This window comes from Saccharibacillus sp. CPCC 101409 (assembly GCF_030518235.1).
In the GTDB taxonomy this organism is placed as follows: domain Bacteria; phylum Bacillota; class Bacilli; order Paenibacillales; family Paenibacillaceae; genus Saccharibacillus.
Map to the genome: position 1 here is coordinate 1 of NZ_JAULSA010000026.1, position 45,839 is coordinate 45,839.

At 58.9% G+C, this 45,839-nt stretch carries 39 protein-coding genes and 1 riboswitch; of the genes, 4 read left to right on the plus strand and 35 right to left on the minus strand.

What is annotated here, in order from left to right; genetic code table 11:
- Positions 1-11: 11 nt before the first annotated feature.
- From QWJ34_RS25705 to QWJ34_RS25725, 5 genes are all read right to left on the minus strand, one after another.
- On the minus strand, positions 12-1,136 hold the full coding sequence (locus QWJ34_RS25705) for a hypothetical protein (RefSeq protein ID WP_302731948.1): 1,125 nt from the start codon (positions 1,134-1,136) through the stop codon (positions 12-14).
- A gap of 3 nt (positions 1,137-1,139) precedes the next feature.
- Positions 1,140-1,880, minus strand: a complete 741-nt coding sequence (gene cas6, locus QWJ34_RS25710; RefSeq protein ID WP_302731949.1) for a CRISPR-associated endoribonuclease Cas6 — start codon at positions 1,878-1,880, stop codon at positions 1,140-1,142.
- Between the two features lie 375 nt (positions 1,881-2,255).
- The gene (locus tag QWJ34_RS25715; RefSeq protein ID WP_302731950.1) at positions 2,256-2,507 is read right to left on the minus strand and encodes a hypothetical protein; all 252 of its coding nucleotides are present in this window, start codon (positions 2,505-2,507) and stop codon (positions 2,256-2,258) included.
- 13 nt (positions 2,508-2,520) lie between these two features.
- A complete protein-coding gene (locus QWJ34_RS25720; protein WP_302731951.1) occupies positions 2,521-3,012 on the minus strand; it encodes a hypothetical protein in 492 nt (163 codons plus the stop codon).
- Positions 3,013-3,024: 12 nt separating this feature from the next.
- Entirely contained in the window at positions 3,025-3,312 is a 288-nt protein-coding gene (locus tag QWJ34_RS25725) for a hypothetical protein (RefSeq protein WP_302731952.1), read from the minus strand.
- Positions 3,313-4,197: 885 nt separating this feature from the next.
- Here QWJ34_RS25725 and QWJ34_RS25730 point away from each other — a divergent pair.
- A complete protein-coding gene (locus QWJ34_RS25730) occupies positions 4,198-4,395 on the plus strand; it encodes a hypothetical protein (RefSeq protein ID WP_302731953.1) in 198 nt (65 codons plus the stop codon).
- Between the two features lie 484 nt (positions 4,396-4,879).
- On the opposite strand, the gene QWJ34_RS25735 is transcribed toward QWJ34_RS25730, so the two are convergent.
- The 4 genes from QWJ34_RS25735 to QWJ34_RS25750 all read right to left on the minus strand — a co-directional run bounded on the left by QWJ34_RS25735 (position 4,880) and on the right by QWJ34_RS25750 (position 10,322).
- The gene (locus QWJ34_RS25735; protein WP_302731954.1) at positions 4,880-5,170 is read right to left on the minus strand and encodes a putative quinol monooxygenase; all 291 of its coding nucleotides are present in this window, start codon (positions 5,168-5,170) and stop codon (positions 4,880-4,882) included.
- A 228-nt stretch (positions 5,171-5,398) separates the two neighbouring features.
- Positions 5,399-6,295 (minus strand): hypothetical protein, encoded by an 897-nt coding sequence (locus tag QWJ34_RS25740; RefSeq protein WP_302731955.1) that lies wholly within the window; start codon positions 6,293-6,295, stop codon positions 5,399-5,401.
- A 136-nt stretch (positions 6,296-6,431) separates the two neighbouring features.
- Positions 6,432-8,492 carry a beta-galactosidase gene (locus tag QWJ34_RS25745; RefSeq protein ID WP_302731956.1) on the minus strand — a complete coding sequence of 687 codons (2,061 nt, stop codon included), beginning with the start codon at positions 8,490-8,492 and terminating at the stop codon, positions 6,432-6,434.
- A gap of 204 nt (positions 8,493-8,696) precedes the next feature.
- Positions 8,697-10,322: a hypothetical protein gene (locus QWJ34_RS25750; RefSeq protein ID WP_302731957.1), complete on the minus strand. Its 1,626-nt coding sequence runs from the start codon at positions 10,320-10,322 to the stop codon at positions 8,697-8,699.
- A 368-nt stretch (positions 10,323-10,690) separates the two neighbouring features.
- Between QWJ34_RS25750 and ppk1 the strand changes: the two genes are divergently transcribed.
- The gene (ppk1, locus tag QWJ34_RS25755; RefSeq protein ID WP_302731958.1) at positions 10,691-12,793 is read left to right on the plus strand and encodes a polyphosphate kinase 1; all 2,103 of its coding nucleotides are present in this window, start codon (positions 10,691-10,693) and stop codon (positions 12,791-12,793) included.
- Positions 12,794-12,929: 136 nt separating this feature from the next.
- Here ppk1 and QWJ34_RS25760 read toward each other — a convergent pair whose 3' ends face one another.
- From QWJ34_RS25760 to QWJ34_RS25770, 3 genes are all read right to left on the minus strand, one after another.
- Positions 12,930-14,498 carry a Ppx/GppA phosphatase family protein gene (locus QWJ34_RS25760; RefSeq protein ID WP_302731960.1) on the minus strand — a complete coding sequence of 523 codons (1,569 nt, stop codon included), beginning with the start codon at positions 14,496-14,498 and terminating at the stop codon, positions 12,930-12,932.
- A gap of 242 nt (positions 14,499-14,740) precedes the next feature.
- On the minus strand, positions 14,741-15,280 hold the full coding sequence (locus tag QWJ34_RS25765; RefSeq protein ID WP_302731962.1) for a hypothetical protein: 540 nt from the start codon (positions 15,278-15,280) through the stop codon (positions 14,741-14,743).
- Complete coding sequence (locus tag QWJ34_RS25770; protein WP_302731963.1) at positions 15,277-16,131, minus strand: glycerophosphodiester phosphodiesterase; 855 nt, start codon at positions 16,129-16,131, stop codon at positions 15,277-15,279. The genes QWJ34_RS25765 and QWJ34_RS25770 overlap by 4 nt, the downstream gene beginning before the upstream one ends.
- 506 nt (positions 16,132-16,637) lie before the next feature.
- Between QWJ34_RS25770 and QWJ34_RS25775 the strand changes: the two genes are divergently transcribed.
- Entirely contained in the window at positions 16,638-18,032 is a 1,395-nt protein-coding gene (locus tag QWJ34_RS25775) for an ABC transporter substrate-binding protein (protein ID WP_302731964.1), read from the plus strand.
- Positions 18,033-18,138: 106 nt separating this feature from the next.
- Here the strand turns inward: QWJ34_RS25775 and QWJ34_RS25780 are convergent, their stop codons facing one another.
- The 4 genes from QWJ34_RS25780 to ilvA form a co-directional block, all read right to left on the minus strand.
- Positions 18,139-19,134: a glycoside hydrolase family 130 protein gene (locus tag QWJ34_RS25780; RefSeq protein ID WP_302731965.1), complete on the minus strand. Its 996-nt coding sequence runs from the start codon at positions 19,132-19,134 to the stop codon at positions 18,139-18,141.
- A 139-nt stretch (positions 19,135-19,273) separates the two neighbouring features.
- Complete coding sequence (locus QWJ34_RS25785) at positions 19,274-19,618, minus strand: cupin domain-containing protein (RefSeq protein WP_483314310.1); 345 nt, start codon at positions 19,616-19,618, stop codon at positions 19,274-19,276.
- A 65-nt stretch (positions 19,619-19,683) separates the two neighbouring features.
- The gene (locus QWJ34_RS25790) at positions 19,684-20,703 is read right to left on the minus strand and encodes a S66 family peptidase (protein WP_302731966.1); all 1,020 of its coding nucleotides are present in this window, start codon (positions 20,701-20,703) and stop codon (positions 19,684-19,686) included.
- 173 nt (positions 20,704-20,876) lie between these two features.
- On the minus strand, positions 20,877-22,166 hold the full coding sequence (gene ilvA, locus QWJ34_RS25795; RefSeq protein ID WP_302731967.1) for a threonine ammonia-lyase IlvA: 1,290 nt from the start codon (positions 22,164-22,166) through the stop codon (positions 20,877-20,879).
- A gap of 265 nt (positions 22,167-22,431) precedes the next feature.
- Between ilvA and QWJ34_RS25800 the strand changes: the two genes are divergently transcribed.
- The gene (locus tag QWJ34_RS25800) at positions 22,432-23,328 is read left to right on the plus strand and encodes an AraC family transcriptional regulator (protein WP_302731969.1); all 897 of its coding nucleotides are present in this window, start codon (positions 22,432-22,434) and stop codon (positions 23,326-23,328) included.
- Positions 23,329-23,901: 573 nt separating this feature from the next.
- Here QWJ34_RS25800 and purD read toward each other — a convergent pair.
- From purD to QWJ34_RS25895, 19 genes are all read right to left on the minus strand, one after another.
- The gene (gene purD, locus QWJ34_RS25805) at positions 23,902-25,185 is read right to left on the minus strand and encodes a phosphoribosylamine--glycine ligase (RefSeq protein ID WP_302731970.1); all 1,284 of its coding nucleotides are present in this window, start codon (positions 25,183-25,185) and stop codon (positions 23,902-23,904) included.
- 163 nt (positions 25,186-25,348) lie between these two features.
- Positions 25,349-26,896 (minus strand): bifunctional phosphoribosylaminoimidazolecarboxamide formyltransferase/IMP cyclohydrolase, encoded by a 1,548-nt coding sequence (gene purH / locus QWJ34_RS25810; protein WP_302731971.1) that lies wholly within the window; start codon positions 26,894-26,896, stop codon positions 25,349-25,351.
- Positions 26,897-27,074: 178 nt separating this feature from the next.
- Positions 27,075-27,479, minus strand: coding sequence for an NUDIX domain-containing protein (locus QWJ34_RS25815; RefSeq protein WP_302731972.1), 405 nt, complete (start codon positions 27,477-27,479; stop codon positions 27,075-27,077).
- Positions 27,480-27,550: 71 nt separating this feature from the next.
- Entirely contained in the window at positions 27,551-28,708 is a 1,158-nt protein-coding gene (gene purN / locus QWJ34_RS27150; RefSeq protein WP_368047191.1) for a phosphoribosylglycinamide formyltransferase, read from the minus strand.
- Complete coding sequence (purM, locus tag QWJ34_RS25825; RefSeq protein WP_302731973.1) at positions 28,705-29,745, minus strand: phosphoribosylformylglycinamidine cyclo-ligase; 1,041 nt, start codon at positions 29,743-29,745, stop codon at positions 28,705-28,707. The genes purN and purM overlap by 4 nt, the downstream gene beginning before the upstream one ends.
- Positions 29,746-30,365: 620 nt before the next feature.
- A complete protein-coding gene (gene purF, locus QWJ34_RS25830) occupies positions 30,366-31,841 on the minus strand; it encodes an amidophosphoribosyltransferase (RefSeq protein WP_302731974.1) in 1,476 nt (491 codons plus the stop codon).
- Positions 31,826-34,087, minus strand: coding sequence for a phosphoribosylformylglycinamidine synthase subunit PurL (gene purL / locus QWJ34_RS25835; RefSeq protein ID WP_302731975.1), 2,262 nt, complete (start codon positions 34,085-34,087; stop codon positions 31,826-31,828). Before purL ends, purF begins: the two co-directional genes overlap by 16 nt.
- Positions 34,065-34,754, minus strand: coding sequence for a phosphoribosylformylglycinamidine synthase subunit PurQ (purQ, locus tag QWJ34_RS25840; RefSeq protein ID WP_302731976.1), 690 nt, complete (start codon positions 34,752-34,754; stop codon positions 34,065-34,067). Before purQ ends, purL begins: the two co-directional genes overlap by 23 nt.
- A 5-nt stretch (positions 34,755-34,759) precedes the next feature.
- Positions 34,760-35,002: a phosphoribosylformylglycinamidine synthase subunit PurS gene (gene purS, locus QWJ34_RS25845; RefSeq protein ID WP_018978120.1), complete on the minus strand. Its 243-nt coding sequence runs from the start codon at positions 35,000-35,002 to the stop codon at positions 34,760-34,762.
- Positions 35,003-35,776: 774 nt separating this feature from the next.
- Complete coding sequence (locus QWJ34_RS25850; RefSeq protein WP_302731978.1) at positions 35,777-36,682, minus strand: phosphoribosylaminoimidazolesuccinocarboxamide synthase; 906 nt, start codon at positions 36,680-36,682, stop codon at positions 35,777-35,779.
- Positions 36,683-36,718: 36 nt separating this feature from the next.
- Positions 36,719-38,017: an adenylosuccinate lyase gene (purB, locus tag QWJ34_RS25855; protein ID WP_302731979.1), complete on the minus strand. Its 1,299-nt coding sequence runs from the start codon at positions 38,015-38,017 to the stop codon at positions 36,719-36,721.
- A gap of 194 nt (positions 38,018-38,211) precedes the next feature.
- Positions 38,212-39,585 (minus strand): 5-(carboxyamino)imidazole ribonucleotide synthase, encoded by a 1,374-nt coding sequence (gene purK, locus QWJ34_RS25860; RefSeq protein WP_302731980.1) that lies wholly within the window; start codon positions 39,583-39,585, stop codon positions 38,212-38,214.
- Complete coding sequence (gene purE / locus QWJ34_RS25865; RefSeq protein ID WP_302731981.1) at positions 39,582-40,064, minus strand: 5-(carboxyamino)imidazole ribonucleotide mutase; 483 nt, start codon at positions 40,062-40,064, stop codon at positions 39,582-39,584. The genes purK and purE overlap by 4 nt, the downstream gene beginning before the upstream one ends.
- 295 nt (positions 40,065-40,359) lie before the next feature.
- Positions 40,360-40,461: riboswitch (purine riboswitch) on the minus strand.
- Between the two features lie 252 nt (positions 40,462-40,713).
- A complete protein-coding gene (locus tag QWJ34_RS25870) occupies positions 40,714-41,148 on the minus strand; it encodes a universal stress protein (RefSeq protein ID WP_302731982.1) in 435 nt (144 codons plus the stop codon).
- A 174-nt stretch (positions 41,149-41,322) separates the two neighbouring features.
- Complete coding sequence (locus tag QWJ34_RS25875; protein ID WP_302731984.1) at positions 41,323-41,607, minus strand: DUF1294 domain-containing protein; 285 nt, start codon at positions 41,605-41,607, stop codon at positions 41,323-41,325.
- A gap of 107 nt (positions 41,608-41,714) precedes the next feature.
- The gene (locus QWJ34_RS25880) at positions 41,715-42,317 is read right to left on the minus strand and encodes a response regulator transcription factor (protein ID WP_302731985.1); all 603 of its coding nucleotides are present in this window, start codon (positions 42,315-42,317) and stop codon (positions 41,715-41,717) included.
- Positions 42,314-43,510, minus strand: coding sequence for a sensor histidine kinase (locus QWJ34_RS25885; RefSeq protein WP_302731987.1), 1,197 nt, complete (start codon positions 43,508-43,510; stop codon positions 42,314-42,316). Before QWJ34_RS25885 ends, QWJ34_RS25880 begins: the two co-directional genes overlap by 4 nt.
- Before the next feature lie 7 nt (positions 43,511-43,517).
- Entirely contained in the window at positions 43,518-44,255 is a 738-nt protein-coding gene (locus QWJ34_RS25890) for an ABC transporter permease (protein ID WP_302731989.1), read from the minus strand.
- Position 44,256: 1 nt separating this feature from the next.
- Positions 44,257-45,189 carry an ABC transporter ATP-binding protein gene (locus tag QWJ34_RS25895; RefSeq protein WP_302731991.1) on the minus strand — a complete coding sequence of 311 codons (933 nt, stop codon included), beginning with the start codon at positions 45,187-45,189 and terminating at the stop codon, positions 44,257-44,259.
- Positions 45,190-45,839 lie beyond the last annotated feature (650 nt).

Consider the following 45,839-nt stretch of genomic DNA (forward strand, 5'->3'; position numbering starts at 1 on the left):
TCCGCTGCCGACTAACCGATTGGCGAGTGAGTTTCGTTTTTACACATAAATATGGACTTGACCGCATCCTGCTTGCGTCTGGAGCGGTAACTTTCGTTTTCCAGATACTCTGTATCAAAGCTGCGGCCGGTTAGCAACATCCCGAAAAAGCGTTTGTTTTCATTGAATTCTTCCGTCCCCAAACGCCGGTTGTATGTAGCCATACCGATCGGGACACACAGAAAAACAAGGCGCGCGAGCGCGCTAATCGGAATCGGAAGGTTGCGGTTGAAGTCCCAACTGAAGTTAAACGCTTTGCTTTTGGAGAGCGCCAATGGAGAAAAAACCATTTCCTCGTACGATTGGGTTGCGTGCATGCCATCGATAAACGAGCAAGGGAGAACTTGAGTTTGAAAATAATCCGAAAGCTCGTTATTGTCCTTCATCTTTTTGATCGCTTTGCGCCAATCGTGAAAAGGCTTATAATCGTCATACCATCTCAACTCGTGCAGCGCAGGCAGCGCAAAGTCTTTTTCAATTTGGGCGATATGCTCATCCGTCGATTTGGCATTGAAAGTAGGCTGCAAGATCGAAGTCTGACCGAAAAACGGATTCATAATTATGGCTTTCATATAATTTAGCGTCAGTTTTTCTTTGATCGCTTGGGTAGACATCGTTTTCTCATAAGCTTCTACGGAGCGCTTGACCACATCCCGCTGATCGTACCCCGAACAGTTTTTAAGCGTTTCCATGATCTCCTGCAACTGTTCATGCTCTGGGCTTCCCGAAAAGTATTTGTCGACTTTCTTGAATTGCTCATTGATCTGCGCACGGATCTGCTTGGCGGCTTCTTTGACCTGAGCATCTTTCTCTGCCGGCTTCAAGCGTTCCGAAAAGTTCTCGGCTCGTTTGCTCCAAAACTCCATTCGCTTGACGTCCCGCGTCACGATATTGAATTCTTCAATCATATACCGGATATACCGTTTCGAAAAAGACTCCAGATGTTCTTCCGTCAGCGTCATGCGTGTGCCTTCGACTTTAAACCGGGTGCTGTTCAGTCCGTACCCGGACAGATCGCATTCGTACAAGCGCCGCAACCCGATCAGCCCTGCCGTCCACATCCAATCTTCCATCTGCAATTTAATCGAAGCTACCAAGTACTACCCCTCCTCCCGCACAACCTCCAATAAACCGAAACTTTGCGACGCCCTTTTGCCAACACCCGCTTGATACAGCAATTTCAAATCTTCCGGGTGTCCTTCCAGTTTCAACGTTCCCTGATAGGCGGTGTAATAAAGCCAGTGCTGCTCCTGTCCGCTATTGACCTGCTGGCGAAACACCGAATTGCGTTCTTTTACGATCTGTTTGCGCATGTTTCCCGGCTGCATCACAATCGTTTGATACGGTTCGCGTCCGGTTAATTCCCGAATCCTCATTTCCGCAAAGTAGCTGAATTCCCCGGCATAATCAGCATGTTCCGGTCCAAGCGGCTTACCGTTTCGGTCTTCGATCAGAATGGGGGACAATGTACGGAACCAGACCCGATCGCCTACAATATCCGTTTCTTGAACCATCCGAATCTGTGCTTTTCTCCACACCGTTCGATCCGTCTTGTATTCGGAGATCTGTTGAAGCCCATTAAAAAGATGCAGCATAAACTCCATATCCGGACTGGAAAGCGTCAAGGTAAAAGCATCCAACTTGATCCGATCCTTCTCATATACAAAACGATGCAGATAAACTGCTGTCGAGAATGGCTTCATCTTTCCTCCACCCGCTATGTACATCTTCTCGTAGTATTTAGGATCGGCTTGACGTAAGGCTTCTTTGACTAAAGAAATCATCAGCATCCGATAGTCCACAGGTAACGAGTCCACCTCGTAAGTCACCGCTAAACGCAAAGTTACACCTCCTTTTCCCAAAATAGATGTTACTCAATAACTAAAAAGGGTTCTGTACCCAATTATAATAAACAGAACATGTGTTGCCTAGTTGATTGCTTGAAAAATCCCACAATGTTCAAATAAATGTTTGAAACAAGGAATAGATAAAGGCGTCCGGCAACTCAAAAAGACACTTCAGCTCCATTTTGGCCTCACCTACAACTACAACCTCAAATATATTTGTCGACGATCAAAAATGCTGGATGACCCCAGGAAGTGAGGCAAGTGTTACATAAATCTCGAACGCAGACATCGGAATTAAAAAAAGCTGCTACCTGTAGAATACAGGCGGCAACTTAAAATTTTAGGCTATTAGGTAAAAAAATCCGCAGTTTATCCATGATAACCCGCTTGTTTGTGCGCAACGTTTTGATGAAGAGCGGCTATCCGGTTATTGATTCGTGTTTGTTCCGCTACTGAGCGTCCTTTTTTTTCTTGGGCGATGGCTGCTTGCACGTCGCGACGAATATCTTCATGACTATCCGTGGGCGGAACAATCAAAACGCCAGTCAATATTTTGCCGGGCTGCGGTTTGCGTCGAACATAACGTGGACCTTTGGCATATCCGATTGGCATTTTTCGCATAGGATCATCTCCTTTATTTGTAGTATAACGCAATCAGATCAAGGGCGCTATCCTCATTGATGAACATGCGCTGGCTGCCAATTGACTTCGCACCGAATCTTTTTCGATAGTATGAAACCAAATCGGTTTTTGCGTCAAATGCAACGTAACCGCCAAAACCGGAATTTGCACTGATCAAGCATGCTTGTCCGATCAAAATATCAGCTACGTTTGTAAATTCTCGATTCGGCGTGATGAATCGACGATTGAGCGGTGAACTCTCAAGGAGATCGATGAATACGAAACCCTCATCAATTCGGTATGAGATTGCGCCGTGAATACGATTGTCATTGATAGCGATTAATTTTTGAGGCGGGCCTTTTCGTATATCAGTGATGACATCGGCCCAATTAAAATTTCTTTCCCAGCCAATTTGATGGAGCAGCTTAGCTTCCGGAAGAAGAAGCGTTTCGATCTGCGCCGGATGCCCGTTTCTTTGTTGATCCAGCAAATACCATTGAGACATATGTAACCCCTCCTATTCGATGTGCAGGTTGTTACTCCCATCACCGTATCGCGCATATTCTTTCGAATAGGCGTTGCTATAGGTACGGGCATCATTGGTGCTCAATTGTAAAGCGGCGTGGATCAGTTTGAAGGTAATAGCGGAAATCTGATCCTCTTCGCCAAATTGGACGCTCCGCACAATTTCCGTATGTTTAGACGTCTGCTGTGATTGGAGTGCGAAGGTGATCCCAGCCAAAACAATAACTCCGATAATTATGGCGAACATCCATGCTTGCACCTTTGGATTTTTTTGATTCATGGAATAACCTCTCTCTTTTCGTGAATTGAGATTCCAGGAATACGTTTGCCAAAAAATTCTCTCTCCTCATATCATATATCGGTCGGCTTACCGGCTTGTTTTAATTCAGGATAGACGGCTTTCGTCTCGATTTTCATTTCTGTTCAAAATCAAACAAAACGGAAAAAACGAAGAAAGAACTGACTGCCCACAAATGAACAGTCGGTTGTTTGCATTTACTATTTTTGAATGTAACTCAAACATCTCCTTCGGATTGCTCGATAAGCCGACCGGGTGGATAGGTCCTTATTCAATTCGTTGATCGCTTAATCCATATATTGGATTTGGTCAGATCTTCGAGCATCACATCCGAAGGGTTTCAGTCGAAAACAAAGTTTGCGGTCGTAATCGAGTCATATTCCGCATGGACGCGTATGAGTGAATCAGCGTTGAGCTGGATTACCAAAACACCGCGAAGACGGACGTTACGCGCGTAATGTCAAGGAGTGGGTTCAATCTAAAATGAAATACGCGGCTGACTAAAAAAGGGTGATCCTGTCAAAATCGTTGCCGTTGGGAATAACGATATTCAAGGTGCAGTTTCATTTCGCAGTGTTAAAGGTTTTATCTTTGTCGACTTGGTTGAAAATTCACCGTTAAATCGTGCCTCAGCACGTCAGCGGATTTATGTTAATGTTGTCGACGTTCTTTTGGGGGTTGCATGTCTAGAAAGCTTTATTCAAGGATTTGAAGGGATTGTTTCTTTTGAATCTAAAACCAATCTCATCTCGTATTATCAAGAGCGCTTCAACGCTAAGCAGATCGAGAATAGCCAAAAAATGTTTATCGATACTCGTAACGCAGCCGCCTTAATCGCCTTATACTATAGATAAAGGAGTTGATTTTATGCCAGCGAAAAGAAATTCTTATTCGTACCGCGATATTCCTCCAACAGGCATTGTCATAGGTCCGACCACAGCTTCGACAGAGGAAATTGTAAAAGAAGTACGTGGCTTTTTGAATCAAAGAAGTCAACAACTAACACCTATCGAAAAAGCAGAAGCAATGAAGATTTCTGATGAAATTCTCAAAAAATATACGTAATCGATTTGTATCAATAAATAGAACGGTCAACTTTAATAAAACATCCCTTACGAGATAGATACTTTGAAAAAAGTCATCTTGTAAGGGAACTTTTAATCTAGAGCGTTTTTGAAAACTATGAGGGAAGCCGATCTTGCGGAATTCAATGCAACGCCAAACAAATGAATTTCTCAATTTGGAAAATAGCATAGGTCGGCTGTAGCATTACGTTCAGATAAAACCGATCCATAAGATTGCGACGGCGTTGGGGCTAAACGCTTCATATCCCACTACGTTCAGATAAAACCTCCAAAAAAACGCCTCAAAATCCGCGTCATTAAGCCATTTCTCCTTAACCACAACATCCTATTTTGCATCGAACCTCCAATGCCGTAATCGTAAAAGCATCAAATAAACCCTCAAACCCTTGCACTGCAAGGGTTTGAACTAAGCACCAAGCTTAACCGGTTCGATGCAAAATTGCATGTGTTCCCTAACTCAGCCTCTACACGTCCGCCGCCGTAAACTTCTCCGCTTTCAGCGGCAGCGCGAAGAAATCGTTGGCGACTTTGAAAAAGCCGGTAAAGTGCGGCGAAGCGTTGTGGCGTTCGACGGCGGCTTCGTCGGCCCAGACTTCGATCATGGTGAAGCGGTCGAGGCTGGATGCGTCCTGGGCCAGCGTGTAGCGCAGACAGCCTTCTTCGGCCTGCGAACCGGCGACGAGCGGCTGCACCGTTTGCAGGAACGCTTCTCTTTTCTCGGGTTTAATCTGCATATCGGCATGAATGATAATCATCGGAATCCTCTCCTTTCGCACTGGAATGCTGCGTTGTCGGCTTCAAATATTCTCGCTCTTCCAATTTACCACAAACAAACGTTCGGAAACCAGCGCAGGAGCCTGTAAGGGGGAGTCCTGCTTCGCGTTTCGCTCCCAGCCCTCGCTGCCTGCTTCGGCTGACCCGGCCGGCCCGCGTATCCGCGAGGTTACGGGATCTTGGACTCCGCGCCTCGCCGCCGACCAACTTTACCCCTCCGGCCCGAAAAATTCGTACGTCCGCGTCCATTCTTTCGTTTCGCCCGGCGTAAGCGCAAGGTCGATAAATACTTCCGGAGCGACCACATGCGCATTGCCCCATACCGCCAGCTTGGGCACGTCGAAGTCTCCGCTTTCGCGCATCCCGTAACCGCTCGGCTCGTGCAGCAGCTCCCAGTACGGCTCCGCGTCGCCCGCGAATCCGCCGAACAGCGCGTAGAACTCTCCGCCCGCTTCGCGTTTCCAGGTTACCTTTCCGTCCGACAGCTCCAGCCGGTCTTCCACGCCGCCGTCGCCCAGCAGCGCAAGCTCGGGGCGATACGGCAGTCTCAGCACATAATTCGAATCGATCATATGACCGCCGATGCCGACGAAGTTATGCACGTATTCGTTGGTGGCGATGTTCCGGCTTCCCCGGTTCGTCAGTTTGTAGTGCACGCTCAGGGAACGGCCTTCGACGCGGATCGTTTTGACCAGCTCCGCCGCGTAACCGCTTGTTTCCGCGGCCGCGGCGGTAAAGCGGATCATGCTGCGGCCGACTTCCGTGCGCACTTCGTGCGCTTCGACCGGATAAGCGCGCGCAAAGCTGTAAGCCTCGTCGTCGATCCGGGTGAGCACGCCGACGCCGAGCTTGGTGAACGTTTCGCCCGGCGCCGCTTCGTCGTAACCGATCGGCCGGTCGATGCCGAACTCGCCCGACAGTCCTTCGCCGCCGGTTCCTTGGCCCGCTTCCAGACTCTCCGGCACGCAAAAGTCGATACCCGCGCTTTCCAGACGCACCTGCGTAATCCAGCCGGTGCGGTCGAACCTCGTGCCTGTGCAGACTTCCGGCGCTTTGATCGTGATCGTCAATTCGCCGCCGCCGAGTATATATTCGTTCGTTTCCATCTTCCGATACCGCCTCCCGATAAACTGCGGCCGTCCGCTTCAAGCGGACGGTCCGTTGATTGCTGTAAGCCTGGTACCTTGTCAACACTAAAGGTGAGGTTACCCCCTGAATCGCCCCTAAAGCATGTACCCCGTCTCAATCGCTCGCCGCGCCGTCTTCCGTCTCCGCCACCGAGCAGGCCGCGCTTTCGCGGTCTTCGACTACGGCGAAGCCCCAGCCCGGCAGGGTCAGCGACTGTCCGTGCCGGATATCTTCGCCGGACACCAGTTCGCGGCCGTCGGCGTAAGCGTATTCGAACTCCGCTTCTTCGCCCGAATAGTTCAGGAAATAACGGATCTTGCGTCCCGCGCGGTTGATGCCGCATTTGACGATCAGCGGGAACGCGAGCTTCTGCTCCGCGCTCCACAAGCCGGCGCTTTGAAGCAGCTGCGCGAACAGTCCGATCAGCAGCTGTTCCGTCGGCAGGAAACCGATATACGTCGCGGTCCCTTCGCCGAAGCGGCTGCGCGTGATCGCCGCATATTCGTTCCACTCCGGGTGGTCGTAACGGGCCAGCACCTCCGCCGTGGTCGGCGTCAGCAGCTCCATCCACGTCCCGACCGCTCCGGCCTGTTCGCCCGCGCCGAACGGATCGCCTTGCAGCGAGACGTTCTTCGGCTCGGCGAACAGCTGGTACCTCACCCCGCAGATCCGCTCGATTACGCCCGGCTGCGCGCTTGTTCTCACCTGCACGTCTTCGTTCGTGAACCCGCTTTTGAACGTATACACGATATGCCCGCCGCGCTCCACGAAAGCGTTCAGCTTTTCCAGCAAACGCTCCGGCGCGCTGTACAGCGCCGGCACGACGATCAGGTCGTATTCGTCGAAAACGGCCGAAGACGTCTCCGGTCCGAGAAAATCGCAGCCCACGTTCAGCTTGTACAGCGCGTCGTAGCAGCGGCGCACCACATCGTTGTACGTGACGCCGCCAGGCAGCGGGAACCAGTCCAGCGCGCTGAGCGATTCGTTGCTGACCAGCAGCGCGACCCGGTTGGTCCGGTGCAGGCCGATCAGCGATTCGCTCAGCCGCGCGAAATCCGCGCCGATCGTTTTGGCTTCGTTGTACACGGGATTCGGCTGGAGGTCGTGGCTGAGCAGTCCTTTCCAATACGTCTCGAACGAATTGTGGATCGAATGCCAGTGCCAGTACGACACCATATTGGCGCCCGAAGCCAGATGGCTGAACGCCAGCAGCCGCAGCTGCCCCGGATACGGCGTCCAGTGCGGGAAAGCCTGCGCCTGCGTTTCCAACACCAGATAGTTCGACCGCTTGAGCGAGCGCGCCAGATCGCCGCCGAACGAAATCTCCGCGCCGGTCAGCTCGCTTTGCGACGGGTGATAAATATCCACGCCGACGACATCCAGCGCCCGGGCCGCGGCAAAATGATCCACGTCCCGCTGCACGCCGTAGGAATGGCCGCGCCAGTCGAAATCGAAGTTGTGCGTCGTGAACTGGCCGGGCTTTTTGTATTCGCCCACGATCTCCGCCTGCCAGGCCAGGAAGTCCGTGACCAGCTTCCGCTGGAACCTGGCAAACTCCGCGCCCAGACTGCCGTTGATCGTGCCCAGCACCGACGGGAAGTCTTCCCAGGCGTCGATCCGGTTGCTCCAGTAATCCAGTCCGAAACGGCGGTTCAGCTCGCCCGGATCGCCGCCGAATTTCTCGCGCATATATTTAATGAAGCGCAGCTGTACATTCGGGCCGGCCGTGCCGTAATGTTTGGTCTCGTTGTCGATCTGGTAGCCGATGACCGCCGGATGGCCGCATACGCGCCCGATCAGCTTACGGATGATCCGCTCGGCATAGAACAGGTACGCCGGGCTGGTAATATCCATGATCTGGCGCGCTCCGTATTTGCCGGGTCCGGTGCGCGTTTCCGCCAGCACTTCGGGATGCTCGCGCACCATCCAGGTGGGCACGGCGTACGTCGGCGTGCCGACGATCACGGAGATGCCCGCCGCGTGCATGGCGTCCAGCACCCGGTCCACCGACGCGAAGTCGAATACGCCGTTTTGCGGCTCGTGCGTGCTCCAGGTCGATTCCGCGATGCGCACGACGGTAATCCCCGCCGCTTTCATCATTTCGATATCTTTGTCCAGCCGGTCGTGCGGCATGTATTCATCGTAATACGCGACTCCGTAATGCAGACGTTCCATAGCGATCCGTCCCTTCTCGTTGTCGGGCTGAAGGCGCGTCGCGCCTGTTCTAATCCTTTCGCGGTAGAGGTCTCTATGTCCTGCAAACGCTCTATTTTGATCGCGAATGTTCAGGGAAGAATGTCCGCGCGGCAAAAAGCCGCCTCGCGGCCGAAAAGTCGGCTGCGGCGGCGGCTGTTCAGATCGTGTCTTGAAACTCCGGCCTCACTGCGTAAACGTGTAATGCGGCGAATCGTACTGCGGGCCGGACTTCTCGTAAGTAAACCAGTACTCCAGTTTCTTGCCCGCGCTCCAGCCGGCGACCGTATAATTCCAGTTCGTGCCGCTGCCGCTCATGCGCAGATTCTGCTGCGGACCGTTGTCCAGCTTGTAATGAATATCGACGTACAGCGCGGATGTCGCAGGCGTGAAGACGATCCGGGCGCCGCCGGAATTCGTTACGTTGATCTTGTAATCGGTGGTTACGATTTCCGTGCCGGTTCCGGTGCCCGGATTGCTGCCGCCTCCGTTGTTTCCTCCGCCCGGATTGCCGGAGGCGTTCATGAAGGAGCCCTGGAACGGATTGAAGCGCTTGGCGGCAAGCACGAACCAGCCGGTGCTCGATACGCTGTTCTGCTGCGCCATCACCCAGTAGCTGTTGCTTGTGCCTTTCAGGGAATACGGCAGTCCGCCGGTGGAAGCGCCAGACGTGCCCTGTTTCTTCGCCAGTTCGTTCAGGATGGAATCGGCTTTGGCCGTGTTGCCCTGCAAATAATACGCCGCGGACATAAACGCCGAGCCTTCCAGCCAGATATCCGGACCGGAGTAGCCGATCAGGTTGCCCTGGGCGTCGTACAGTGGGTTGTTCGCGCCGTCCCAGTCGAAGTCGTACGCGGTCATCGTATTGCCGGCGTTGTCGTACGTCAGCGTGTATTTATAGCGCGGATTCGCCAGCGTGCCGGGATTGCCGTTCGCATTTTCCACGTAAGACAGCGCCGACTGGTAATCGTGCGCGCCGCTTAGTCCCAGCGCCAGCACGCCCCACGGATTGACGTCCATCGGCACGAACGGATCGACCAGGTTCGTATCGTTTTTCCAGCCGCCGTAGAAGTTTTTGCGCGAATCGTTCCAGACTTTCGTATCGAGGAACGTTTTTACGCGGGCCGCCGCGGTGTTGTAAGCAGACGCGCGCGAAGTTTCGGCCGAAGCGAAGTAGCGCAGCGTCGGATAAATATCGAGATTGTGCTCGGTCGACGTCCACGGTTCGTTCGCGTTCGTCCACCCGCTCCAGCCGCCGGCTACGCCGCCGTTCGCCTGCTGATACTGCAGCGACCAGTCCAGCGCTTTGACGGCCATATTGCGGTAGCGCGTGTCGCCGTACTGCTTCTCGTACGCCATTACGGCCATCGCCACCCAGACGACCGGTCCCACGTGCTCGCGGATTTCTTCGCCCGCGCCGTTGTTGTACCAGTACGAGTTCAGCCAGTAGCCGGACGGGTCCTGGATATCGCGCATCTTGTTCAGGATCTTCTCCGCTCTCGCCCGGTCGCCCGCCGCGATAAAAGCGGTCGCCGCGACCGCCTGATCGTATGTATATACGATCTGCTTCGGCGTGTTCGGCGCCCAGTAATCCTCGAAGCTGTCCACCAGCCCGTCGAACGCGAAGCCTTTCGTTTCGTCCTGCTGGTGCTTGAGCCAGACCAGCGCTTTGTCGGTGGCGGACGGAATATCCGCATGCGCCCGCGGCGCGGGTCCCAATCCCCATACGAGCGCCAGCACTCCGCAGAGCACCACCCCCGCCGTACGCTTCGCGGCCCGCTTTACCGCCTGTTTACTGTTTGCTTTTTCCACTTCCGTCACTCCTTCGTCGTCTGAGGATGCGAACCCTGGATGAAAGCGCTTAATCTGCTCTCACCTCCACTATACGAATCGAAACCTGTTTCGTAAATACATTTTTGTAAGTTAATTGGGAAAAGCGCTTTTTTACATCGGCTTAACAAACGGGGGGTATAATAAAGAAACCGCCCATGCTTTAAGACACGCCTCAATCGATGCCGCCGACCGGATTTTGGCCGGAGCCGGCAGGGTAATATGAAGGAACGGGGCTTTCTTTCTGTAACCGAAGACCGCCGCCGCACGTAAACGGTTCTATTGCACGCCGGCCCGTTTGCCTGCCGTTTTGCCAATGCCGGACTTCTTCAAAACGACTTGGAGGAATTATGGATAACCATGCCGCTCAACGGGGCTCGTCCCCTTACTACATTAATCGCGACCTCAGTTGGATCGAATTCAATTACCGCGTGCTGGAAGAAGCGCAGGACCCCGAAACGCCGCTGCTGGAGCGCGCCAAATTTCTCGGGATCGTTTCGCGCAATCTGGACGAATTCATGAGCGTCCGGGTCGCGGGCATCCGCAACCAGCTCAAAGCGGGCATCGTCAAAAAAGACTTCTCCGGCTATACGCCGCAGGTGCTGTATAAACGTCTGACCAAACGCATCGAGAAAATGGTGACGGCGGAGTATCGTACATACCGCGAATTGATCCGTTTGCTGTCGAAAGAAAGTCTGGTGCTCAACCGCTACGAAGACCTGAGTTCCACACAGCAGAAATCCGCGGACGATTACTTCCACAACGTCATTTTCCCGGTGCTGACGCCGATGGCGGTCGATCTGAGCCGTCCGTTTCCGCTGGTGCACAGCCAGAACGTTTACTTAGCCGCGCTGCTCGAACGCGAAAACGCAACCGCCGATCTGCCCGAGGAAGAACGGTATTATTTTGCGATCGTGCAGGTGCCGTCCATTCTGCCGCGCCTGATTCCGGTCGCAAGCCGCAGCCACAGCAAGAAGCAGAGCTACGTCCTGATCGACGAGCTGATCTGCAACCATATCCAGACGCTGTTCAGCGGCTACAAGCCGGTGGCCGTGCATGCGTTTCGGCTGACGCGCGACGCCGACCTCGAGATCAACGAAGAAGAAGCGGACGACCTGCTTGAAGAAATCGAGAAAAAGCTGCGCAAGCGCCGCCGCGGCGCGCCGGTCCGGCTGGAAGTGCAAAAAGATTTCCATCCGTACGCGCTGCAGCTGCTGCAGGAAGAATTCGAGATCGAAGACGCGGTCTACGAGATCGACGGCCCGATCGACCTGGGCTTTATGTCTTCGTTCGCCGGATCGGTCAAGAATCGCGATTCCCTGCGCTATCCGACGCGCCTGCCGATCTATCCGCCGGAATTCGGCGACGGCGGCGATACCGATTATTTCAGCGTGCTGAAAGAACGCGACGTGCTGATGCACCATCCGTTCGAAACCTTCGACGCGGTCAGCGATTTCGTCGAGCAGGCCGCCGAAGATCCGGACGTGATGGCGATCAAGATGACGCTGTACCGCGTCAGCAGCAAATCGTCGATTATTCGTTCGCTCGCGGAAGCGGCCGAAGCCGGCAAGCAGGTCACGGTCGTCGTCGAGCTCAAAGCAAGATTCGACGAAGAGCGCAATATCAGCTGGGCGCGCACGCTGGAGCAGGCCGGCTGCCACGTGGTGTACGGACTGGTCGGACTCAAAACGCATGCCAAAGCGATCCTCGTCGTCCGCCGCGAAGAAGTCGGGCTGCGCCGCTACGTGCATGTCGGCACCGGCAACTACAACGACGCGACCGCCAAGCTGTATACGGACGTGGGTCTGATGACGTCGAATCCGTCGATCGGCGAAGACGCGTCGGAGCTGTTCAACCATATCACCGGCTATTCCAGCCACCCGGACTGGCAGGAGATTTCGGTCGCGCCCGACACGATGATGGGTACGTTCGTCACCAATATCCGCCGCGAAGCGGAGCATGCCAAAGAAGGACGCCCGGCGCGCATTATCGCCAAATTCAACTCGCTGTCCAACCAGCAGATTATCGACGAGCTGTACGAAGCGTCCAAGGCGGGCGTCAAAGTCGACCTGATCGTGCGCGGCGTCTGCTGCCTGCGGCCGGGTGTCAAAGATCTGAGCGAGAATATCACGGTGCGCAGCATCGTCGACCGCTATCTGGAACACTCGCGGATCTATTATTTCGAAAACGGCGGCGAATCGGAGATTTTCCTGTCGAGCGCCGACTGGATGACCCGCAACCTGACCCGCCGCGTCGAGCTGATGTGCCCGATCCTCGATCCCGGCTGCAAAGATACGCTGCTGAATATCCTGAAAATGTATCTGAAGGACAATGTCAAAGCGCGTATCCTGACGTCGAGCGGAGGGTATGCTTCGTTCGAGAACGGCGAAGAACCGTTCCGCAGCCAGTTCCGCGCCGAAGATATCCGCTCGTGGAAATCGACGCTGGTCTAACGCCCTCGCGGACCGTCTGCCTATCGAAATGCATCAAAAAAAGCCTCGAACCCGCAACAAAGCGGGGATCGAGGCTTCTTTAATTGGAATATCGATCCGGATGCGCCGGATGCCGCAGCCTGCCGGGCGCCGCCGCTTAATGCGACGATTTGATCTTCAATTCGACTTTTACATTCCATTCTTTCTCGAAGTCCCTGGATGCGTTCTTGAGATCGCGCAGTTCCATGAACGCTTCGGTGCGGCAGACAAGTTCGAGTTCGAGCCGGTCGCCCCGGCGGCGGACGTTCAGATCCGTCACGGCCTGCGTTTCGCTGGCGTCGAGCGCGGCCGCCATTTGCAGCACATAGCCCAATCGGCGGGTGCGCTCCTCGTCCTTCGGCAGCAGGATGTCGCGATAAACCTGCGCCGTGGCGCTTTTGCGCCATTTGCCTTTGGCGGCGATGCCCGCGATCAGCGCGGTCAGGATAATCTCGCGGTGCGTCAGCCCGGCCAGCGGACGCTTGGTCAGCAGATACTGCGTGTGCTCCTCGTAGTCGATATACCCGACTTCGGTTCCGATCTGGTACGTCCAGGCCGCGACGCGCAGCAGTTTGCGGTTCCATTCGTTCTCGCCGCCTTCGCCGAGCGCTTCGTACAGGATGCCGGCAAAGGTCTCCGTCTGCTTGAGATGCCGCAGCCTCGGCTTCGGCACGGCGGACAGCAGCGCCCGCAGTTCGAACTCCAGGACGTTCTCGTGCACGGCCTGTTCGGGATGCAGCAGCTCGAAAAACAATCCTTCGCGCAGGCCGGTTGCGCTGACGATATAGCGCGAAGCTTTCATATGGCGGAACAGCGTCCGCAGAATAATCATGCCGGGCACGATGATGTCGATCCGGCTTTTGGACAATCCCGGCACACGCTTGCGCCGGTTGTTGTCCATGCCCGGCAGCGAGTGATAGAAGTAATCCACGTCTTCGCCCTGCATGGCGTAATTATGGATATGCGGCAGCGAATAGTTGCGCCGGCGCTGATCCATCTTGCCGAGTCCGCGGATCGTGCCGCCGAGCCCGACCAGATCGAGCCCCGGATGTGCCGACATCCACGGATGCTTGCGCGCTTCGCCGAGGATAAAGTTCTCCAGTTCCTTGATCCGGTCTTCGCTCCAGGTTCCGCCTCCGCCGAAGCGCACATTCATATTGACCGCGCCGAACGGAAACGAAAAGCTGGATACGCGCCGCCGTTCCTGGAACAGCGTGATCTCCGTACTGCCGCCGCCGATATCGATAATAAAGCCTTCGCGGATATCGATCTTGTTCACGACGCCGATAAAGCCGTAATGCCCTTCCATCTCGCCGGGCAGCAGTTCGATCTCAAGGCCCGTTTCCCGGTTCAGAATCTCGATGATCTGTTCCGAGTTGGACGCGTTGCGGATCGCGGCCGTGGCGACGGCGCGAATCTGCGCGACGCCGTACGCTTCGCATACTTCGACGAACTGGCGCAGCACCGGCACGACGGAATGGATGGCGGGCGACGGCATGATGCCTTCGGGCGTGACGAGCGCGCTGAGCCTGGCGGCTTCGCGCGATTCGGTCAGGACGCGGTAAGAGCCGCCGCTCTCGCTCTCATAAACGACGAGCCGGATGGAGTTCGAGCCGATATCGATAATGCCGGCTCGCAGGCTCGTTTGCATAGCGCCGGGTTGGATGGTTTCTTGTATGGTATTCATGGAATGGACAGCTCCTTGTCCCCGGCGCCTGCGCGGCGGGCCGGTTGATAATTAAATATCGTTACCTGTTCATTAGCCTTTACCTTAGCAAACCAAACAGGACGGCGCAATGGACGCCGTCCTGTTTCCTCTTTCAACGAAGATCAATCGATCTTGGATAAGTGTTGGCTGCTTAAATCCAGCTCAAAAAAAGATTGAGACGAAGAAGACGCGGTCGAAGAAAGCGAAGACCCGGCTGCGGTTCACAGATAAGCCCGGCCTCCTTCCACTTTCTCGATCTCCAACGCTCCGGTTCCTGGCGGAACGTCGACTCTGGATAGCGAGAGGCCCGTGTCCGGGCGCTGCACCTGCAAAATAACGGCTCCTTGTTCAGGACGATCGAGGGCGTATCCCGCATAAATGCGAATATTTTCGTCGTTCAGCGTTGCTCCGTACACGCCGAGGGGATAGAAATCGTGTATGCCCGGCGGCGCTTCGAGAACCTGAAAGCCCAGGTTGAACGCAAGTTCCGCGGTCTCGTCAACCTGCGGACCTTTTTGCGCTTCCCGGTCCGCGTCCGCTTGAGGGATCTTTCCGCTTTTCGCGTCGCATATACGCCCGGCCACGCGATCCGCGTCTGCTTTTTTATCCTGCTGGAACGGGTCGGCGGCGATCCGGTTGTATGCTTCTTTTGTCAGAAAAGGATGATCCCAATCGTCCGCAACCGCGCCCGCTATAACCGGAACGCAAGCCGCCAGTATAACCAGCGGAATGGCAAGCGCAAGCATCTTTTTGTTCTTCATGAAAGCTCCTTTCCCTGTACATATCCTACTTTCGTTTCGGCCAGACAGCGCATCGCCACATCCGGATGGTCCGTAATAATCCCCGATACGCCCATCCCGATCAGCTCTTTGATACGCGCAGGATCGTTGACGGTAAACGGATGATAATCGACGCCGTTCTCCCGGGCTTCGCGCACCCACTCCGCCTGTACCGCCGGGTCGTACGCGTGCAGCGCGTCGGCGCCGATCGACCGGGCATAATCCCACGGCCGGTACAATCCTTCCATATATAAAAGGCCCGTACGGATCTCCGGCGCAAGCCGTTTGCACAGCGCGACCGAATAATGGTTGAAGCTCGACAAGATCGTCCGGCGCTCCAGCCCGTATCCGCGAACCGCCGCGATCACTTTTTCTTCCATGCCCGTGTAGGGCAGGATATTGTTTTTGAGCTCGATATTCAACACGATAACGGTCTGCGCGGCCAGTTCCAGCAGTTCGTCCAGATGCGGAATCCGCTCGCCGACGAAATCCGGGTGATACCAGCCTCCCGCGTCCAGTTCGCGCAGCTCGGCATACGTCTTGTCGCTCACCCGGCCGCAGGCTCCGGCAGTGCGCGACAGCGTTTCGTCGTGGATCAGCACCGGCTCGCCGTCCAGCGACAGCTGCACGTCCGTTTCGATGCCGCCCGCCCCGAGCGCCGCCGCGCGCCGAAATGCTTCCATGGTATTTTCCGGACGGGAGCCCGACGCTCCGCGGTGCGCGAAGATGAGCGGACTGCCCGGCCGGCCGAATGCGCTCGAAATATTTGCCGGATTGTCCGCCTTTTGCGCTACCTTTTCTCCCCGCAGCGCCGTATTCGATTCCATTCCCATTCCCGATCGCCTCTCTTTCGCTTTTCTGTTCCCCGCGGTTCGCGCCGTAATCTCTTTACGATAGCATCCCCGCGTAAACGCCGTGTCAAACGCCAATTTTTACTGTAAAACGTTTTTTTACAAGACGAGCGTTTTCTTTTAACAATCGGCTGTTAGGCTTGACGTGTTTGACGATGAAGTTTGAATATTCGGTGTCGAACGATCTTCTGCTTGATTTCGATTTGCGCTTTGCCTGCTTCCGAAACGGTCCGCATTCGTCGTCAGCGCGGCGGCATGCGGTTCTCGTGGAAATGGAAAGGCCGCCGCGTCATCCCCCTACCTTGCGCGCGGCGCGCCGCTTCTCTTCCTATAGCCCGGGCGGACACGCGAAGCGGTTCAGGCTTGCTTCGCCTTCCGCCGGGCAATTTTATCACCGATCCGATTGATCTCATACATGCACCGACCCTGCGCCGATTCGAACCTTTACGAAGACCGATCGTTATTCGACCGAAGAGGTGGGAAATTTCATGCCAAAAAGCCGAAAGCGAACGTTCGCGTCTCTTGGCCTGCTGCTTATTCTGTCGACGCTGCTGACCGCCTGCGGAGCCTCGCTTGTACGAAGCGCAAATGCAGGCGGCCAGGCCGCCGAAGCGGCGTCTATAGACGGAAACGGCGAACAGGGCCCGATCAAAGTCGTCTGGTGGCACACGACAGGCGGACAACCCGGCGATACGTTAAACGAGCTGGTCGAACGCTTCAACGACTCGCAAAGCGAAGTGGAGGTGGAAGCCGTTTACCGGGGGACGGACGCCGAGAGTCTGAACGGGCTCCGGGCGTCGCTTCGGGCGGGCGCCGGACCGGCGCTGATGGAAATCTCCGATCTCGGCAGCCGGTCGATGATCGATTCCGGCGCCGTCGTCCCGATGCAGCAGTTTATCGACGGCGAAAGCTATGACGTGTCGCACCTGGAAGAAAACCTCTTTGCCCGCTACACCTTCGACTTCCGGTTGTACGCTATGCCGTTTCAAGCGGCGACCCCGGTCTTATACGTTAACCGGGATGCTTTTGCAGCCGCCGGGCTGGACCCGAAGAAGCTGCCGAAGACGTACGCGGAAGTGGAAGAAGCGGCGAAAAAACTGACGGAAAACGGCATGGCCGGAGCGTCTTTTGCCGTCTCGGGCGGCTTGCTGGAACAGCTGCTGTCGAACCGGGGCGCGGAGCTGCTTAACCGAGGCAACGGACGCAAAAGTCCCGCGGACGAAGCACTGATTGATCGGCCGGCCGCCGTCGATACGCTGAACTGGTGGAAAAAGATGATCGACGCAGGCACCATGCTGAACCTCGGCCGCAGCCTGGACGATACGCAGAAAGCGTTCGACGACGGACAGATCGCGATGACGATCGGCAGTACGGCTTCGCTGCGCGGCATTGTGCAGGCGGCCGAAGGCCGGTTCGAAGTCGGAACCGCTCCGCTGCCGAAGCCGGCGCAGGATGAGCGAGAACCGGGCGGCGTAACAGCGGAAGGATCGGGTTTGTGGATTCTGAACGACTCGCCTCCGGACGTGCAGCAGGCCGCCTGGAAATTCGTCAAATTCCTGGTGGAACCGGAGCAGCAGGCGGACTGGTACGTCGATACCGGATATTTCCCGATCACCCGGAAAGCCTACGACGAAACATCGGTCCGCAAGAACCTGGCGCAGTACCCGCAGTTCCGCGCGGCGATCAAGCAGCTGCGCGGCGCCGAGTTTACGCCGGCCGCGCAGGGCCCCGTGATGGGCGTGTTCCCGCAGGCCCGCGAGCTGGCGGCAGACGCGATCGAAGCGGCGCTCGACGGCGCTCTGCCCCCGCAGGACGCGCTGGAACTCGCTTCGACGGAGATTACACAGCTGCTGCGGGAATATAACGCCGCCGCGGCGCAGTAAGCGAATCCCGCAGCGCGGCAGCTTCGAACAGCAAACAGACCCGTTCGGTTCCGTAAAGAACCGGCGGGTCTTTGGTATGGGAACAACGCGGAAGCCGCGGCCGAAGTCAGCCTTTCAGGCACAGCTTCACCAGTTCGTCCACGTGCGCGGCAGCCAGGCATTCCACCGTATCGGCGGCCCCGTAATAAATCTTGACTTCGCCGTCGTCTTCCAGGATCATCCCGCCCGGGAATATCACGTCGTTGCGAAAACCGCCTTCCCGCTCGTAGTCCGCTTCCGGCGCGAGCAGCGGTTCGGAGGACAGCCCGATAATCTTGTAGGGATTGTCCAGATCCAGCAGCATCAGACCCGCGCAGTACCTTTTTTTCCAAGAGTCTTCCCAGCCGTTCCTGCCGCGCGCGGGATCGATATCCACGGTATGGAACGTAGTCAGCCAGCCGTGCGGCGTGCGGATCGGCGGCGCGGCGGGGCCGAGTTTGTCGTTGGCGAACGGGACGCTTTCCAGGCCGAGCAGCAGCTCGGTATTGCCCCAGTATTTCAGGTCCGGCGAGTCCGATATCCAGATATCGAAGCTGTCTTTGCCGCCTTTGCCGTACACCGGGAACGGGCGCTCCAGCCGGACGTATTTACCGCCGATCTTCTCCGGAAACAGCACCATATTGCGATTGTCCGGCGCGGACAGGCTGAGCACTTCGAAGCTTTCGAAGTCGTCCGTCACGGCGATCCCGCCGCGCACGCCGTGCTTCGTGTCGACGGCAAAGCACACATAGCAGCGATCGCCGATCACGGTCAGCCGCGGATCGTAGGTACGGATAATCTCTTCGCTGTGCAGACCGAAGCAAGGCTTCTCCTGCACGTCCCAATGAATCCCGTCGTCGCTGTAAGCCAGCCCGATATTAGTCGTGCGGCTCGGCAGCAGCGTCCGGTCGGCCGCGCTGCCGTAATCGTTGCGGAACATCATGACGTAACGGCCCCGGAATTTGGTTACGCCGGCATTGAACACGAGCGCGGGCCCGTAAGGCACATGGTCCGCCCGCAGAATGGGATTGCCGGGATAGCGGGTGATAACGGGACTGGATTTTAAAGGTTCGGTGATTGGCATGAGGATAGCCTCCTTTTGCGAATGGACGCAGTTCTTCCACGGCTTATTCTAGAGGAAGCATAAACTTCGAACCTTTAACCTTTACGGGAAAACCGGGAATATTTTTAGGTCTTTGCGCAAAAGGAGCAGAACCGGGCGATTATTCTTCGAACACCGTTGTGCTGGCCGTATATTCGAAGCAGAGATTGACCGTCCGTTCCCGGGCGCTTGTTCGATGCGCGACGCCTTTCGGCACAGTCAGAATCTCGCCGGGCCCCAGTACGACGGGCGCCTGATGGCGGAACTCGATCGTGAGCGCGCCTTCGAGCACCATAAACAGCTCATCCGATTCCGGATGACGATGCCATTTGTATTGTCCGGTAAATACGCTCATGCGCAAACAGCTCTCGTTGACCTCTCCCACGACAAAGTTCCGGTAAGTTTCCGTTACGGAGCGCTGAAGCTGCGTGAGATCGCTTTTTTGCAATTCGTTATCCGCGTTCAACCGATTCGCCTCCCGGCGGAGCGGCCCGGGAAGAGCCGTTCCTTTTTTAATTTAACAAGAGCACCCTACTTAAACACCTGAGTCACCATGCCTTCGCCGCTCTCGGAGGAGAACTCCACCGTCGCCAGCGCGCCGTTGATCAACGTCAGCTGCGGCGGCATGTGCCCGCAGTCGATGTCGTACAGGACGGGGACGCCGAGTTCTTCCGCCATGTCGCGGTACACGTCTTCGGCGGTATAGCCGCCTACGGGCGCGTTCGCCGGGCTGCGGCCGAACATCAGTCCCGCGCAGTTCTCGAACCAGCCGGCGAGTTTGAGCTGCACCAGCGAGCGCCGCAGGTCGGCTGTGTTCATTTCGCAGTTTTCCAGGTACCAGAGCACCGGCTCGTCGGGCATATGCCGTTCGCGGAAAGCCCGCACGTCTCCGTACGGCGTGCCGGCCAGATGCCGGATCACGTCGATGCAGCCGCCGAGCAGGCGGCCTTTCAGGCCGACATCGCCGCCGGAGACACTTTTCCAGACGGTCGGCTCGGTCAGGTGGAATACGCCCGGCGCCGCCTGCTGCGCATTCCATTCTTTCTGGTAGCGCACGGACGAATGCTGGATAAACGAGCCGCCGTGCGGCGTTTCCAGCGCTTCGCGCCAGGCGGCCGTCGTCTTGTCGTCGTACTTGCCGCGCAGGTCGAGCAGATTGGTGCCGTGCGCGGTGGCAAGTCCGGTATTCAGCGTCACGGCCAGCAGCAGCAGGCTGATATCCGAGTATCCCAGCAGCCATTTGTCGCCGATCTGCTCCCAATCGATATATTCCAGCACTTCGATCAGCAGCTCGCCGCCCCAGGGCGGCAGCACAAGCCCGATCCGATCATCGCGCAGCATCCGGTTCAATTCCTCGGCGCGCAGCTTCGCGGGCGCGGATTTGGCTTTATGCTCCGTCCAGACGGTATCGCCGGTAGCGACGGAGAAGCCCAGCCCTTCCATTTTGCGGATCGCCTGCTTCAGCCAGTCGTGCAGATCGGGACCGATGCCCGAGGAAGGTGCGGTAATCCCTATAGTCGTTTTTTCTTCCAGCAGCGGATAGCGGATCATGATCGTTTGCTCCTTTATTGGCAAAATGCGGCGCAGCCGTTTTTCTTCTGAAAAAGCTATTCTCCCCTGTCACGCCCGAATCCTGCATGGCGCCGGCGGTCTTCTGTCCATCTGAACCGCAAAAAGGCGGCACGCTCACCGCGTACCGCCTTTTAACATACAAAAGTATCCGTTTAGATCAGCAAACTGAACAGACTCGGATCGCGGTTCAGTTCCGTATAATTGATGCCCTGGGCGTCCATGCGGGCGACCAGCGCTTCGTAATCTTCTTTGGCCGCCAGTTCGATGCCGACCAGCGCAGGGCCGTTTTCTTTGTCGTTCTTCTTGGTGTATTCGAAGCGGGCGATATCGTCGTCCGGTCCCAGCACTTTCTCCAGGAACTCGCGCAGGGCGCCGGCGCGCTGCGGGAAATTGATAAGGAAATAATGCTTGAGCCCTTCGAAGATCAGCGAACGTTCCTTGATCTCCTGCATGCGGTCGATATCGTTGTTGCCGCCGCTGATGACGCACACGACTCTTTTGCCTTTGATCTCGTCACGGTACAGATCGAGCGAAGCGACCGGAATCGCGCCGGCCGGTTCGGCCACGATCGCGTTTTCGTTGTACAGATCGAGAATGGTCGTGCACACTTTGCCTTCCGGCACTTTGACCACTTCGTCGAGCATCCGCTTGCAGATCTCGTACGTCTGCTGGCCGACCCTTTTCACCGCCGCGCCGTCGATAAACTTGTCGATACTCTCCAGCGTCACCACCTGGCCGCGCGACATCGCTTCGCTCATCGAAGCCGCGCCCAGCGGCTCCACGCCGATCATGCGGGTGGACGGACTCATCGTCTTGATATATTTCGCCACGCCGGCCGCGAGACCTCCGCCGCCGATCGTCAGGAACACGTAATCGGCCGGAGCGTCGAGACTTTCCATGATCTCCATGCCGACCGTGCCGTTGCCCGCGATAATCATCGGGTCGTCGAACGGGTGGATAAACGTCAGCCCCTGCTCCGTGCAGACCTGCATCGCTTCGTCGTAGGCGTCGTCGAACGTATCGCCGGTCAGGATGACCTCGACGCTCTGGCCGCCGAATTTGCGCACCATCTTGACCTTCTGGTTCGGCGTCGTGCTCGGCATGTAGATTTTGCCTTGAATGCCCAGCGCGTGACAGGAAAAAGCGACGCCCTGCGCGTGGTTGCCCGCGCTTGCGCAGACGATTCCGCGCCCGCGCTGCTCGTCGCTCAGGCTGCGGATTTTATTGTACGCTCCGCGAATCTTGAACGAGCGTACCACCTGGAGGTCTTCGCGTTTCAAATAGACCTCGCAATCGTATTTAGCCGACAGTGTCGCGTCCCGCTGGAGCGGCGTGCGCACGATCGCTTCGCGCAGCACATGGTGCGCGCGCACAATATCCTCCATCGTAACCGTGCCGGCGTTGTTCTTGTCGTCCAATTCCGCAGTAGGTTCGGTTTTCATCTCGTTCTCCTCGCTTCTGATATTGTTTCTCTATGAACGATCTTGTCGTTTATCGAATTAAATTTAAAGGTAACGCGATTTCGCGAAAAATTCAAGCGCCATGCGGAAAAGGACCCTGCAAATCCGCTGCGCTTCCCGCCGTGCGCCGGTCGTTTCAAGAGCTTCGCCGATATTCCGGAACTTTTCCGTCAAAACCGCAAAAACGGACAAGCGTTCGCATCCTTATTCTGGTAAGATGAAACCACCGATCGGGAGGGAACGAACAATGGACTATACCGCATGTATCCAGCGCGCGCTGGATTATATCGAAGACCGCCTCAAGGAGCCGCTGACGGCCGAGGAGCTGGCGAAGTTCTGCGGATTCTCGCTGTACCATTTCTATAAAGTATTCCAGTCGCAGACCGGCCTGCCCGTCATGGACTATGTCCGCCGGCGCCGGCTCGCCCATGCGGCCGCGGACATGGCCGGCAGCCGGACGCTGCTTGCGATCGCACTGGATTACGGCTTCGAGACGCATGCGGGATTTACCAGAGCCTTTCGAAAAACGTACGGACTGACCCCGGAGCAGTATCGCATCCACGCCACAGGCAGCGTTCCCGAGCGGGTGGATCTTGCGAAACTGGCCGATTACCAATTGAGCGGAGGAATGATGATGAGACCGACTTTTGTAACCAAACCCGAAATCAAACTGGCGGGCTACGCGCTGAAAACGAAAATGAACGGCGAAAACTTCACCGAAATTCCGGCTTTCTGGAACCAATATATCGAGGAGAACCGGAATCGGACGCTCCACGAGCAGCTGAATCCGGTAAGCCATGCGGAGTACGGCGCCTGCGTCATGCTCCCGGACGAACCCGAGCATTTCCTGTACGTCATCGGCGTGGAAGTGGACAGCTTCGACGACCTGCCCGAAGGCCTGGACACCGCTGTGATTCCGCCTTCCACTTACGCCGTCTTCACGTCGAATCCGGCCGACCGGGCCGACGGCGCTTTCTCCCGGTCGATCCAGGGCATGACGCGATACGTGTACGGCGAATGGTTCCCGACCTCGGGCTATGCCTACGCCAAGGGCGGGGTGGACTTCGAATTGTACGACGAACGCTCCGACGGGGACACGGGATTGCAGATGGACCTGTATGTGCCTGTGGAGAAAAAAGAGTAGTTCGGACGATGAGCGGCGGCGGATAGCTGCGTTGACGGAACGGCGGAATGACGAGCGGAATTCATTCCCCGGCAGGCCTGCTTGCGAGCCGATCCGGGTTCCGACCGCAGCACGGCTTGGCTCGCAGGACGATCGAGCAGGCAGGGCGCGTTCCAACGGTTCTAACGGAACACAGCGACGCTAAACGGGTCAATTTCGGCCGTTTGAGATTCTAACGGAACGAGGAGACGCTAAACCGGCGATTGGGCGCTTTTGAGCCGCCGAATCGCCGGTTTTCGCCGTCTAACGGAATGACGTTCCGCTACAAATAAAAGCGGCCCCAAAAGGGCCGCTAAAGGAATGACGTTCCGTTACAGCAAACGGAAGCGTCGGATTGCCGGGCTGCTCTGCAAGGGCCGGAGCGCGGACGGCGCAGCCCGCGTTCGGGGGCGAAGTCCGCATGCCGGACGAAGGTCGGAAGGTCGGCGCGCCTCCGCCCTGCGGGCGCACCGATCGGCTTCCGGCACCGCGGCGCGCTTGTTTCCACGCGCGCTGCGCTCCGCCGCACGCAGTTCCGCCCTGCCGCCGCGCCCGCTACCTGCGCGGCGCCAGCGCCTTCGCCGCGATATCGCTGCGCTTATGCGCGCCCGCAAAAGCAATGCGCTCCGCCGCCGCATAAGCGGCCTCCCGCGCTTGCGCAATGCCCGCGCCGCGGCCCACGACGCCGAGGACCCGGCCGCCGGCGGTGACCAGCTCGCCGGCGGCATTCCGCGCCGTTCCGGCGTGGAACACCCGCGCATCGCCCCCGGCTTCGGCCTCCGCGATGCCGGTAATCACCCGGCCCTTCGGATACGAGGCCGGGTAGCCTTCGGAAGCCAGCACGACGCAGACGGCCGCGTCGTCGCTCCAGCGGATGTCGACGTCCGCCAGCCTGCCGTTCACGGCCGCGAGGAAGATCTCCAGCAGGTCGCTGCTAAGGCGCGGCAGCACGACCTGGGTTTCCGGATCGCCGAAGCGGGCGTTGAACTCGACTGTGCGCGGCGTGCCGTCCGCCTCGATCATCAGGCCGGCGAACAGGACGCCGGTAAACGGACGCCCTTCGTCGACCAGCGCTTTCGCGGTCGGCTTCACGATCTCTTCGACCGCGCGCTCGATAATCGCCGGGTCGATATGCGGCAGCGGCGAGTAGGTGCCCATGCCGCCGGTATTCGGGCCTTTGTCGCCGTCGTAGACCGGCTTGTGGTCCTGCGCCGCCGGCATCGCCCGCACGGTCTCGCCGTCCACGAAGGCCAGGATCGACATTTCTTCGCCGGCCATGAATTCTTCGATGACCACGGTGCTGCCGGCATCGCCGAACGAGCCGCCGACCATGGCGTCGTGCAGCGCTTTCTCCGCTTCTTCGAGCGTTTGGGCCACGGTCACGCCTTTGCCGGCGGCCAGGCCGTCGGTCTTGACGACGATTGGCGCGCCCTGCGCGCGCAGGTACGCAAGCGCCGCGTCGTAATCGTCGAACGTTTCGTACGCCGCCGTCGGAATGTTGTATTTCTTGAGCAAATCTTTCATAAAAGCTTTGCTGCCTTCGATCTCCGCCGCGTTCCTGCGCGGGCCGAACACCGGAATGCCTTTCTCTTCAAAAGCGTCCACGATGCCCGCGGCCAGCGGATCGTCCGGCCCGATCACGGCCAGCCCGACGCTTTTCTCCAGCGCGAACGCCGTCAGCGCGTCGAAGTCGAACACGCCGATATCGACGCACTCCGCCACCTGCGCGATGCCGGCGTTGCCCGGCGCGCAGTAGATCTTCCCGGCTCGCTGCGACTGCGACAGCAATGCGCAGATCGCATGCTCGCGGCCGCCGCCTCCCACCACCAGAATATCCATTCAAACCGCCCCTTTCGCGTCTTTGTGTGTTCCTTTTCCCAACCGGTCCATCCCTGTTCCAAAAGAAAAGCGCGCCGCCCTGGCAAACGGTCCGCCTGTCCGCAGAATCCGCTCCGCCGGCGCGCCGCGCGTCGATGTGAAGACTTTTATCCGAACCTTAATCCTAGTGCTTGAAGTGGCGCACGCCGGTGAAGATCATCGCGATGCCGGCTTCGTCGGCCGCCTTGATCGACTCCTCGTCCTTGATCGAACCGCCCGGCTGGATAATCGCTTTGATGCCGTGCTTGGCCGCCAGCTCCACCGTGTCGCCCATCGGGAAAAACGCGTCCGACGCGAGAATCGCGCCCTGCGCTTTCTCGCCGGCCTGCTCCAGCGCGATCTTGGCCGAACCGACCCGGTTCATCTGGCCCGCGCCCACGCCGACCGTCATATTGTCCGCCGCCAGCACGATCGCGTTCGACTTGACGTGCTTGACGACTTTCCAGCCGAACAGCAATTGCTTCAGCTCGTCCTCGGACGGCTGGCGTTTGGTCACGACTTTGAGGTCGGCGTCGCTCAGCGAATGCACGTCGCTTTCCTGCACGACCATGCCGCCTTCGATCGACGTCACGACATGCACGGATTGACGGCCTTCCGCCGAAGTCAATTCGCCCATCTTGAGCAGGCGGATATTTTTCTTCTTCGTCAGGATCTCCAGCGCTTCCGGCGTAAAGTCGGGAGCCAGCACGATCTCCAGGAAAATCTCGCTCAGCGGCTGCGCCGTCTCGGCGTCGATCGTGCGGTTGGCCGCCACGATGCCGCCGAAGATGGACACCGGATCGGCGCTGTACGCTTTGTTGTAGGCTTCCGCGATCGTCTCGCCCACGCCCACGCCGCACGGATTCATATGCTTGACCGCCACGACGGCCGGCTCGCTGAACTCTTTCACGATCTGGAGCGCCGCGTTGGCGTCGTTGATATTGTTGTAGGACAGTTCTTTGCCGTGCAGCTGCTCGGCGGTGGTCAGCGTGCCGGCCGGCGCCAGCGGCGCACGGTAGAACGCGGCGTTCTGGTGCGGATTCTCGCCGTAGCGCAGATCCTGGATCTTCTCGTACGTGACCGTATAGCGCTCCGGCAGCGGATCGCCCGTCTGCTTGGCGAGGTAATCGGCGATCAGGGCGTCGTAAGCGGCGGTATGGCGGAACACTTTGGCGGCGAGCCGTTTGCGGGTATCGAGCGTCGTGTCGCCTTCCGCGCGCACTTCTTCGATCACTTTGCCGTAATCCGCCGCATCGACCACCACGCTGACGAACGCATGGTTTTTCGCCGCGGAACGCAGCATGGTCGGCCCGCCGATATCGATGTTTTCGATCGCGTCTTCGTAGGCCACGTCCGGCTTGGCGATCGTTTCCTGGAACGGGTACAGATTGACGACCACGAGGTCGATATAACCGAGGCCCAGCTCCTGCATCTGCTTCTGGTGTTCTTCGCTGTCGCGCACGGCGAGCAGCCCGCTATGTACGGCCGGGTGCAGCGTTTTGACGCGTCCGTCCAGAATTTCCGGGAAACCCGTCACGTCGGAGATGCCGATCACCGGCACGCCTTCCTGCGCAAGCAGGTTTTTCGTGCCTCCGGTGGAAACGATCTCGACGCCAAGCTGCGACAGCTCGCGGCAGAAATCCACGATGCCCGTTTTGTCCGATACGCTGACCAGCGCTCTTTTGATACTCACGATGAAAAGTCCTCCTTGGGAATATGGATTGGTTGCTCGGTAGTGCGGGATGCCCGCTCGGGGCGGTGTTGGTTACGGTAAAAAGAAATCGGAAACCGTCAAGTTCGTCCGATGCGATAAACGGTTTTGGCGGCGCGGGCGCTCGGCCTCCGATGCGCCTGCAGACGGTCCGAAGCCGTTATTCGGCGGCGACCAGCCGCAGCGCTTCCCGGGAAAAAGCGGCGATTTCGCTTTCCGGCGGCAGCTCGCCCGGCTTGAACCATCTCAGCTCGGCGTGCTTCTGCGGCTCGCGGTTGACCGGCTCGCCGCCGGTGTAGCGCACTTTATAGATCAGCGACAGCAGATGACGGTCGTGCTGCGGCTGGATAATCTCGTCGGTGCACAGCAGGCTTTCGACTTCGACCGTCAGGCCCGTTTCTTCCTCGACTTCCCGGACGACCGCGCTTTCCAGCGTTTCAAAAGGATCGACTTTACCGCCGGGGATACTCCATTTGCCGCTTTCCGGGTCTTTCCTGCGCAGCACCAGCAGCACTCGGTCGTCCTCGTTGCGTATGACCGCGCCGGTTCCGACGATGATCGTCATAACGATTTCCCCTTTTCCGTAAAAAAGTCGGGCCCCGGATGAATCGTGTCGGGCCCGGCGGCCCGCTTCGTTCAAAACAGCCGGACCCGACGTCCTTCCAGCTTCACCCGTCCGGCCGCAAACCACGATACGACTTCCGGGTACAGCAGCCGTTCCTGCTCCTGGATACGCACTTGCAGCTCGATCGGCGTATCTTCCGCGAACACTTCGACCGCCCGCTGCGCGATAATCGGACCGGTGTCCATGCCGCCGTCCACGAAATGCACGGTCACGCCGCTGACGCGCACGCCGTGCTCCACCGCCTGTTTGGCCGCGTCCTTGCCCGGAAAAGACGGCAGCAGCGACGGATGGATATTGATCGTCTTTCCCAGCCACGGCTCGACGAGCACGCTCGTAATCAGCCGCATATAGCCGGCGAGCACGATCAGGTCGATCTTATGCCGGCCCAGTTCGGCCAGAATCTCCGTTTCGTACGCTTCGCGCGTTTCGTATTCTTTGGGGCTGAACGCGAATACCGGCACGCCCGATGCCCGGGCGCGCTCGACCACGGGCGCCGACGGCTTGTCGCAGACGAGCAGCGACACCTGCGCGCCGAGCTTTCCGGCGCGCGCCGCATCGAGCAGCGCCTGGAAATTGCTGCCCGCCCCGGATGCGAAGACCGCGATCCGGTAAGGCTGCCGCGGATCTTCGCCCTGCGGCAGCGCTTCTTCCAGCTCCAGGAGCTGGGCGGCCGGGTCGTCTTCGAGCCCGGCCGGATCGCCGGAGCCGTCGGGGTCGTAGACCGGCGGCTCCGGCAGGCCCGGCAGCGTCAGCGGCTCGGGCGCCGGACGGGAAGGCGCGGGAGCCGGCGTAGCGGGCTGCGGCGTCGGAGCCGGGACAGGTTCCGGCTCGAACGGCTGCGGCGCGGGGTCCGGCGCAAACGGCGACGGGATCGGCTCACCGGGCCGATCCGGACCGGGCACCGGGACCGCGGGAGCCGGGACCGGCACAGCCGGTTCGCGCGCCGGGTCGGGAGCCGCGGGCGGTTCCGCCGGAACGACCGGAGCCGGCTCATCCGGCAGCGCGGGCATCGGGCCCGGCTTCAGCGGGACTTCTTCGTCGGAAGCCGCCGGACTGCCGGCTGTCTGTCCGCCGGAAATCCCGGCGGCGTCTTCTCCTTCTACGGCAAGCTTTTCTTCCGCGATCGACCGCTGCTCTTCCGTCCGAATCTCTTTCTCGCCCCGACTCATTGCGCGCTTCCTTTGAACGTGACGATCTTCTCGCCTTCCGTCACGGCGCCGATCAGGTAAGCTTCTTCGCCCGCTTCTTTCAGCTTGCGCAGCGTTTCTTCTTTGTCGCCGTCGGCCACCACAAGCACCAGGCCCACGCCCATATTGAAGGTCGTGTACATATCGCGCTCGGAAATGCCGCCTTTTTCCTGCATCAGCTTGAAGATCGGCAGCACCGGCCATGTGCCGTGCTCAATCTCGACATTCACGCCTTCCGGCAGCATGCGCGGAATATTCTCGATAAAGCCGCCGCCCGTAATATGCGCCATGCCTTTGACTTCGACCGACTTCAGCAGCTCCAGCAGCGGCTTCACGTAGATCTTGGTCGGCTCCAGCAGAGCCGCGCCCAGCGTGCCGCCCAGCTCGGCCACTTCGTCGGTCAGCTTGTAGCCGTGCTGCTCCAGCAGCAGCTTGCGCACGAGCGAGAAGCCGTTGCTGTGCACGCCGCTCGAAGCCAGCCCGATCACCGCGTCGCCCGCCGAGATCGACTGGCCGCTGATAATCTTCTTTTTATCGACCACGCCGACCGTGAAGCCCGCGATATCGTACTCGCCTTCGGTGTACATATCCGGCATTTCCGCCGTTTCGCCGCCGATCAGCGCGCAGCCGGACTGCAAACAGCCTTCCGCGATCCCCGCGACGATATCTTCGATCTTCTCCGGCACCACTTTGCCCGTTGCCAGATAATCCAGGAAAAACAGCGGTTCCGCGCCCTGCACCACGATATCGTTGACGCACATCGCGACCGCGTCGATGCCGATCGTGTCGTGCTTATCCATCGCGAACGCGATCTTGAGCTTCGTGCCCACGCCGTCCGTACCGGAGACCAGCACCGGCTCTTCGTACGCGTCTTTGTTCAGCCCGAACAGCGCCCCGAACCCGCCCAGATCCGTCATCACTTCGGGCCGGAACGTTTTCTTGACGTGCTTCTTCATCCGCTCGACCGCTTCGTTCCCCGCCGCGATATCGACTCCGGCATTTTTGTAGGCTTCAGACACAACCGACACATCCTTTATCTTTAAATTAGGTTTGTGGGGGACGCTGGGTCGGCGCTCCGGGAGAAATTCGTTCAATGCGCTGTCTCACCCGAAAAATAGATTGAAGTTTTTTATTGGAATTTTCCGGATTCAAAGGCGCCTTTCACTGAATTTCCCCCTCCGCTTAGCAGCTTCCATACACATTTTAATTTCCAGATACAAGCGCCGCTTGCGTCTGGAATTTTTTGTAGTTGAAAGAACTTTTCGATTTCATCCGAAAAGAACAAACGAACAAACCAGATCCTGCTTTGCAGCCAAGCTCCGCTTAGGATCAGTTTAAGATCAAATACGGCTCGGCTTCTGCGAAGCGAGCCAAGACCTTCCGCCGGGCTTCGACGAGGCCGAACCCACAGCCCTTGACCCGCCCGCTTTTTCACCGAGGAGAAAAAGCAGCTTACCCGCCGCCCCACAATGCGTGCTGACGCAAGCGGAGGGTGGAGGAGCCTGGAGAAGCAGAGCGTTCGCCTTTGAAATCCGATTCCAACCTCTAAATGTTTAACTCCAATAAAAGGAATCGGATTGAAACAGCGATCGGAAGGCCCTCCACCCGGAGCGGCCTCCCACCAGCCCGCATCCCCCTCCTAACACCCGCAGCCGAATTTTTCCTCCCCGCCGAAGTCCACCTGCGTCGGATAGTCGTTATCGAAGCAGGCCATGCACAGCCCGCCTTTGTAAGCGCCCCGGTCCTCTCCGTCCACCGCCTCGATCAGCCCTTCGTAGCTGAGAAACGCCAGCGAATCCGCCCCGATCTCTTCGCGGATCTCGTCCACCGTCCGCGACGACGCGATCAGCTCCCGGCTGTCCGGCGTGTCGATCCCGTAGAAGCACGGGTTCTTGAACGGCGGCGACGTGATGCACACATGCACCTCGGTCGCGCCCGCTTCGCGCAGCAGGCTTACGATCCGGCGCGAAGTGGTTCCGCGCACGATCGAGTCGTCGATCATAACGACGCGTTTGCCTTCGACGACGCGGCGCACGGCGCTCAGCTTCATCTTCACGCCCTGCTCGCGCAGTTCCTGGCTCGGCTGGATAAAGGTCCGGCCGGTGTATTTGTTCTTAATCAGGCCGAGTTCGTACGGAATTCCTGTCTGCTCCGCGTAGCCGATCGCCGCCGAGATGCTGGAATCCGGCACGCCGGTGACGACGTCGGCGTCCACGAACTGCTCGCGCGCCAGCACGGCACCCATGCGCTTGCGGGCGGAGTGCAGATTCGAGCCGTTCATATCGCTGTCCGGCCGCGCGAAGTAGATATACTCCATCGCGCACAGCGCTTTGCGCGCCACCGGCGCGAACCGGTCTTCGTGCAGGCCGTCCCGATCCAGGATCAGCATCTCGCCCGGCCCGATATCGCGAACGGCTTTCGCACCGATCACTTCGAGCGCGCACGTCTCCGACGTGAAGATATACCCGTCGCCGAGCCTGCCCATCGTCAGCGGGCGCAGCCCGTTCGGATCGCAGGCGATCAGCAGCTTGTCGTGCGTCAGCAGCATGAAGGCGTAGCCGCCGACCATGCGCAGCAGCGCGTCTTTCGCCGCTTCGACGAAGTCTTTCGGCGAGCGGGCGATCAGGTGCGCGATCACTTCCGTGTCGCTCGTCGTCTGGAAGATCGAGCCGCTTTCTTCCAGCTCGCGCCGAAGCTGCGGCGCGTTGACGATATTGCCGTTGGTCGCGACGGCGAGATCGCCGCCTTTATATTTGAATATCAGCGGTTGGGCGTTGCCGATCCCGCCGCCTCCGCTCGTGGAATACCGTACATGTCCGATCGAGAAGCTGCCTTGAAGCCCGCCGAGCGTATCCTTGTCGAATACTTCCTTGACGAGTCCGAGGCCGCGGTGAACGTTGAACTTTTCCCCGGTGCTGACGCAAATCCCCGCGCTTTCCTCTCCCCGGTGCTGAAGTGCGTGCAGACCGTAGTAGGACAGGGCGGCGGCGTCCGGGTGTCCGTAGACCCCGAAGACGCCGCACTCCTCGCGCAGAGTATCGAACGGATCGATCTGATCCATTCCCTCGTTGTAGTAGTCCCCGGTCCACAACGGCTGCTTTACTTCATCAGACATGGAATCGCATCCTCCCAGACCTGCTTGAGTGTAACGATCTCTTCGCTTACGACTTCCTTTCCGTCCACGGTGATATGCAGCTGCACGCCCGACACGCGTCCGATCTTCGCCGCCGGCACGCCGTGCGCGGCAAGTCCGCTCAGCAGCGCGTCCGCATTCTCCGGCTTCGCCGACAGCAGGATGCGCGATTGGCTTTCGCTGAACAGCGCGAAGTCCGCCCGCAGGCCTTTTTCGCCGATCTCGCCCGTATGCACGCTGACCTGCGCGCCGAGTCCGCCGCCGATGCAGCTTTCCGCCAGCGCGACCGCGAGGCCGCCGTCCGACAGATCGTGCGCCGAACGCACAAGGCCGCTCTGGATCGCTTCCAGCACGCCGCCCAGCAGTTTCTTTTCGACTGCCAGATCGAGCTGCGGAGGACGGCCTTCCGTTACGCCGTGAATCACCTGCTGGAACTCGGTTCCGCCGATTTCCGCTTTGGTCACGCCGGTCAGGATCAGGATATCGCCTTCGCTTTTAAAATGCTGCGTGGTGATATGATCCGTATCGTGTACCAGGCCGACCATGCCCACGACCGGGGTCGGGTAGATCGCGCCTCTGGCGTTTTCGTTGTACAGGCTGACGTTGCCGCCGATCACCGGCGTATCCAGTTCCCGGCACGCTTCCGCCATGCCGTCGACCGCTTTTTCCATCTGCCAGAAGATTTCCGGCTTCTCTGGGCTGCCGAAGTTCAGGTTGTCCGTGATCGCCAGCGGCTCCGCGCCGGAGCAGACGATATTGCGCGCCGCTTCGCTGACCGCGATGCGTCCGCCGACTTCAGGATCGAGATATACGAAGCGCCCGCTGCAGTCCGTCGTCATCGCCAGCGCTTTACGCGTGCCGTCGATCGTCACGACCGCCGCGTCCGAGCCCGGACGCACCGCCGTATTGGTCCGCACCATATAATCGTACTGCTCGTATACCCAGGCTTTGCTCGCCACGCTCGGCGAACCCAGCACCTTTTTCAAAGCGCCGCCCAGATCCGTAACTTCGTTGTAAGCGGTCGTATCGACCGAAGCGTTTTTCGCGTAATAAGCCGGTTCGCTCGAAGGTTTGTCGTAGATCGGGCATTCGTCGACCAGCGCGTGCACCGGCATATCGCCGACCACTTCGCCGTGATGCAGCAGTTTCAGACGCCCGTCGTCCGTTACTTTGCCGACCTTCGCGCAGATGACGCCCCAACGCTCGAAGATTTCCAGCGCCTGCGCTTCGTCTTTCGGTTCCACGACGAACAGCATGCGCTCCTGGGATTCCGACAGCATCATTTCGTACGCCGTCATACCTTCTTCGCGCTGCGGCACCTGGTCGAGATACAGTTCCAGACCGTTGCCCGCTTTGCTCGCCATTTCCGAACTGGAGCAGGTCAAGCCCGCCGCGCCCATATCCTGAATGCCGACCACGATGCCGCTGTCGATCAGTTCCAGGCAAGATTCCATAACCAGCTTTTCCATAAACGGATCGCCGACCTGAACCGCCGTTTTGCGTTCCTGCGATTCTTCCGTCAGTTCTTCCGAAGCGAACGTCGCCCCGTGGATGCCGTCGCGTCCCGTCGGAGGGCCGACGTAGAACACCGGGTTGCCGATGCCTTTCGCCACGCCGCGCTGGATCTTGTCGTGATCGATCAGGCCGACGCACATCGCGTTAACGAGCGGATTGCCTTCGTAGCTCTCGTCGAACACCACTTCGCCGCCAACCGTCGGGATGCCGATACAGTTGCCGTAGCCCGCGATGCCGCTGACCACGTGCTCGAACAGGTATTTGACGCGGTCGCTTTCCAGCTTGCCGAAACGCAGCGAGTTCAGCGACGCGATCGGACGCGCGCCCATCGAGAAGATGTCGCGAATGATGCCGCCCACGCCCGTCGCCGCGCCCTGGAACGGCTCGACCGCCGAAGGGTGGTTGTGGCTTTCGATCTTGAACACGACCGCCTGGTTGTCGCCGATATCGACGATGCCCGCGCCTTCGCCCGGTCCCATCAGCACGCGCGGGCCCGTGACCGGGAATTTGCGCAGCAGCGGCTTGGAATTCTTGTACGCGCAGTGCTCGGACCACATTACGCTGAAAACGCCGATTTCCGTATAGTTCGGTTTACGGCCGAGAAAACCGCAGATGAGCTCGAACTCGCTGTCCGATACACCCATCTGTTTGTAAATTTGCTGATCCGCGATTTGCTCCGCCGTCGGTTCCTTAACGGACATTTGCTGCGTCATGTTGTTCCCTCCAAGCTTTCAGAATCGATGTAAACATTTTCTGCCCGTCCGTCGTGCCCAGAACTTCGTTGACCGCGCGCTCCGGGTGCGGCATCATGCCGAGCACGTTGCCCGCTTTGTTCGCGATGCCCGCGATATCGTCCACCGAACCGTTCGGATTGCTTTTGTAGCGGAAAACGATCTGGTTGTTCGCGCGCAGTTCTTCCAGCGTTTCTTCGTCGCAGTAGTAGTTGCCTTCGCCGTGCGCGATCGGGATGACGATCTCTTCGCCGGCTTCGTAGTCGCGCGTAAACGGCGTAGCGCCGTTTTCCACCTTGAGCACCGTGTCGCGGCACGCGAACTTCATCGACATGTTGCGGCGCAGCGCGCCCGGGAGCAGTCCGGCTTCGGTCAGGATCTGGAAACCGTTGCAGATGCCGAGCACGAACTTGCCTTCTTCCGCCGCTTTCGCCACTTCGTTCATGACCGGGGCAAAACGCGAGATCGCGCCGCAGCGCAGATAATCGCCGTACGAGAACCCGCCCGGAACGAGAATGCAGTCGTAAGCGGACAGGTCGGTCGCGGTGTGCCAGACGTAATCGACGGGCTCGCCGAGCACGTTTTCCACCGCTTTGTAACAGTCGATATCGCAGTTGGAACCGGGGAATACGAGGACTGCAAATTTCATGGCGCTTAACCCTCCAGTTCGTAGCGGTAGTCTTCGACGACCGTGTTGGCCAGCAGCTTTTCGCACATCGATTTGACGCGTCCTTCGGCTTCTTCCTTGTTCACGTCGCCGAGTTCGAGCTCCATATACTTGCCGATGCGCAGACTTTCCACTTCGTTGAAACCGAGCGAGTGCAGCGCGCCCTGGACGGCCACCCCCTGCGGATCGAGTACGCTTTGCTTGATGGTCACATAGACTTTGGCTTTCATGGATATCCTCCTGGATCAGCCGCTTCCCGCGCGCCCTTTTCTTGTTGGGTTAAGGGCGTCGATGGCGGGAATTCGGCTGTTTAGTAGTGGTGGGGTTGTGCGGCGAGCCGCTTTCGTCCCTACGGGACACGCTTGGACGACGGGTGCAGGGATTAATTTGCCGGAGTTGACGGTAAATCCGGGACCGGGCCGGCGGCTCCGGCTCCGGTTCGGAAGCTGCGCCGAATTGCCGCGCGGCGTTCGGCGCCGGTTCGGGCTCTGCGCCGCAATCCGGCGCGGCTGCATCGGCTGTGCCGCTTTTTCGGCGGCGCAGCTCCGCGTGCAGCACGCAGCCGTCGGCTGCGGCGCTTTTTCGCCGGCTACGTTGCCTTTTAGGCAACGTAGAGGAGCAGAATCCCGCCTCCGGCAGACCACGTTGCTTTTTATGCAACGTACAGCGCCGCCGGAGCTCTTTTCCGCTCCGATAAGGCTCCTACGCTGCCTTTTCGTCAACGTAGCTCCGCCGCCGGCGCTTTTTCGCCGGCCACGTTGCTTTTTAAGCAACGTAGAGGAGCAAAACCCCGCCGCCGGCAGACCACGTTGCTTTTTATGCAACGTACAGCGCCGCCGGAGCTCTTTTCCGCTCCGATAAGGCTTCTACGCTGCCTTTTCGTCAACGTAGCTCCGCCGCCGGCGCTTTTTCGGCGGCCACGTTGCTTTTTAAGCAACGCAGCCGGATAACGTCCGTCCGGCACGGGCCAATCCGAAAAAGCGAACCGTCATTTTAACGGCAGACTATAATCCGAGCAGGCTTTTGCCGGTCAGCCGCTCGTAGATGCCGAGGTAGCGCTTCGTCGTTTCTTCGACGACGTCCGCCGGAAGCGGATCGGGCGCGCTGTTTTTGTCCCAGTCGGTGCCGGACAGGTAAGCGCGCACGGGCTCTTTGTCCATGCTGTCGATCTCGATATCGAGCGCGTACTTGTCCTCCGCCCAGAAGCGCGAGGAGTCCGGCGTGAAGATCTCGTCGATCAGGATCACCCGGCCGTCGACCAGGCCGAATTCGAATTTGCAGTCGGCGAGGATGATGCCTTTTTCGGCGCACGCTTTGCGGGCGAATTCGTACAGATCCAGACTTTTGCTTTGCAGCTCCGCCGCCAGTTCCGCGCCGACCAGTTCTTCCATTTTCGCAAACGGAATATCTTCGTCGTGGCCGACATCGTTTTTCGCGGCCGGGGTGAAGATCGGCTGCGGGAGCGGCGAATTCTTGCGCAGTCCGGCGGGAAGACCGATGCCGTTGACGGCGCCGCCCGCTTCGTACTGACGCCATCCGCCGCCGGTGATATAGCCGCGCACGACGCACTCGATATCGATCCGCTCCGCTTTGCGCGTGACCATGATGCGGTTCTTCAGCGCCAGCGGATCTTTGGCGACCGCGCCGAGCTTCAATACGTCCGTGTGGACGACATGGTTCTCGATCAGATCGTCCGTTTGCTCGAACCAGTAGGCGCTGAGGCTGTTCAGCACATCGCCTTTGTACGGGATGGCCGGATCGAGCACATAGTCGAATGCGGAGATCCGGTCGGTCACGACGATCAGGTAATGCTCGCCGAGATCGTACAGCTCGCGCACTTTTCCTTTATACAGCAGCGGCGCGTCCACCAGATGTTCGGCGGTGGACAGGGCCTGCGAAGATACGAACATAAATACTTTCCCCCTTAACCATGAAGTGCCCGGTATCTATTCGTTCAGACCCAGCTTCGCGAAGATCGTATCGACATGCTTCAAATGCCAGGCCGGGTTGAACGCGTCTTCGATCTCGTCCGCGCTCAACACGTCGGTGATCGCCGGACTTGCCAGTACGATTTCCTTGAAGCTGCGCTGTTCTTCCCACGCCTGCATCGCGCGCGGCTGCACGGTGTCGTACGCCGTTTCGCGGCTCATGCCGGAGTCGATCAGCTTGGTCAGGATGCGGCCGGAGAACGGCACGCCGTACGTCCGCTCCATATTGCGCTTCATATTTTCCGGGAATACCGTCAGGTTCTTAATGATGTTGCCGAACCGGTTCAGCATGTAGTTGAGCAGCATCGTCGCGTCCGGCAGGATCACGCGTTCCGCGGACGAGTGCGAGATATCGCGTTCGTGCCACAATCCGACGTTTTCGTAAGCCGTAATCATATGTCCGCGAATCACGCGCGACAGGCCGGAGATATTCTCGCTGCCGATCGGGTTACGTTTGTGCGGCATCGCCGACGAACCTTTTTGGCCTTTGGCGAATGCTTCTTCCACTTCGCGGAACTCGCTTTTCTGGAGCGCGCGCACTTCGACGGCGAACTTGTCGAGCGACGTCGCGATCAGGGCGAGCGCCGACATATACTCGGCGTGGCGGTCGCGCTGAAGCGTCTGGGTCGAGATCGGAGCGGCTTTCGTGCCGAGCTTGCCGCAGACGATTTCTTCCACGCGCGGGTCGATATTGGCGTAGGTACCGACCGCGCCGGACATTTTGCCGTACTGGACGCCGTCGGCCGCATGGCGGAAACGCTCCAGGTTGCGCTTCATTTCCTCGTGCCACAGCGCCATTTTGAGGCCGAACGTGGTCGGTTCCGCGTGCACGCCGTGCGTGCGGCCCATCATCGGCGTCGATTTGTAAGCGATCGCTTTGTCCTTGAGGATCTCGATAAAGTTCAGGATATCGCGTTCGAGGATAGTGTTGGCCTGCAGCAGCAGGTAGCCGAGCGCCGTGTCCACGACGTCCGTCGAAGTCAGGCCGTAGTGCACCCATTTGCGCTCGTCGCCGAGGCTTTCGGATACTGCGCGGGTAAACGCGATCACGTCGTGACGGGTTTCCTGCTCGATTTCGTAAATGCGGTCGATATCGAAAGTCGCGTTCTCGCGGATTTTCTTGACGTCTTCCGCCGGGATCGCGCCCAGCTCCACCCACGCTTCGCAGGCGCAAATTTCCACTTCCAGCCAAGCTTTGAATTTGTTTTCCTCGCTCCAGATACTGCGCATTTCCGGTCTGCTGTAACGTTCGATCATAAGGGGTATAGCCTCCAGGTTAAAAGTTTAAGGTGCTCCGACAGCGGGCTTATCGGGCCTTCTTCCATTATATATGTTGTCGAGATCGGGCATATAAAAGTACAAAAGTACAGGCGCCGATTGCAAGCTGCACAATATGCAATATTTCAAACCGAAAACCGGCCCGGGCGATATTCCGACAGGCGGCATTTCGTTTACTCCGCCGGCCAGATGCCGGCCGATTCGATCCATGCCAGCGCGTCGGCGGTATCGCCGCAGAGCAGATTGATATGGCCCATCTTGCGGCCGGTCTTGGCCTCGGCTTTGCCGTACAGGTGGAACTTGGGCCGCACGGCTTCGGTGCCGAGGCTCTCCGGCGACAGCATCAGCTTCGTCGTGCCCTCCAGGTGCTCGCCGAGCACATTGACCATCACGACCGGCGTCCGCAGTTCGGGACTGCCGAGCGGCAGGCCGCAGATCGCGCGCACATGCTGCTCGAACTGCGAAGTCGTGCAGGCTTCCATCGTGTAGTGGCCCGAATTATGCGGCCGCGGCGCGACTTCGTTGACGTACAGGCGGCCGTCCTGGCCGTAGAACATCTCGACGGCCAGCAGCCCGACCGCGCCGAGCGATTCCGCGATGCGCGCGGCGAGCCGCTCCGCTTCGGCGAGCACGTCCGCCGGCACGCGGGCCGGCACGATCGAAGCGTGCAGGATGCCGCGGCGGTGAATATTTTCCGCCGGCGGGAACGTGCTCGTCTCGCCCAGCGAACTGCGCGCGGCGATGACCGAGATCTCGCATCGGAACGCGATAAACTGCTCCAGCACCAGCTCCGCGCCCGAAGCGGACAGCTCGCCGTAGGCCCGCGCCGCCTCGTGCGCGGCGTGAATCACGAACTGCCCTTTGCCGTCGTAGCCTCCGGTCGCGGTCTTCAGCACGCACGGCGTGCCCAGACGCGCGATCGCCGCGTCCAATTCCGCTTCGCTCCCGATCGCCGCGTAAGGGGCGACCGTCGCCCCCGCCGCCTCCAGCGCCGCCTTCTCGCGCAGGCGGTGCTGGGTCGTGTAGAGCAGCCGGCTGCCCTGCGGCACATACGACCGCTCTTCGAGCAGAGCGGCGACTTCCGCGTCCACGTTCTCGAACTCGTACGTGATCACGTCCGTCCGCGCGGCCAGCTCCGCCGCGGCGGCCTTGTCCGAGTAGGCGGCGACGATCTGCGCCGCCACCTGCCCGCTCGGCCCTTCGGGCGCCGGGTCCAGCGCCACGAAGCGGTACCCCAGCGGCGCTCCGGCCAGCGCCATCATGCGGCCGAGCTGACCGCCGCCCAGCACCCCGATCGCCGCTCCCGGCGCGATCACGCGCGCCGCGCCGCTTGCCGCCGGCGCGCCTTGTTCGCTGCGCTCCGCGGGCTGTGCCGCTTGTCCTGCGGCTCCAGGACCGGCTGTTCCGGCCTCGCCGCCCACTCCTGCGCTCTTCGCCGCTTCGCCTTGCTCCGCCGCGGCCCGCTGCGCCGCCGCTTGTCCCGCTCCCGCCTGCCCGGCCGGCTCCGCGCCAATTCCCGCTTCCATTCCGCGCTTCGCTTCGCTCATGGCAGCTCCGCCTCCAGCACCTCGCGCTCGATTCTCGCGCGGCGGGCCGCGACGCGGTCAAGCACCGCGTCGTCGGAAGCGCCGACGATCTGCGCCGCAAGCAATCCGGCGTTGGTCGCGCCGGCTTTGCCGATCGCCACCGTGGCGACCGGCACGCCGCCCGGCATCTGCACGATCGACAAGAGCGAGTCCAATCCGTTCAGCGCGGCCGACTGGACCGGCACGCCGATGACCGGCAGCGGCGTCTTCGCCGCGACCATGCCCGGCAGATGCGCCGCGCCGCCCGCGCCGGCGATAATGACTTTGAAGCCGCGTTCGCGCGCTTCTTCCGCGTATCGGAACATCAGGTCCGGCGTCCGGTGGGCCGAGACCACTTTTTTCTCGTACGGAATTTCGAGTTCGTCCAGCATCCGGCAAGCATGCTGCATCGTTTCCCAATCGGATGTACTGCCCATAATGACCGCTACCTGCAAAGACATGGTTCACACTCCATTTGTTCGTTTTTCGGCAGCTGCGCGAATCTTGAACGAAGCGCGCAGGCCGTAAATAACAGAAAAGTCCGGCATTCCGCAGAATCTTGCGATCTTCGGGAATCCGGACACGGAAAGCAACGAATCGGCGAAGCGGGATTTCTCCCGTCCGGACGCGCGGGAACGACAATTCCGCGCTCGTTTGGGGCGGATTCTCGCTCGGGAACGGCGGCCGGCCCGAAGCCGGGCATGCCGGCGGCAGGAAACGGCGCAGCGCCGGCGTTGTCCGCCGCGCTCCGCGCATCAGCCTTTCGTTTGCTTCCGTAGTCCGGAAATTTACGGCTCCCGGGTAGATACTGCCGGGCCTTATCCCCGGCTTTATACGGCACGCTATTCAGCTTGAACTTTCGGTCGATGCACTGTCGATTTTCGGAGCGCGATTGGCACGCGTCCGACTTCCGTTTCAGTTTACCAATTCCGTACACGTCATGTCAAATTAAAACCGTACATTACAAAACGGTAAAATCCGAATGTTCGTCTTTTAACTCGATCCTGACAAAAAAGACCGGAAACGCAGCGCGTCTCCGGCCTTTTCTTTATTCGCCGCCTTGCTTAAAATTTGCGATTCCCTGCGTTAAGAGGCGGCGATCCGAACTTTTTACTTGACGATCAGCACCGGAATCTCCGAATGCTGCACGACGTTGTGGCTGACGCTGCCGAGCACGAACTCGCGAATCGCGCCCAGTCCCCGGCTGCCGATTACGATAACGTCCGCGCCGAGTTCTTTGGCATATTCGAGAATCAGCACCGCCGGCGCTCCCTGACGCATCTCGATGCGCGCTTCCACGCCCGCTTCGGCGATGCGGCGGCGCGCTTCTTCCACCGTCTGCTCCGCCAGATCAAAGAATTCCTTGTTCACGCTGCCCGGCACGGGCGCGATCCCGTCGCCGACGAAGAAACGCGGATAGTCGTAAATATGCAGCACTTCAAGCGCCGCTCCCGGCGTGGCCTGAGCCAGCCCGATCGCGCGTTCGAGCGCTTTATTGGATGCGTTGGAACCGTCGTAAGCCAGCAGAATTTTGGAGAACAGCATAACAAGCACCTCTTTCTTCGCTTTCGGATTCGGACCGGTCCGGCGGCCGGATGGTTCAGCTTTCGCCGGATGTCCGTTCATAGTCTCTATTACCCGCGCGAAACGGCACCTCAAACGTCCTTGCTTGGCTTGCTCCGGCGATTGTCTTAAGCTGCTTTAAACAGTCGAGCGCCGCTACAGCAGCGTAAACAAATATCCGTACACCGCGATATTGACGAGCAGCAGCAGCGGAACGCCGAAGCGGAACGAGTTGTGCTGCGTTTTGTGCCTTTTCGTGCTCATCGCCGTCCAGATTCCGAGCGCCCCGCCAATCGCGGCCAGCAGAAACAGCGTCCGTTCCGGCACGCGCCGTTTACGTTTTTGCGCTTTGCGTTTGTCGCCGGCCATCACCGCGTAAGCGGCGATATTGAGCGCGACCAGCCAGGCGGCGAGCAGCAGCGCTCCCGTTGCGATCTCCATCCGTTTTTCCCCATTCCCGTTTCCGTTTCTTCTTCCAAAAATCCCAAATCAAAAAATCCGGCACCGGCGGCTCCGGGCGCGAAGCCGTTCGCGATTGGAACCCGCCTTCAGATCCATCCTTTTTCCTCCGCCAGCCTGACCGCTTCGATCCGGCTTTTGACCTGGAGTTTGCTCAGCGTTTCCGAAATATAATTGCGCACCGTGCCGTACGACAAATGCAGCGCGGCCGCGATCTCGCCGGCGCTGCTGCCTTCCGCCGCCAGCCGCAAAATATCCCGCTCCCGCTGCGTCAGCGGATTTTCTTCGCGCAGGCTGCCGAATACAAGTTCCGGGGATACCTCGCGGTGCCCCTGCATCACGCGGCGGATCGATTCGGCCAGTTTCTCGACCGGCTCGTCTTTGAGCAGATAACCGCGAATCCCCGCCTCCACGCCGCGTTCGAAATATCCCGGCCGCGCAAAAGTCGTCAGGATCACCACTTTGCATGCCGCCCCCTCCGCCCGAAGGCGCTCCGCCACATCCAGTCCGCTCAGCTTCGGCATTTCGATATCCATCAGGCAGACGTCCGGTTTCAGCGTCTCGATCCGCTCCAGCGCTTCCTCGCCGTCCCCCGCTTCGCCGGCCACTTCGATATCGTCTTCCAAACTCAGCAGCGACGACATCGCGCCCCTGAGCAGACGCTGGTCTTCCGCAATCACGATCCGGATCATCCGCTTACGCCTCCTTGTTGATTTTTGACCACGATCGGCACGTTGACCGTGAGCCTCATCCCGCCGCCTTCGCGCGGAGTCAGCCGCAGCATGCCTTCAATCAGCGCCAGGCGTTCGCGCATCCCTTTCAGTCCGTTGCCGCCGCCCGTCGCTTCAAGTCCGCTGTCCGATGGCCGAAGCGGCGCATCGTTCGAAGCCCGCGGCTCTGCGTATTCAAGTCCAATTCCGTCGTCTTCGATCCGCAGTTCAACCTCCGAATCGCTTCGGCTCACCGTCACGGTGCACCTATTCGCCCGGCTGTGCTTGACGATATTCGTGACCGCTTCTTTCAGGCACAGGCTCAATATATTCTGCGTCAGGTCCGGCACGCCTTGAAGCTCCGTTTCGCCTTCGACGTTCAGCGCGATTTCCGCCGTCCGCAGCATTTCCCGCGCTTCGATCAGCTCCTCGCCGATCTTGACCGAGCGCATTTCCGAGACCAGCTCGCGCATCTGCCGCAGCGCGGCGCGCGAAGTCTCCTGGATTTCCCGCGCTTCCGTTTGGGCGCGCTCCGGATTTTTAAGCGCAAGTTTTTCGACAAGCTGGCTTTTGAGCGTAATAAGCGACAGCGTGTGGCCGAGCGTATCGTGCAGATCGCGCGCGATCCGCATGCGTTCGTCCCTTTTCATCAACTCGCCGATCTGCGCATTGGCCGCATCGAGCTGACGCCGCAGTTCCATCTGGCGGTTCAGCGAACGCAGCCCGTACGGAATCAGCAGCAAAATGACGACAATCGGCACCAGGGAAATCAGATCCGTGGCGATCAGTCCATGGAGATTCAGCAGAATACTTACGCCCATCGCCGCGCCGGACAGCAGAACGAACCGCTTGAACGTTCTGCCGTCGTCGATCCACCCGATAAAGTTCGCCGTAAAAAAGCCCAGATACAAATTATACAGTCCGCCCAATCCGCTCAGCGCCACGATGATCAGTATCATGACAAGCAGCAGCGCATGGTAGCCTTTGCCCACCGGCGTCCAGTACAACTGCCGATGAACGATCAGGAACAGCGCCACCAGCGCATACCCGGCGATCTGCACAATATCGGGCTTTCCCTGCACGCTGAGAATCGGAAAGATCAGATACAGCAGAAAGATATAAGGAAACATCCCGAATCTTTTGGGCAGCCGAAACCAGGACCCGATTGTTTTCATTTCCCGCTTACACCGCTTCCTGTTTTTTTCTCACATATCCCGATAGTATCATAAAAGCGACCAGGTAGCCGAGCAGAATTGCAATCGAAACCGGCGAAGGAGCCGTTCCGCCGGCGATCGACCAGGCGCCCTGACCGTAGTTGTACGCGGGCAGCCATCTGCCGATCTGACGGACCGCATCCGGCATCATATCGAGCGGAATCCACAGTCCGCCCAGCACCGCAAGTCCCATGTACAAAATGTAGCCGATGCCGTTTGCCGTATCCACTTTGCGCATGCACCCGAGCAGCGAGCCCAGCGCGAGAAACGGCAGCGACGCAAGCGAGATCCACAGCCCGGCCGAGATCCACTCCGCCGCGCTCAGCGATACGCCGTTAATCAGATAACCCGCGGCAAAAATAACGGCGACCGACAGCAGGTTCAGCAGCATCTGCGCGATCATTTTGCCGGCGACGTACACGGCTCCGCGCAGCGGGGTGACCCGGATAAAGACCGACCAGCCCTGCGTCCGCTCCTGCACCAGTCTGAGGCCGAACGTCATGACGGACGTGCCCATCACGCTGAATGCGGCCATCGACATCAGGTAGTGCATCTGCCATTCGGACGCGTCCGGCATATCGCTGTTCAGCAGCCGGGTGAAGATAAAGTAGAACACGATCGGCATTGTCAGTGACCAGAAAATAAAATACGGGTTGCGCGCCATCCGCAGACTCTCCGCTTTGCTTTGCAGCCATAAACTCTTCATCTTATACCGCCTCCGTATTGTCGTTGTCCACCGTTCCCGTCAGCTGCTCGAACGCTTCGTCCAGCCGGCCGCGATCGATCCGCAGTTCCCGGATGTCGAGCCCGGACCGGATTACCGCTTTGACGACCGCGTCGGTATCCGAAGTTGCGACCACCGTGCGCCCTTCGCGTTCTTGAATATCCGTTTCGACGCCGAGCCGGCCGAGCACGGTTTGCAGTTCGCTTCGCCAGCGCGGCTCTTCTGCGGCGGTGCGGAACGAGACGGTCTGCTTCACCAGCGTGCGCTTGATCTCTTCCGGCGTGCCGTCGGCGATCAGGCTGCCCCGGTCGAACAGCAGGATACGCCCGGCCTCGCGGTCCGCTTCTTCGAGATAATGGGTGGAAAAAAGGATCGTTTTGCCGCTTTCGGCCAATTGGCGAATATTGTCCCAGAATCTGCGGCGCGCCGATGTATCCAGCCCCACGGTCGGTTCGTCGAAAAACAGCACATCCGGATCGCCGGCCATCGCCAGCGCGAAGCCGAGACTGCGTTTCTGCCCGCCGGACAACTTTTCCCCGTACCGGTTCAGCTCGTTCTTGCCGAATCCCGTCAGCCCGATCAGAAAATCGCGGTCCGCCGGGGAACTATAGTAGCCGCGAAACAAATCGATCAGCTCGCGCGACTTGAGCCCGTCCATCACGCCGACTTCTTGGAGCATGACGCCGATCCGGTCCCGCACCGCGCGGTCTTTGGGCGATCCGCCCAGCAGCTTCACGCTGCCCTCGCTCGGTTCCAGCAGCCCCAGCATCATGGACAGGGTGGTCGTTTTGCCCGCTCCGTTCGGTCCGAGCAGCGCGGTGATCGTGCCTTTCTGAATGGTAAAGCCGACGTTGTCGACCGCTTTTTTGCCGCGGAACGTTTTGCCGACATTTTTCAATTCGATTACGCTTGTCATGTTTATCTCCTCCGATAAGATAGGGTCCGTCTTGCTTATGGACTTATCTTACCGGGGAAAAGAAAAAGGCGTCAGGGTGGACTGTCAGGGAGTTGGGGTGACAAATGTCAGGGGGGAGAGAGGCCGCCGGTTTTCCGATCTGCGCTCCGCTTGGTTCCTTCCCCCTCGATTGAAATAAAAGCCGGTAAGGTAGGGGGAAGGAATCCAAAGTCGCTCCGATCGCAAAACCGGCGGCCGCAGGGGGGCGGGCGGGAGGGAAGTCCAGTGCGGAAGGGCAGAAATCTTGTTTCTGGTTTCTTCTTCGGGCTCGTGCTTAGCACGGCTCGGCGGGGCAAAGATTAGGGATTCGGAGGCATAACCTGGCGGTTATTGTCCGAATGTAAAAAGGCTTAGAGGCACGATTTACTTTCGGAAGCATACGCCGATAGCGTTGGCCTTTGAAATTGGGAAGATTTCACTGAAATCCTAATCCTTCTTTCCGATTTCAACACGCGACCTAAAGTCTTTCGAAGAAAGACACAGATTGTCGGGAAAGGGCTGGAGAAATAAAGCAATCGGCGGACGAACCTAAAATAGCTGCGTATAGCGTTACTACTTAGGTCCTCTCTATCGTCATTCTATAAAAAAAGGATTTTTCAACCCGAATCTTG

What these genes read in the sequence shown, in the direction of transcription:
- QWJ34_RS25715 (WP_302731950.1), bottom strand. Translation starts at nt 2,507, where the DNA reads ATGCGAAAAATGCCAATCGGATATGCCAAAGGTCCACGTTATGTTCGA.
- QWJ34_RS25720 (WP_302731951.1), bottom strand. Translation starts at nt 3,012, where the DNA reads ATGTCTCAATGGTATTTGCTGGATCAACAAAGAAACGGGCATCCGGCG.
- QWJ34_RS25725 (WP_302731952.1), bottom strand. Translation starts at nt 3,312, where the DNA reads ATGAATCAAAAAAATCCAAAGGTGCAAGCATGGATGTTCGCCATAATT.
- QWJ34_RS25730 (WP_302731953.1), top strand. Translation starts at nt 4,198, where the DNA reads ATGCCAGCGAAAAGAAATTCTTATTCGTACCGCGATATTCCTCCAACA.
- QWJ34_RS25735 (WP_302731954.1), bottom strand. Translation starts at nt 5,170, where the DNA reads ATGATTATCATTCATGCCGATATGCAGATTAAACCCGAGAAAAGAGAA.
- QWJ34_RS25740 (WP_302731955.1), bottom strand. Translation starts at nt 6,295, where the DNA reads ATGGAAACGAACGAATATATACTCGGCGGCGGCGAATTGACGATCACG.
- QWJ34_RS25745 (WP_302731956.1), bottom strand. Translation starts at nt 8,492, where the DNA reads ATGGAACGTCTGCATTACGGAGTCGCGTATTACGATGAATACATGCCG.
- ppk1 (WP_302731958.1), top strand. Translation starts at nt 10,691, where the DNA reads ATGGATAACCATGCCGCTCAACGGGGCTCGTCCCCTTACTACATTAAT.
- QWJ34_RS25760 (WP_302731960.1), bottom strand. Translation starts at nt 14,498, where the DNA reads ATGAATACCATACAAGAAACCATCCAACCCGGCGCTATGCAAACGAGC.
- QWJ34_RS25765 (WP_302731962.1), bottom strand. Translation starts at nt 15,280, where the DNA reads ATGAAGAACAAAAAGATGCTTGCGCTTGCCATTCCGCTGGTTATACTG.
- QWJ34_RS25770 (WP_302731963.1), bottom strand. Translation starts at nt 16,131, where the DNA reads ATGGGAATGGAATCGAATACGGCGCTGCGGGGAGAAAAGGTAGCGCAA.
- QWJ34_RS25775 (WP_302731964.1), top strand. Translation starts at nt 16,638, where the DNA reads ATGCCAAAAAGCCGAAAGCGAACGTTCGCGTCTCTTGGCCTGCTGCTT.
- QWJ34_RS25780 (WP_302731965.1), bottom strand. Translation starts at nt 19,134, where the DNA reads ATGCCAATCACCGAACCTTTAAAATCCAGTCCCGTTATCACCCGCTAT.
- QWJ34_RS25790 (WP_302731966.1), bottom strand. Translation starts at nt 20,703, where the DNA reads ATGATCCGCTATCCGCTGCTGGAAGAAAAAACGACTATAGGGATTACC.
- ilvA (WP_302731967.1), bottom strand. Translation starts at nt 22,166, where the DNA reads ATGAAAACCGAACCTACTGCGGAATTGGACGACAAGAACAACGCCGGC.
- QWJ34_RS25800 (WP_302731969.1), top strand. Translation starts at nt 22,432, where the DNA reads ATGGACTATACCGCATGTATCCAGCGCGCGCTGGATTATATCGAAGAC.
- purD (WP_302731970.1), bottom strand. Translation starts at nt 25,185, where the DNA reads ATGGATATTCTGGTGGTGGGAGGCGGCGGCCGCGAGCATGCGATCTGC.
- QWJ34_RS25815 (WP_302731972.1), bottom strand. Translation starts at nt 27,479, where the DNA reads ATGACGATCATCGTCGGAACCGGCGCGGTCATACGCAACGAGGACGAC.
- purN (WP_368047191.1), bottom strand. Translation starts at nt 28,708, where the DNA reads ATGAGTCGGGGCGAGAAAGAGATTCGGACGGAAGAGCAGCGGTCGATC.
- purF (WP_302731974.1), bottom strand. Translation starts at nt 31,841, where the DNA reads ATGTCTGATGAAGTAAAGCAGCCGTTGTGGACCGGGGACTACTACAAC.
- purL (WP_302731975.1), bottom strand. Translation starts at nt 34,087, where the DNA reads ATGACGCAGCAAATGTCCGTTAAGGAACCGACGGCGGAGCAAATCGCG.
- purQ (WP_302731976.1), bottom strand. Translation starts at nt 34,754, where the DNA reads ATGAAATTTGCAGTCCTCGTATTCCCCGGTTCCAACTGCGATATCGAC.
- purS (WP_018978120.1), bottom strand. Translation starts at nt 35,002, where the DNA reads ATGAAAGCCAAAGTCTATGTGACCATCAAGCAAAGCGTACTCGATCCG.
- QWJ34_RS25850 (WP_302731978.1), bottom strand. Translation starts at nt 36,682, where the DNA reads ATGTTCGTATCTTCGCAGGCCCTGTCCACCGCCGAACATCTGGTGGAC.
- purB (WP_302731979.1), bottom strand. Translation starts at nt 38,017, where the DNA reads ATGATCGAACGTTACAGCAGACCGGAAATGCGCAGTATCTGGAGCGAG.
- purK (WP_302731980.1), bottom strand. Translation starts at nt 39,585, where the DNA reads ATGAGCGAAGCGAAGCGCGGAATGGAAGCGGGAATTGGCGCGGAGCCG.
- purE (WP_302731981.1), bottom strand. Translation starts at nt 40,064, where the DNA reads ATGTCTTTGCAGGTAGCGGTCATTATGGGCAGTACATCCGATTGGGAA.
- QWJ34_RS25870 (WP_302731982.1), bottom strand. Translation starts at nt 41,148, where the DNA reads ATGCTGTTCTCCAAAATTCTGCTGGCTTACGACGGTTCCAACGCATCC.
- QWJ34_RS25875 (WP_302731984.1), bottom strand. Translation starts at nt 41,607, where the DNA reads ATGGAGATCGCAACGGGAGCGCTGCTGCTCGCCGCCTGGCTGGTCGCG.
- QWJ34_RS25880 (WP_302731985.1), bottom strand. Translation starts at nt 42,317, where the DNA reads ATGATCCGGATCGTGATTGCGGAAGACCAGCGTCTGCTCAGGGGCGCG.
- QWJ34_RS25885 (WP_302731987.1), bottom strand. Translation starts at nt 43,510, where the DNA reads ATGAAAACAATCGGGTCCTGGTTTCGGCTGCCCAAAAGATTCGGGATG.
- QWJ34_RS25890 (WP_302731989.1), bottom strand. Translation starts at nt 44,255, where the DNA reads ATGAAGAGTTTATGGCTGCAAAGCAAAGCGGAGAGTCTGCGGATGGCG.
- QWJ34_RS25895 (WP_302731991.1), bottom strand. Translation starts at nt 45,189, where the DNA reads ATGACAAGCGTAATCGAATTGAAAAATGTCGGCAAAACGTTCCGCGGC.